Below are 55,543 nucleotides of genomic sequence, written 5' to 3' on the forward strand. Positions count from 1 at the left end.
ACTCGGCGATTGACGGTTAAAGCCGCACGTCAACAACGAGATCACAAAAACCGAACGGTGCGTCCAGCTCTTTGGGCCATCTTCGCCAACTTCTCCATGTTTCCGCCCGGGGAGATCTTGACGAAGTCTAGGCGTTGTGAGAGGCCAGCGACGACTCGGTCGCGGACTTGGTTGTTGATTCCCACAAACGACGCCTCGGGGCGGAAGGGGGAGATGACGAGGTCGGTGGACGGGTCGAACTCGTAGCGCCAGAGGCGGGCCATCCGGAAGGCTTCATTGCGGAGGTCTTCGCCAAGGACTTGGAATAGGCCCCTATCGAGGCACAGGATGCGCGGTGCGCCCCATCGTAACGGAACCACGGCACTGCGCTGGTACTCGGGTTTATCGTGGCCAGTAACGATCACCTCGCCATTGAGGACGCCTGCTTCCGAGAGTCTTTCGATCTCGTCCAACTGATCTCGGGTCGCATTTCGAGACGACAAGACGGAAAATGTGCGGGCCCCAAGTAGCTTTGTGTTGCCGTAGAGGAAGAGCATCGCTGGCGGATCGGGGTCGAATGCCTCGATGAGTTCAGGATAGCCCGCGTCAGTGATGACAGTCCAGCGGACGCCGAGGGTTTCCAGTCGGCGTTCCATAGGCGCAACTTCCTCGAAAAGTTGGACTCGGTGTTCAGCCAGATATGTTGCAGATTTGACGCTTAACTTATACTCTTCGCGATAAGATTCGATACTCAGTGCGAGAAACTCCTCGGCGGAGCGGCTGAGGAGATCATTCCGTGCTAGAACCCGAACCACCGAACGCCCACCAATTCCCGGCGTCATCGCCAGGGCTAGGGTGAACGTTCGGCGAGTCGCACTCATTTCTTCGCAAGATCGACGGCGGTGGCGAGCAGAATCTTGACCGCCTTTTCGCCAGAGCGCTTCATCTCGTCTTCGACTTCTTGATGGTTTGGCTCGATAGGCGAAATCCCTGCCGCGAGATTCGTGACGATGGCGAGGCAGCCGTACTGCACTCCGGACTCTTTCATCGCGATTGCCTCACTCGTCGCAGTCATTCCAACGATGTCCGCACCGAACTGACGAAAAAGCACGATCTCCTGCGGGGTTTCATAGCGGGGACCATTCCCGGCCAAATAGACCGCCTTCGGGTGTACCTCGACCCCAATAGCAAGTCCTTGGTGCATGAATTGATGCCTCACTTCGGGAGAGAACGGATTGTTGAAGCCGGTGTGAACAACGGTGGCGTCATGAATCGTCGTGTTCCGGAATGTGAAGTCAAGAAAGTCTGAACAAGCAATAAATGTCCCGGGTCCCCACTGCTCGTGCAGCGAGCCAACCGCTGCGCTGGCAAGGCAGTACTTCACCCCAAGCTGCCTCAAGGCAGTCGCCATTCCGACGTAATTGACCTTGTGTGGTGGCACCTTGTGACCCGCCGAGTGGCGGCTGAGCAGGAGGATGTCGGCTCCTTCCTGGTGCAAGTGCCGTCCCCGAATCGTTCCGACGGGTGTCGGAATATGAACTGGAGCTCCGCCCAGAGCGATCAAACGCGAGCCAACGCCGGTGCCGCCAATGATCGCCGCATCAAATTTCATAAGGCGATTATGATTCAAACTAAAGCCATGATTCTTCGTGAAGTGCTTCATGCGCACATTCCGACGCTCACTGCCGAGAGCACCGTACGCGATGCAGTGGACAAAATGGATGTGTATCAGTTCCCGGCTCTGGTCGTGGTGGATGTTGACATGAAGCCCCTGGCGGTTCTCACAGAGGGCGATTTGAGCCGTGCAGTGGCGCGTCGGGATAACTTCGTCAGCATGGCCTCCGAGCCAGCCTTTGTGTACGCAACGAAAGAGCCGACGACGGCCGATGTCAACCAGGAGATCTCCGACGCACTCCACAAAATGCTCTCCTCCGGGCTCACTATCCTGCCGGTAACCGACGAAGGAATTCTTGCGGGAGTCGTCTTGCGAGTCGATCTGATGCAAGCGTTGATGATGGACGCAGCGATTGGGACGTAGAACCGAGCATGCTTAAAGTTGGCGATCAGTTTCCTGCGTTTTCATTGCTCAACCAAGATGGAGAGACTGTCACCTCGGATGCCCTCAAAGGGTCGATTTCGGTTGTCTACTTCTATCCCAAAGATGATACGAGCGGCTGCACAATCGAGGCGTGTGAATTCCAGGAGCGCCTCGCGGACTTCCCAGGAAAGAACGTCTTCGGAGTCTCACCAGACCCAGTGAAATCGCATAAGAAGTTTGCGGATAAGTACAGCCTGGCCTTTACATTGTTAGCCGATACTGAGACGGCGCTTTGCCAGGCTTGCGGAGTTTGGGCCGAGAAGTCGATGTATGGGAAGAAGTACATGGGGGTTCTGCGGACGACCTTCATCGTTGGACCAGACGGAGTTGTGACCCACGTTTTCGAGAAGGTGAAGCCGCAAGGCCACGCCGAAGAGATCAAAGCGGCTATCGGCTAAACTTCCTGTAATGTCTCGAAAAGTGACGGCGCCGGGCCTTCGGCAAATGGCGGATTCTGGCGAAAAGATCGTTTGCATCACCGCGTACGACTACACGTCTGCCTTGATCTGCGAGCAAGCTGGAGTGGATGTTGTCCTGGTCGGCGACTCTCTGGGCAATGTCATCCAGGGTCATCCGACCACCGTTCCCGTGACCCTCGAAGAAATGGTGTATCACACCCGTTGCGTCCGGCGAGGCTTGTCATCGCCGTTACTCGTCGCCGACTTACCGTTTGGATCCTACAACGTTTCTGTTGAACAAGCGGTTGCTTCAGCGATCGATCTGATGAAAGCTGGCGCCGATGCGGTGAAGCTTGAGGGTGATTATACGGAGGAAATCAAGGCAATCCGTAAAGCAGGCATTCCGGTGATGGGGCACGTCGGGTTCACACCGCAGTCGATCAACGAATTCGGCGGGCATAAAGTGCAGGGCCGTGGCGACGGTGGAAAAGATGTTTTGGCGGAGGCATTTGCCATCGAGGATGCCGGTGCCTTTGGGATTGTTCTAGAGATGATCCCGACGACGGTTTCGGGGCAGATCACGAAAGAGCTTCAGATTCCGACGATTGGAATCGGGGCCGGATCGTGCTGTGATGGGCAGATTCAGGTGTGGCATGACGTATTTGGACTGAGCAGCCGGAAGCTGAAGCATGCTCGTTGGTTCGCTCAGGGCCAAGACGTCTTCGGCTCGGCACTATCTGAATACATTTCGACAACAAAGTCGGGGGCTTTTCCGACTTCGGAGAATAGTTTTTGACGATTGTACGAACGGTAGCGGAATACTGTGCGCTGAGCCTCACTGACGTCGGCTTCGTTCCTACGATGGGTGCTTTACATGCAGGCCATTGTGAACTCATTAAAGCGACTTCTTCGCACCAAAATCGAGTGGTATCGATTTTCGTCAACCCAACTCAGTTCGGACCCAACGAGGACTTAACCCGCTACCCTAGACCCTTTGAGCGTGATGTCGAGCTGGCTTCTGAGGCTGGTGCTAACGTCATCTTTGCCCCGACGGTTGAGGAGATGTATCCATCGCATCCGACGATGATCCATGTGCCGATTGTGACTGAGCATTTTGAGGGGAGTTCTAGGCCTGGGCATTTCCATGGAGTTGCCACGATTGTTGCCAAGCTATTCGGGATTGTCCAACCAACAACTGCATACTTTGGACAAAAAGATCTGCAACAGTGCGCAGTCATTACCAAGATGGTGAAAGACCTAAACTTGCCTGTTCAGATTCAAATCGAACCAACTATTCGAGAAGCAGATGGTCTTGCGATGTCGAGTCGCAACGTCTACTTGACGCCAGAACAGCGAAGCAAAGCCCCGCAAATCTACCGGCAACTTTGCGTGGCTAGCGATGCAATTTGGCTTGGAGCCAACATTCACCAAGTGTTGGAGGACTCAATTCAAGCCCTAAACGCTGGAGGTTTTGAAGTCGACTATTTTGCTCTTATCGAAAGGAACGGCTTCGCTCCGACTCATTCACTTAACTCCAATCTTGCGCTCATCACAGCGGCAAAACTCGGCACTACCCGGCTCATCGATAACGTCTTACTTGACTAAGGTAAACTCCTTCCTCTTTTGCAGTAGCTGCAAATAGATCGGAAATTATTGATGAGCAAGAATGTTCAAGAGGTCAAGAATAGCCTCAAGTTTAAGGCAGACGAGAAGGAAGGTCTTCTCACTGTTCGGTTTGGTGTTAAGAAGTTTGTGATCCCTCACAAAGCTCGGATGATGAGCGACGGGAAGTTCATGTTCCTCTCGTTTGGTGCCTCGTCAGAACTGTACGAAGTAGATGGAAAAGGCCTCAAAGCGATGGACAAGGCCGCTGACGGTTCCGCCGCCTACGAAGCACTTAAACCATCGACCCGCAAGAAGCGCGGAGCAAAGAAGGGTAAATCAGCCGTCGAATTGCCCGCTGCGCTTGCCGAGGCCTTGAAGAATCTCCCCGCCGGGTACCGCTTGGGTGTGTCACCGGACGGAACCCCAAAGCTGGTCAAAACCAGAACCCGTCGCAAGAAAGGCGAGTAACTCGCCATAATATAGGTACGCCCTAGTAGCTCAGCGGTAGAGCAATGCTTTTGTAAAGCGGAGGTCGCGGGTTCGATTCCTGTCTGGGGCTCCAGCCTAAGTTCTTAAAGGTAGAACTTGGGCTTTTTGTTTACGTGCGCGTGATTCCAAATTCATTCGCTAAAAACAGGTTTGCGGAAGCCTGCTATTGGCTTCACGGCGGGCTCCCCATTGCTCCACCAACTTCTGCTCGTCACCCGCCAGAGTGACTCTTCGCTACAGAAGTTCTCTGAGCCTTCGCTGCTGCGCAATTATCCTGAGCTTACGGATGGCCTGGACCTCGATTTGGCGGACCCGGTCCCTGGTCAGGTTCAGGGCTTGGGCGATTTCCTCCGGTTGGACTTCGACGCCGTCGCCACGGAGACGGAATTCCATGACTTGTTGTTCGCGCTCACTGAGCTCAGAGACAACGTTTCTTAGTTCAGACAAAATCGACTCGCGCATGGCCCGATCCTCGGGGTTATCGCTGGTTTCGTCTTTGATCATTCCGCCCAGGGTGCTACCGCCGTCCCCAATAGGCAGATCAAGGGAGAGCATTTCCTGGCCAGCGCTCAGATTCTGTTGGAGCTTAGTCACCGGGATTCCGATCAGCTCAGAAAGCTCCTGCATTGACGGCTCATGCCCCGTTTCGCGTAGAAATTTGGCGCGTTCTTTCTCTACCCGGCGGATGGTTTGAGAGACGTGGGCGGGGAGGCGAATGGCTTTTGACTTGTTATCAATGGCTCGACCGATGGATTGCCGGATCCAGTGAGTTGCGTAGGTCGAGAACCGGAATCCCCGTTCGGGGTCGAACCGTTCCGTGGCTTGCATCAGCCCGATGGCACCCTCTTGGATGAGGTCTTCCATAGGGATGTGGCGGCACTTGTAGCCTTTGGCGATGTTGATCACCAGGCGCATATTGGATTCGATGAGGCGGCGGCGGGCGGTTTGGTCGCCGTTCTGGATGGCCCGGGTTAGCGCAATCTCGCTTTCTGCGCTAAGAAGGGGTTCTTGCGTCAGGCGATTGAGGTAGCTGGGGATACCTTCTTCTTCGTGCACGGTTACCGGGTTAGTCTGCATCGACGGATTGCGTTGGATCGAGAAAAGACGACGAACGCGACCTAGTTTTGACTTAGGCGCACAAACCATCTCGCAAGTTCCATGCCATGCGATTGGCGAGCGCACTTCTTATTCAAGTTGACGCACTTTTGGGCGGATTAGTTTCAACGATTCCGTGATGATAGTGCATGAAATTCGATGGCGCGAAGTAGCCCAGAATCTGTTCGCTCAACGACGAGCCAGACAAACGCCTTGCTCGTTAGTTTTGCCATATCTCCCTGGGAGGATTTATCGAGAACGATACGGGTTTCTTGATCCCCGTTCTTGACGGTCAGGACTCGTTTTTCGGGTTCAAACTCCTGGAGTTCGCCGACTATCGTTCCTTGGTCGTCGTTCTTAGGGGGCTCGGTTTTGAGGGGGGTGTCGCTAAGGGTTGCGATGCTTGTGTCGAGGGTGCTGGTGGTTCGCCCTTTGATGAAGACAGCCATGCCGGTTTTGAGGTCAGCTGTTTTTCCGGGGTTTCCGCCGATGATGATGGCGGCCTTTTCGGTGAGCCGATATTTGTAGCGGCTCCCGTCGGCGAACTCGACAAAGATGCCGTCTTTGTCTCCGCCTTTCAGCGTTCCGAGCATGATGCCTTTGCGGATGAAACTGAGCCAGCGGGCGCTTTCGGAGTCGGAGACTTCGCGGAGGAAGGTTCCTTTTTCGTTGGTTCTCACGTTGACCGTTACATCGTCGCCGGGGTTGAACTTGAAGGCGTCGACTTGGGAGCGACGTCGCCAGAAGTGAGTTTTGGGCTCGATCTTTGCCTGTAACTCGGTGCCGTTGGCCTGAAAAGTCATCAATCCGCCTTCGACCCGAAGAACCTTTGCGGAGTAGATTTCGGCAGGGCAGGCGGCAGCACAGGCAAGCGCGACCAGCACCGCTCTATAATGAGAGCAAGGGCGCATGAACGAAGAGACTTTGGTGAACCGTCGCATTGCCGATTGGAAGCGGCTCGAAGCTCTTTGCGTGAAGGCCGACGTCCGGGTCGCGAACCTCAACGAGAACGAACTGTTCGAGTTGGTTCGATTATATCGGAAAGCCTCAACGGACTTATCGGTCATTCGGACTCGAAGTCAGAACGTCCCGCTAGCTAACTATCTGAACAACCTTGTCGGACGGGCTCATGCGCTGATTTATCGGGCGCCTAAGAAGCCGTTTTTCCGCGCCGTCGAGTTGTTTGTTCTGAACGTCGTGTTGACGTTTCGAAGGAATAAAGCCTTCTTTTGGGCATCGTTTCTGCTCGCATTTGGCAGTGCCCTTTTCGCCTACGGCATGATAGCTTACGACCACGACAATCTCAGCGTCTTTGCGGGTGGAATGGAAGGAAATTTCAAGGATTGGACCGATGGCAAGCATGAGGGCCGAAACTTGGACGAGAGTATTGCCGCCAGCTTCTTCTATGCTTCCAATAACCCGACGGTTTCGATCATCGCGGGAGCGATTGGGGCCGCCACGATGGGGCTTGGCTCGATCGGGATGATGATCCAGAACGGAGCCTTGATTGGAGCATTGTCTTACGAGATGAATGCGGTTGGAAAGCTCTATTTCTTGCTCTCTTCAATTGCGCCACATGGCGTACCCGAGATTTCCGGGATCATCTTTTCGGGCGCAGGAGGTTTGCGGTTGGGTTGGGCGATTTTGGTGCCGGGTCTTCTCTCCCGTGGCGAGTCTTTGCGGCGAGCTTCCAAGGATGCGGTGATGATGATCGTAACCGGCGTCGTTCTCTGCTTTATCGCGGCTCCAATCGAAGGGTTCTTTAGCTTTAACCCCAATATTCCGCAATGGCTGAAGACCGCGGTTGCGGTCGCCGAGATTTGTATGTGGGTCGCGTTCTGGAGTCTTTACGGCAAGGAAGTCGACCCGAATGACCCCCTCACGGAGTAGCCCCCATGCCGCACATTATTCTTGAAACCACCAGCGACGTCGTTGAGAACCAGGATGTCGTTGACATTCTTGAGGCACTGGTAGCCCGGCTGGCCGGGTTTGAGAGCATCAGTCCGGCTTCGATCAAGGGCTATCATTCGCTGCGGCACACTTGGGTGATGGGCGAAGGCGGTCCGCACGGATTTGTGCATTGCGAAGTCGCGATACTGTCGGGGCGACCGGAAGAGCTCGTTCAGGAGATCACGGACGGGATGTACGCCGCGCTTCTCGAGGGATTTTCCCGGTCGAAGGAGTCAGGCGAAGCGGGAATAACGCTTGAGCTGAGACAGATGGAAAAGGCGACCTACAGGAAGTAGGCGAACGAGCTCATCTTGCGGCTCTTGTCGACGATGGGGTAGCGTCGCTTCGTGCCGTTCTTTGCGCCTCTATTGTTCACTCCTGCTCAGTCAGACCTCCCGAAGCATCCGCGATATGCGGCGTACGTGAAGGCTCGCCAGGAGATTCCGAACCTCGACGCGAAGTCCAACCCAGCTTCCGCGACTGGGTTTTCGGCGGATTCAAAGTTTGTTCTACTGAGCAACGGAAAACGCATCGAAATCGCGACGGGCACACTTTCGGAGGCTCCAAAGGAATCGGCGGCGGACCCAGGTCTAGTGCGGCGCGGACAAGGTGGGCCCGGACGAGGACGACAGTTCACGACGGCAGTAAGCCCGGATGGCAAGTTGACCGCCCGTTACGCCAACTCCAACATCATCCTGGAGAACGCAGAGGGGAAGATCGAAATCACCAAAGACGGCTCGGCTCAGGCGAGGATCAAACATGGCACGGCGAGTTGGGTGTATGGAGAAGAGCTGAATCAGAACCAAGCGATGTGGTGGTCCGGAGACTCAAAGACCCTGGTCTACTACCGCTTCGACGAGTCGAAAGTGCTCGACTATTTCCTGACGACAAAGCAGAATGGAGTTCAAAACGAGCTCTACACGGAGGCGTATCCGAAAGCCGGAACCCCAAATCCAACCGTTCAGCTCTGGACTTACGATGTCACTACGCAGCGCTCTCAGCAGATCGACACGACGTTTCCGTCGACCGACTCGGACATTGCCCACTACGTCTACAACGTGCGCTTCGCCCCCGACGGTCAGACGTTGCTGTTCAATCGAACCAACCGCAAACAGAATGTGATGGAGCTCTGCGCCACCGATCTAGTTAGTCGCAAATCTAGCGTCGTGGTCCAGGAATCGTATCCGTCCGGCTGGGTCGATAACAGTCCTCGTATGATGTGGCTCAAGGATGGCAAGAGCTTTTTGTGGATGACCGAGCGGAACGGCTTCAATAACTTCTGGTTAGGATCGCTTGATAAAGGGCTGATCGCGAAGGTGACCGACCTGAGGTCGGATTGTGAGAGCATTGTCAAGCTCGACGAAGATAAGAAAACTCTTTGGTACACCGCGCACGACGGAGACAATCCGTATCTGATCCAGCTTCACCGGGTCGGCTTGAACGGAAAGGGGGATATCCGCTTAACTGACCTCGCAACAAGTCACAACCCAATCATCTCGCCCGACGGAACGATGTTTATCGACCGGGCCTCGAAGTTCGGATTGCCGCAGTTTTCGGTTTTGAGAGATGCAAATGGCAAAACGAGAATGGGACTAACCAAGGGGGATCTCTCGGTCTACGAGGACTCAGGGTACCGACCAGCCGAGCGTTTCTCGGTGATGGGTTCAGACGGGGTCACGCCGGTTTATGGCTATCTGTGCAAGCCACGGGACTTTGATGCCTCAAAAAAGTATCCGATGCTCTTGAGAGTTTATGGAGGTCCTGAATCAGGTTCGAGGCAGGAAGCGTTCCGGGGTGCCGACCCAGTTTGCGAGCTCGGCTTCATTACAGCATGGATTGACGCAAAGGGAACCTCGGGGCGAGGGCGTGACTTTGCCCAGTCGGTTTACAAAAAACTCGGAGTCGTGGAAGTCGACGACACTGCGGCGGCGGTAACAAACCTCTGCAAAGCGAACCCCTGGATTGATCCAACCCGCGTTGGGCTTGAAGGGACGTCGTACGGGGGCTACTTCTCGGCAATCGCCCTAGTGCGTCATCCCGAGGTGTTCGCGGCGGCGTGTGCCAGTAGCTCGGTCACGAGCTGGCTCCACTACGATACGATCTACACGGAGCGATACATGGACACTCCGCAGAACAATCCGGAAGGGTACAAGGCGGGCTCGGCAATGGAGTACGTAAAGGATCTGACCGGAAAGCTTTGCCTGTTCTATGGCACAGCCGATGACAACGTTCACCCTTCAAACACCCACCAACTGATCGCCGCTTTGGATCGAGCAAACAAGCCTTACCGGCTCTATGTTGGGGTCGACCAGGGCCACGCAGGACTTCGCCAGGATCGGATGCTCGAGTTCTTTATCGAGGCGTTAACGCCTTGATGCGGTCCATCAGTTGCTGAGGATCGTACGGGGTTGGCTTGCCCTGGAGTTGGAAGACGACAAGGGCAAGCAGAAGCAGATTGAGGATCAGGGATGCCAGGGCAACCTGGTTGCCTTTTCGGTAAGCCACGACGGCGAAGAGAACCCCAGCGATTCCGGCGACGACATGGAAGCCCATCGGCAGGCAACAGAGTACAAGCGAGCCCGCAAGGCAGACCCATGACGCGCGAAGTTCAAGGCGACCGGTACTGACCGACTGAGGTGTGTAAGCCTGAAACGTCTGGTTCTCTGCCCAGATCAGGCCGTCGATGGTGCTTGCAGCAATGCGCATACTGCTGCTTTCTGGTTGAAGCAGGGTGGTTGGTACGATCCGGCCCTCGGCGATCCATTGGTTGATCACGTTCAAGTCTGCGGGGCCGTACTGTTGGCCATCGGGAGCGTGGATGAAATAGCGCAAGCCTGAATAGTTTACGCTCATAATGAACCTGTGGTTGTTGGAGTCGGGATCGATCTGGTGGACATTTCGCGGATTGCCCACGCGATGCGTAACCCGCGGTTTGTGCCCAAAATCCTGACGGAAAGGGAAGAGGCGTATTGCAAAAACGCCCAACAGGTCGCCGGGCGTTGGGCGGCGAAGGAAGCGGTTATCAAGGCGGTAGGGATCCCCCTGCTGATGCGGGACATTGAGATTCTAAATGACCCGCTGGGGCAGCCACATGTGGTCATTCGGGATTTGCGTTTTGACTCGGCGCGCTTGCGAATTTATGTTTCACTGACCCACGAAAAGACCCACGCGGCGGGCGTCGCGGTGGTCGAGCGGATCGTTCTTCAGGTTCCGTTTTAGAGGGTGTAATACCGTCCCGGCGAAGTCTCGACCTCGACCGAAACGTTAAGCAGACTATAAACTGCAATCCTAACACTTAAACGATTCTTGAAACGGTCTCGTAGTTCTGGCGCAAGCCGTTTTGAGGATTGATCCATCACCGTAAGAACATCTTTGTACAGCGGATGACGTTGATCAATATCCTCGGTATATTTCTCTTTCTCCTTACAGGCCCTTTCCATATCAGCAATCGACATTCGATTGAGAACTTTGAACTTTAGGGCCATGCGAGCCGAAAAGTAGTCAACGGCGTCGTCTATCCCGTAGAATGCTCTGCTGCGAACGAGATTTTCTCGCAACTTTGTAGCGTCAACCTCGAATCGGTACTCGTCATCCAACTCGGTAAATTTTAGACCTCCGGACAAGGCAACCGCGCGCAGCAATGCAACCTCATTAACGCTACCGACTGATACGAAGTATTCGTGGCTCTCGACAAAGAATGGGAAGGTGATTTTCTTCGTAAATCCAAATTTTTCTAAGTCTCTGAGCCTGAACTTACCCGTCAAATTGAGAGTTTTCATTCCAGGAAGTCGGCTGTAACTTGTTGTCAGCTGCTCCCCTAGCGGGATAATCATGATCGTTCCGAGGTAGTCGTGGTACCCAAGAATCTTCGGAACAAAGACGTCGATCCCTTTATTTGGCAGCGGAACCGTGCCTGGCGAAGGAGTTTGAGAGCCGGAAGTCACCGCGTCGTTGTAGAGCTCCCAAAGTGGATTGGAGATTCCTCCAAACTTACCCTCTTTGTCCAACAATGGGGTTGGCCCCACTCCCGTGATGACGTCAATCTGCGCAACGTAACCTCCTCGCTCCGACCGCTCCGCGCGGTACTTCAGAAATTCAGGAACAGTACCGCCACCGAAAGGAAGCCTCTTTGTGAAGTGAAGAGTCTGTGAGGGAGACGCTTGAAAGGCGAGGACTAGGAATGGAACCAACAACATTTTAGTTGTGCACCACCGTTACTACCAGCGTTTTTTCCTGCGTCGTGTCTTTTATGGGGTCCAGAACTGCATCGGTTGCTAGGTACTCCACATCAAAGCCTGACCCTGAGTACGAAGATGGGACGAAGATGTCTACCCATCCGTACCCATAGTTTGCCGAGTTAAACGAGAGGCCCGTGTTAACCGTTGCAGTTACCCCTGAGATGTTTGTGCCGACCACAAAGACGTTGTTCACATCAAGGTGGTTACACTGGTCTGCTTGGAGGTAAAAGTACGGGGCTGAACTTTGCTGATACAAGAAAGTATCAAGGTCGCTCGAAGTCACAAGGAAATTGCCAGTGGCACTCTGCCCCGATGCCTTTGTGATTGTCAATGTCGTCGGAGCGGAAACAGTCCATGCGGGTGCCTTATCGTACGGTGCGGGCAGAGCTTGCCGTTGTGAAAACGCGGCGGCAGCGAGGATGACGGTAAGTCCAAGAACGGCGATTCGGGTTAGATTTTTCATCATTTTCTCCATGACCCAGATCGTTGTGACCCAGTGTAGGAAACTATTCTCAAATTTCAACAACTTTTGCAGAAACTTAACAAATATTCTTTTCTATGGTAAAAGAACCATGTAGGAATACTAGGGGAAGCGACACCAGGAAGCGCCATTCGGAGACCGATTACCTAGTCTTTTCTAACGACAGGGAGGTCTTTTTCCCGTTTAGCTCGTCTTTCGGGGCCGGATCCACCGGCGGCACAATCAGCCGAGGAGGTGCCCGTATCGTCGCTCCCCTCTCGAGCGGCACCGTACGCGAGTGTCGAGCGGATTATGTTGCAGGTTCCGTTTTAACTACTCGGCGTCCCAACGAAATCTTGTCAATCCAATCGCGGCAAAGCCCAAAGTGAATAGCAAGAGCACGCCAAAGAATGGGAGTACCGCGGACAGCTCTTGACCCCGCCATGTCATTGCATCCATCCCATCAACCGCCCATCGCACCGGGATGCACTTGGAAATGCTTTGAACCCAATCTGGGAACATGGAAGCAGGAAACCAAGCTCCTCCGAGCATCGTCATCACGAGCACGACTAGAGTGGATAAGCCTCGGCTCTGAGCTTCGGTCCTCCCAAGGGCCGAAACGAAGAGGCCGAACGAGGCGGTCATCAACGCTGAACCAAATAGCATAACCGCAAGTCCGATCACGCTACCCGTGATCTTGAAATGGAATATCATGATTCCACCGATCAACACCACGCAAAGTACAAACAGGGCCTTGATGGTTGAGCTAAAGATTCTGCCCAACAGGAACCAGCGTGGGGATATTGGAGCCGCAGTCAAGCGTTTGAGGAGCCCCTTTTGGCGGTCCCGCATCAGGAGCATCGCGGATTCAATCGCACCAAATAGAATCCCCTGGATTGCCATACCGCCGAAAACGTGCGCAATTGTGGCGTTCCGGTCATCTGTGGCATCTTGCTTCTTTTCCTCAGAAAGGTCGTCAGTCTTAGTCGTATAAGGACTGTTCTCCTTTTGATCCATGGCGAACGCCTTTCCGTATTTGTTCTCGACGATCACCCCCATGATCCCGCCCATCAGTTCGCCCTTGGCGATGCCAGATTCAAGGTTTTTTGTGGGATCGGCGATGAACTTCAGTTCTGGCTTTTCTGCTGTGCTGTTTCCAAAAGCATTGGCGGCACCCGCGACGAAGCCAGACGGAATGATAACAGCAAGCGGTGCCTTGCCCGCCTTAACTTGATCCTTCGCTTCCTGTTCGGAAACCTCTTTGATCGTCAGGCTTTCGGCTTTGCTCCATCGATTCAGAAGGGGCGCAACTTCGGCCCTGTTCTTCGCCGCTACAAGCACTGTAATCTTCGTGCCTGGCTTTCCGCCGGAGGCTGCTTGTGAACCGAAGATCACCGCCATGAAACATGCGATTCCCAGCGGAACCAAGAGGCTGATCAGGACCGCCCGACGATCCATGAAGTATTGCAGGAGGTCTTTTCGAACAACCGCGAGAATGACTTTGAACATTAGTCCCTCAGCCCCTTTCCAGTCAGATGGAGGAAAACATCCTCAAGTGATGATTCATCGCTCCGAATCGCTTTGAGACTTGCCTTTCCGGATAACTGCGAGGTGATCCACGCGACATCGTTCTCGAGGTTTGTGACTTGCACAGTGACGACAGACTCCTCAACCTTTAAGTTTGGATACTTGAGCATCAGAGATGCCATGAGATCTCCCGGTGGAGGCTCGGCAAACGTGAGGGCGAGCAGATTGAGGTCGGGCAACAGATTCGAGATTTCAGCTTTGGTTCCGCCCGCGATGAGCTTGCCCCCATCCATAATCGCTATCCGAGAGCACAGCCTTTCCACCTCTTCCATGTAGTGGGACGTGTAGAGGATGGTCATGCCGTCCCGGTTGAGAACTTCCAAAGTATCGAAGATTTGATTTCGGCTCTGGGGGTCAACTCCGACGGTAGGTTCATCGAGTACGAGCAACTTCGGCTCGTGCAACAAGGCGACAGCGATATTGAGGCGTCGCTTCATTCCTCCCGAAAAGTGCTCAACTCGTTCGGTTGCCCGGTCTTCTAATCCAACCTGTCTCAGAACCTTGGAGCACCGCTCCGAGACGTTACTTAGTCCGTAAAGGCTTCCAAAGAACTGTAGATTGGCATTGGCCGATAAGTCTTCGTACAAGGCGATTTCTTGGGGGACGAAACCTATTTTGGACTTCTGGCTAAAGGCGACGGGGCTCATTACTTCGCCCTCCAGTTGGAGCTCACCGGAGTCGGCGGCGAGGGTACCTACAATCATGGAGATCGTCGTGGTTTTTCCCGCACCGTTCGGTCCCAGTAGACCAAAGAACTCTCCTCGTTGCACTTCGAATGACACGTCGCTCACTGCTTTGCGAGCACCAAATGACTTCGACACCGAATTCAGACTTAGCATTCGACACAAGGATACGCTTGTTGCGCCTTAATGGCTACGGGTTAGGACCATTCGATGACTAACTTCCCACTCTTTGCCGTTTGGCTTGAGCCATTTCTCGCTGGTTAGGTCGCCGTTTGGGGCGAGGGTCCAGCGGCGGCGGAACTGGCCGATGAAGTTTTCAGTGATCTGGGGGCGTTCGATCTCGAACCAGTTAGACCTTCCAGCTTGAAACTCACGCCAGTTCTTGAGCTGGAACACGAACTTCTCGCTGAGGTTTCGTTCGACCCACTGAGTCCCGTCTTCGCTCACCTCGATGGCGTCGACCGCCCACTGGTACTTCGGGGGAGCGTAGCGGTATTTGGTATCGTAGACTCCGTCGCCGAACCGGACTTGGATAGGCATCTCCAGGTCCTTGTTTTGGAACAGGTCATGGAAGAACATAGTTCCAACGTAGGTTCCTTGAAGGCGAGCGAAGCCGGGGTCGATCATGATCTTTGTCTACGTTACCGGGGTTTTGGAGTTTGCCGCCTGTAGCATTTCCGCCAAATCAACCAGGTTGATCTCCTCATCCGTAACCTGCTTGACGCTGGCGTCAAGCATGATCTTACAGAAGGGGCAACCCAGGGCGACGGTTTTGGCGCCAGTGGCGAGGAGCTGCTCGACACGGGCGTTGGAAGGTCGCTCTGTGAGCGGCTCTTCCATCCACATTCGACCGCCTCCAGCTCCACAGCAGCGGGTCTTCTGTGAGTGAAACTCGGGGTTAACCATGCCTTCAACCAAGGCGCGGGGAGCTTCGGACTCATCGTTCACCCGGCCCAAGTAACACGGATCGTGCATCACGACCGAGCCTTTTTCGGGCTTAGCGGCGAGCAACTTGCCCTTCGAAACCAGGCTCTGAAGCAGCTGCGTGTGATGGAATACTTCGATCTTGGCGTCGAAGTCGCCGTACTCGTTCTTCAGTGAGTTGAAGCAGTGGGGGCAGGCGGTGACGATCTTTTTGACGCCGTACCGCTCGAACGCGGAGACGTTTTCCATCGCCTTTTCTTGGAAAAGGAATTCTTCGCCCAGGCGGCGAGCTGGGTCGCCAGTGCAAGCCTCCTCATTGCCAAGACAAGCAAAGCTAACTCCTGCTTTCTTCAAAAGGTCCGCAACGGCTTTGGTCGTCTTGATGGCTCCTGCATCGGTAGCTCCTGCGCAACCGACCCAGAAAAGGTATTCGAACTCGGAAGTTGTTCGGGCAAGCGGGATATCGAAGCCCTGCATCCATTCCTCGCGGTTTCCGCTAGTTCCCCAGGCATTTCCCGTAGAGGCAGTTTGACGCAAAACCAGTGCCGCCGAGCCGCTGAGACCGCCTTCGGAGACGATGTTTCGGCGAGCGTCGACGATGATGTCGACATGGCGAATGAGAACCGGGCAGGCTTCGACACAGGCGTTGCACGTGGTGCATTGCCACAATGCTTCGGGATCGAGAGAAGGGACGACTTCAGCTCCACTTGCCATCGCACCGCGGAGGTCTTGGACGATCTGTTTGGGATTGAGAATCTTGCCGACGGCATTCGCGGGGCAGACTTCGGTACAGCGTCCGCACTCCATACAGGCATCGAGGGACATCAGGTGCCAGCGCGAATAATCCCTCGCGTACTTCACCCCGATCTGCTCAGTCTGCTCTACTTCTTCCATTGGAATTGTTCGGAGCTTGCCCATGTGGGTATCCGGGGAGCCCGCCGCGCTGAAAATGGCGAGGACAATGTGGCGGAGCTTAAGCCGTGGAATGAGGACGAAGAAAGCGAAGACGCAGAGCGCGTGGAACCACCAGAGGGCCTTGTAAGCGAGGACGTTGCCCTTCAGCGATGCAAGCGGCTTCGCCAGGGCAAACCCAACCCAGGAAACGGAATCCCAACCTTGCTGAGATTGTGGGTTGATGGCAATTCTGGCGGCTTCGAGCAAGTAGCCGTTGACGGTGATCAACAGCAGGAGCCAGAGGACCTGCATGTCCACGTTGTCTTTCGAAATCGGCTCTTTCGTCGTCCCTCGTCGAACAACTGCCCACACTAGCCCGAATAGGAGGAGAAGCCCCAGGGTGTCGAAGATCACCTCATAAGCAAGGTAGTAAGAACCCTGGTGAAACTTGATTGGTGAGTAGGTGTTGATGCCGAGCAGGGTGGTCGCGACAAAGAGCGCCAGGAACCCATAGAACATCATCAGGTGCATTGGCGCACCCGTCTTCGGGCGGCTGCTGCGGACCTTCTTTTGTAGAAGTATATAGGTCCAAACCTTACCAAACCAACGTTCTAGACCCACCCGAGTAGGCATCCAATACTGCTTGCCTTGGCGAACTTCTCCAGTCGGACGGCCGCTCATCCAAAGCTGGATTCGGGCCCAAATCTGCCAGCCCATGTAGCCAATCGAGGCGATTGCACAGACGTAGAAAAGGAGCTTCTCAGGGAGACTAAACTGCCAATACTCTTCTCGGGTTGCTCTCATGCGGGTCGCGCCTTTGCGATCCATGATGAGCTAAAGGCTCACCAAAATCAAAGGCTATTCTACCGGGGACTGGCGATTTCTTAGTTCGGCTGCGATTTGCGCTACGGTTCCGATCCGCAAGTTCTTTCGCTCACGGTTGAGCGATTCCAGCATCATGCGGTGTATCAGAATCCGGGTGTTGTCACCCTCGAACAGCGGTCCGAACGGAATGATGAGCCAGTTAGGCTCCTCGACAGCCAATAGCGAGCGAAAGTCAGGATCGGGGTACGACGTCAGTGGCCTAGACGTGAGATGCTGGGAGGGCGTCAGCGGTCCATTGATACCTCGCACCGAGGTCACCACGTTATCGAACTCTCGTTCGATGATCGGTGAGAAGTTGGCCTTATCGCCGTATAGAGTCGCCCCCGGATGGTACAGGCTCTTCGGACTCACCCCAAACACCTCGCGACAGAAACGCTTGGCTGAGCGGACTTCGTCGCCAAAGGCTCCCTGGGTCCAAGAGGGGAGGAACCCGGTCGGCTGAGCGCTCATAAACGGCGCCAACGCGACTTCGTGTTCGGTCGTGCGAATCGTCTCCCACCGGCGAACATCGTCGAGCATCGTCAGTGGATCAATGAAAAAGGTCGCTGGCATCCCAAGCTGCCTGAGCAATGGAAGTGCCAAGTCTGCGTGGTCGGGAAGTCCGCCAACATAGGCGATACTGACGGCCAAGAACGCGCCGTTCGACCATGGAGCATTCGTCTCACCTAGAAGCAATTTTGGCTTGATTCCGTCCAAGGTAAATCCATCGCCTGGCTCCATAGTCCCTCCGTTTGTCAACCGCATGATACAGCCAAAACATATGGCAACTGCCGTGCCATCCCGAACAACCTTAACCCAAAGCTACTACGAACACCAGCTTTTCTGAGCCGTTAGAGCCGACCCCTTGACTTTACATCAAGGTAGTAGGAAACCAAATCCTTCGCCAAATCCTGTGGCTCAGAGTCGAGCACGTTCAGATGGGCGGTTTGGAGAAGGGAAGCCGCTTGGCGTCGCTCGTCAGTCAAAAAGTGAGCCGAGGCGAATTTGAACAACTCATCCGGGTTCTCGGGTTCTTTGCGCAGGATCTCGCGGAATCGAGGATCGGCAATGTTGACGAGCAACGCAAGGTGACTGCGGGCCATCGTGCCAAAGCTCTGAACGACATCCCTTGCCATGTCCCGGTCTTCTAATCCGGTGAAATTCACCATCAGCGAGCGACGTTTGTGGCGGGCCGAAAGATAGCCAAAAGCTCGGACCGGGTCGCTCTCGACTGGCTCTGCGACCAGCCCGTACATTGCGTTCAAGATCACCCCGAGCTGGCGTTGCCCTTTCTTGGGTGGAACGTAGGTGATCACGTCGGCACCGTAAGCGAGGAAGCCAACATTGTCTCCGGCGGCAATCGCCGATTGAATCAGCATCAGGATTGCGTCGAGAACCAGATCAAGCTTACGAACCCCGCCGATTTCGGCCAGCATGTGGCGCCCACAATCGACGCAGATCATGACCGCCTGGTTGCGCTCAACTTCATACTGCCGAACGATGAGCTTTCCTCGGCGAGCGGTGGCACTCCAGTCCACTTTGCGGTAGTCATCGCCGTCGGCATACTCACGCAGAGACTCGAACTCAGTGCCCAGCCCGCGCATTTTCGAAATTCTCACGCCTACTTCGCGCAGCCGGCCCTGCTGGTTGAGCAAGGCGAATTCGCGAAGCGCGAGGATGTTGGGATACACCTTGACGTCTTGGCTGGTTTCGAGTTCGACCTGCTTTTGAACTAACCCCAACGGGCAGTCAAGCCTTAAAAAGGTGCCACGCAAGCTCTCCCTGCCCCTCTCAGGCGGAATCAATGTGTACTCAAAACCAAACTTGTGGCCGGGAGCGACTTTGAATTCCGCCTCATTGGATTCGCCGCTAAAGGTAGCCGGAACCTCCTCCCGTACGAGCCCAGAAATCGCGATCCCGCTCTCATTCTCCAGTTCGAAAAGAACCCGGTTCCGCGCCCGAACCGAAAGAACTGCATCCATCCTCCTCCGAATTCGAAGCCCTTCGACCGAAGCCCCAAATTGGTAGGTAAGAACCGCGACCGTACCCAGCAGGAGGTTGTATGCGTACAGCATCCAACCCATCCCGATGAGTGTTGAAACAACAATGATTGGCGCACCGGCAACGACGAACCACCAGAGCCGCCGCGTTGGCACCATCACGGCGCGAACCACTTTCGGTTCGAAGAACGCATCCGATTTTCCAAACTCGTTAGGTTCGCCGCTCATTCTCAGTACACTACACGTTGTGCCGCTGGAGACTGCCGTCCTCACACCGGAAAAGACCGTTCTAACTTACCGCCTCGCGGGGTTAGGTAGCCGCTGTTTGGCCAACTTCGTGGACATTATCATCCTGATTCTGGCGATTTATGCCTTGCTTACTTTCATCGGACTGATGGGCTTCTTCACAGGAGGGCTGTTCTCAGGGTTTGCGCTCGGGGTCACAATGTTTCTCGCCTCCATGGGACCGTTTGCCTACTTCATCTTTTGCGAAGGGCTGATGAACGGGGTGACCTTAGGGAAAAAAATGGCGGGGATTCGAGTTCGAATGCTCGATGGGACGCCGGTCACGTTTGCGGCGGCGACCGCTCGCAACATCTTGCGAGTAGCTGATTTTCTTCCTGGCGCATATTTCATCGGGATTGTGTCCATGTTCGTCAACCCTCGGCTTCAGCGAGTAGGCGATCTGGTTGCGGGAACAATCGTGGTCCACGAGAACCGCGTTCAGGAGGCGTTCTCTGTTGCCCCACACCGAGTCGGAATCCACCCCTTAGAGCACACCGTAGGCGAGCTTCGCAACATGACCGACGGTCAGTACTACGTTCTTCGGCGCTACTGTGACCGGTTCCCCGAGTTGCCAAGAGACGTTCAGGATCATCTGACGGACACAGTGTGGGTTCCAATGGCCAAAAACCTCAGCGTTCCGTTGGACGCCAACATCCATCCGCTTTACTTGGCAGAAGCGGTGGTCATGAAGTACGGACGAGCCCGAGGAATGCTCTAAATGGAGTGTTGTCAACCTATGTGGATTGTGATGTGGAAAGATTGGACAACCCTTGATTCTGGGGAGAAGAGCATGTTTCGAACAGAGTTCAACCCGTGTTTTCCACACGCGATTTCAGGTGTGATTACACTGGATAATCCACAAATCCACACTGCTAATAAGAGTAATAACTCTTTCTCTAAAAGGATTCTTTTTTAAGAGAGGGATGTGGATTGGTTACGCATCTTCGTCTCTCGAACTTCCGGAACTTTGAGTCCTTGGATCAATCTCTGGGGCGAGGCTTCACGATTCTGGCGGGGGAGAATGCTCAGGGGAAGACTTCTTTCCTGGAAGCTCTGTACTGGCTCTCGACCGCTCGGCTGCTTCGAGGGCAGCGCGATGGCGAGGCTGTGCGGCACGGAGCCGCGGGTTGTACCGCCGAGGCGACCCTAGAGGGGGGAACGACAGTTGCGGGCGCGCTAGAGGTCGGAGCGAGGAAGAAGTTCTTTCTGAATGGGGCATCGCTGCCCCGGGCTGCCGACGTGATGGGGCGAATCCCGACGGTTTGTATCTCGATGTTTGATCTCGCGATTGTTCAGGGGGATCCTTCTGATCGAAGACTGTTCTTGGATATGGAGCTTTCGGCTTTGTATCCGGCTTACCTGCGGCACTTTGCTGCCTACAAGCGGGCGTTGGAACAGCGGAATGCCTTGCTGAAAATGGCCCAAGAACGTTCGGTTGATCCTCTGGCTTTTGAAGGTTGGGAAGAACAGCTGGAGGCTCACGGAGCGGAGATTCGGCGATTTCGGGAATCGTATGTTGCGTCTTTGTCGTCGCTATCTGCTTTGGTTCATCAAGAGATGGCGTCTCGAGAGGAGGTTTTGTCGTTGCGATACTTCAATCGAGATTCTGGAGCTTCATTGGGGGCTTCTCGACATTTAGATATCGCTCGGGGTTCGACCCAGGTGGGGCCACACCGGGATGATATGGAGGTTTTGATAGATGCAACAGAGGCGCGATTGTTTGGTTCGCAGGGTCAGCAGCGAACGGCAGTTATTTCGCTCAAACTCGCGACGATGGAGGCTTGGAAGGATTTGCTGGGCGTTGCCCCGTTATTGCTTTTGGATGACATGCTCTCCGATCTTGATCCCGTTCGTCGCTCGCGTTTGTGCGGTGTGGTCGCCTCAAGGGCCTCGCAGGCGGTTCTGACCTGTACAGAGGCTTCGGCTGCCGGAGCGGAGATTTTGGACGTCGCAGAGGTTCTGACGGTGCAAAATGGAACGGTGAGGCGCGGATGAGGAAGTTTGACCGAATTCTGAGTGATGCGGTGTTGCAGCCGGAAGCGCTCCGCGCAGCTCGGGCTCTGGGGATCTTGCGCCGATGGGAAACCGTGGTTGGCGCGGCAATGGCGGAGAGGTCTTGGCCGGATAGGTACGACCACGGAAAGGTGTTTGTTGCGGTGACGGGTTCTGCATGGGCGCAGGAGCTTCGGATGCAGAAGGAGACGCTTCTGGCTCGGTTGCGGGAAATGGCAGGCGATGAGGCTCTGTTTGTCGATCTGCGATTCGGGGTTCGGCCGTTGCGGCGTTCGTTCGAGTTCGCAGTAGTTGAGGAAGCTGTTGACGATTCGCTTAGTGGACTCTCGATTCGTGAGATCGCCGAGAGACGGATGAAGAAGTGGCAAGATGATTCGGCAGATCACGGCTAGGCCCTTCGTTTGCCTGCTGATCGGAGTTCTGATCGGACTGAATCTGCCATTTGCCCCTTGGATCTTTGCACTAGGAGTAGTGATTGCTACTCTGTATCGATTTCGATGGCTGGCTTGGCTCTCATTTGGCTTGGTGGCCTCTGGAGTGTTCTTGCTCTGGCAGTCCCAAGTGTCCGTTTCTCCGGGACCGTTCGATGGCTCTGTCCGCTTGACCGGGTTTGCTGAGTACCGCCAGGGACAGACGCAGGTCCCTTTTCGGGGCGGGGTGTTGAAGTTGCCCGGGCAGGTTGCAGTAGCGGCGGGGGAACTCTGGACTGTTTCCGGAACGGTCACCGAGGCGAAGAGCGGAGTGTTGCGCGCTATTTCTTATAAGCGTTCAGTCAGTTCTCCATTGTCCTTCATCGGGTCCTTTCGAGTCTGGGCAATTGATCGGATCAATCTGCTTTATGGAGAGCGCGACGGACCGTGGGTGAATGCACTCACCTTCAACTTTGCCTCGGAGTTGGAGAAGGGGGACAAAGCCGCTTTGGTGCAAAGTGGGACTTACCACTTGGTCAGCGCTAGTGGCTTGCACGTTTGGGTTCTGGCACTGTTTGCTCATTTCCTATTAGTTTCGGTTGGAGTGAAGCGGCATTGGCAGATCGCTCTCATCGCATGTTTACTCCTCGGATACTGCTTGCTTACGGGTTTTCATCCCCCCACGGTTCGGTCCTCGCTAATGTGGCTGGTTACGTCGTGTGCCTACCTTGTAAAGCGATCGCCGGATGGATTGTCAGCGATTAGCCTTGCCGGCGTGTTATGGCTAGCTGTGGCTCCGCAAGATGTGTTTTCGCCCTCGTTCCAACTTTCTTATGTTGTAACGGCTGCGCTGACGATCTGGTTTGATCGACGGCGCGAGTTCGCCGAATGGTGGAGGGGTCTGGAAGTGTCCTGCGTTGCTAGCTTTGCAGCTGAGCCACTTGGAGCTTGGTGGTTCGGACGAATTGTCCTCATCGGACCAGTCACCAACATCTTGGTCGAGCTGGCTTCCTCGGTGGTTGTCGTGCTCGGATTCGTATCCGTGATTCCGTTTGTTGGTGAGCTCGTTGTGCTGTTCTGCCGTCCGTTGCTTTGGTGGATGCAATGGATTACGGCGCTTACGGCGCAGTTTCCTTCGATCGTGCTAGCTCCACGGGGGTTTTCGCCGATGCTTCTGGTCGGGTACTACTGCTTGCTTCTGATGGTGCTTTGGGGCCGACCGTGGCGGTCAGCCCCAAAATCTTCAGCTTCGAAGAAGCTCGAGCCTTGATTTGAGCTTCTCGATTCTTGATTGCAGATCGACCAGTGCGGCGCGATCTCGCTCAATGATTTCCGGATTCGCTTTTTCTACGAACTGCGGATTGCCGAGTCGTCCACTTAGTCCTCCAGCTTCTTTCTCAGATTTAAGCAGATCTCGTTCCGTGGCGGCCGTGACCTTTTCGAGATCAATCAGCCCATCGACCACAATGTGGAAGTCAACCCCGCCCGCTGTCGTTGAGACATGTCGCTCCACTGGTTTGCCCTCGGTGAGCTTAAGAACCCAAGCCTGTGATGCCACGATGCCAGCCGACTCTCCCAGGTCGCCCTCGTAGAACACCTCGGGAACCTTCTCAAGCGGCTTTAGGTCGAGTTCAGCTCGGAGTGCCCGGAGCGCCCGGGTCGCCGCGAAGACACCTTCGATAGCTGCTTCAGCTGATTCGTCAACCAAAGAGGAATCAATGGTCGGCCAAGAGGCTGACATCAGGAAGTTTGTCTTGGATTCGAGCGGGAGGTGGCTATACAGTTCTTCGGTGATGAAGGGCATCACCGGGTGCAGCAGCTTTAGGAATGCCTCAAAGACGGTCAGCAGCACCCACTGAGGAGTCTGGGCTGTTTCCGGGTTTTGGAGTCGAGACTTCGAAATTTCCAGATACCAGTCGCAGACCTCGCTCCAGAAGAAGCGATACATCGCCTGGCAAGCCGCCTGGATGTCGTATTTCTCGTAGCCCGCTTGTACTTCATCAATCGTCTTGCTCAGCCTTGTAAGCAGCCATCGGTCGACGGTTTGGAACTCAGTAGGCTGTGCCGGAACTGACTCGATGTTCATCAACACGAACCGAGTCGCATTCCAGATCTTGTTGCAGAAGTTTCGGGCATCCTCAGTCTTCTTGTCGCTGTAACGAAGGTCCTGATTCTCTCCGGTCTGGCTCAAGAGGGTCCATCGGAGTGCGTCGGCACCCAGGGTGTCGATAACGGTCATCGGGTCGATTCCCGTTCCAAGCGACTTGGACATTCGCCGCCCATCCTCACGAAGTACCGTCGCGTAGATCATGACGTCCGAGAACGGCTTGGCGCCGACAAGGTCGTAGCCCATCATCATCATTCGGGCGACCCAGAGGTTGATGATGTTGCGGTCGGTAACAAGCGCGCTCGTCGGATAGAACTGCTTCAGATCCTCGGTCTGTTCGGGCCAGCCGAGCGTGACGAAGGGCCACATCCCAGAGCTGAACCAAGTGTCGAGAACATCGTCATCTTGCTTGACAATCTTCTTGTCACCGGCCTGGGCTTGCGCTTCTTCCCAGGTGAGAGCGACGAAGCACTCTCCTTCTTCAGTGTAGAACGCCGGGACGCGGTGTCCCCACCAGAGTTGGCGACTGATGTTCCAATCCCTGATCGAATCCATCCATGCGAGGAAGATGTCTTTGAACCGTTCGGGGTGGAACTTGACTTCGTCTTGTTCGACTGCCTCAATGACGGGCTTCGCAAGCTCGGTTTGCCTCGCGAACCATTGCTCGCTTAAGAGTGGCTCAATAACTTCGCCGGAGCGATCTGAAACGATAATGGGGATGTCGTGAGGTTCGATTTCGACGAGAAGGCCAGCTTCTTCTAGATCGGCAATGATGAGCTTTCTTGCTTCGTAGCGATCGAGACCTTCGTATTTAGCGATCTTCTCAACGATCTCTGCAGCTTCGCTCTCTCGCGACCAATCGGCGTTGATCTCCGCGGAGAGATTGAGAATTACGGGCATCTGCAAAGAGTGCCGGGCACCGACTTCGAAGTCATTGGGATCGTGAGCAGGGGTGATCTTGACTGCTCCGGTTCCGAACTCTGGGTCCGGATACAGGTCAGCGACGAGCGGAATCTCTCGGTTGACGAGAGGCACTCGGAGGGTCTTCCCGATCTTGCCTTCGTATCGCTTGTCTGAGGGGTGAACGGCGACGGCGATGTCGCCGAGAAGGGTCTCCGGTCTGGTGGTAGCAATCACAACTTCGCCACTGCCATCTGTGAACTCGTAGCGGATGTGATAGAGGTTGCCTTTACGGGTCTCGCGGAAAGTCTCGATGTCCGAAACACTCGTCTTGAGCTTTGGATCCCAGTTGACCACTCTCTTGCCTCGGTAGACGAATCCCTTGTTGTACCAATCGATGAAGACTTTGAGGACTGCATCAGCGTACTTCTCATCGAGCGTGAATTTGGAGCGCGACCAATCGAAGGCGCAGCCGAGGGCACGGAACTGGTTGAGGATCGTATCGCCAGATTCCTTTCGCCATTCCCAAACGCGCTCTGTGAACTTCTCTCGACCGATCTGAGCTCCGCTCGATCCTTCCTTTCGGAGCTGCTTTTCGACGACGCTCTGGGTGGCAATTCCGGCATGGTCTTGCCCTGGCAGGATCAGAACACTCTTACCAAGGAGTCGCTGATAGCGACCGAAGAGATCTTGAAGCGGGTAGCAGAGGGCGTGGCCCAGGTGGAGCGACCCGGTAATATTGGGTGGAGGAATGGTGACGCAGTAGTTGCCACCTTTCGCATCAGCGGATGGCTTAAAAAGTCCGGCCGCATCCCATGCGGCGTACCATTTGCCTTCAATCGGAGCGGCGTCATAGCGCGGGGGAAAGTTCGATATGTCCATGTAATAACCTCGCTTCCATGTCTTGGAGTGAGGGTTATAGGATACCAAAACTCAAGTGTTTCACGTTAAAATGTTCTATGTAACATGAACGATTTTGATCGAGGGTTTCTGCTGGGCTTCTTTTGCGGCCAGGGAAGTTTTGGTGGTGATGGAAAGCAGGGGCATATCATCCTGCGGATGCACGCGGTTCATCTTCCTTTGATGGAGCGGCTCCGTGATCTCTTGGCTGGTAGCAAGATCAACGGACCGTATACGAACGGGGTGAAGCTCTACTATCAGTGGTCGCTAAGGGGTCCCGGACTGGAGACCCTGGTGGCATCTCGTCTGCTTGAGGATTTGAAGGAGTTTGATCCGGACTCCTATCTCCGGTATCGCGCAATGGTAGATCGTTACTTCAAGAAGCTCGATAAGATCCAGTAGCTGAAGGGGGCGGTCATCAGAAGTGAGTCAAGTCGGTCGAAGACTCCGCCGTGGCCGGGGAGCAGGTTTCCGCTGTCTTTGACTCCGGCCTGGCGTTTCAGATAGCTTTCGAAGAGGTCGCCAAGTTGGCCAATGACCCCGCACGAGACTCCGAGCAGGAGCATCTTGTCTATTGGGTACTTGAGGAAGTAGCCAAGGGCAGCCGCGGCTCCGACGGCGGCGAGGAGGTTGGCAATGGAGCCTTCCCAGGTTTTGTTGGGCGAGATGGAGGGGGCGAGTTTGTGCTTGCCGAAGGCTTTACCGGCAAAGATGGCAGCGGTATCTCCGGCCCAAATGGGTATTGCAGCAGTGAGGATTGCTGGGAATGCAGATGGAACGCCTATCAACCCTAGTAGCCCGATGCTGGCTCCCGCGAGAAACCAGCCAGAAGAGAACAACCGTCCTGAATCAAGCTTGCGACAGGGAGTCAATGTGCAACCGATCGTCCCAGTGCATAAGAACAAAACTGCGAAGAGAAAGGGTGGATCGTGGAGGTTTCGAGCTCCGACGAGGTACCAAATACAACTCACTACTGCGAGCAGTACGGGAGATGTTTGAAGCAGTTGTGCTAGCTCGTAAGCAATGCTTAACACGGCTAGTCCAACGAGCAGGTATCTCCCTACCCCCGTCGGGTCTAAAAAAAGAACCCCCACCACGATGGCAAAAAGCACCAGCGCAGTGAGGATCCTTTCTTTCACGAACTCAGTTTAGTCGACTGGCTGCTCGACTTCAGCGTTCAGGAGCTTGAGGGCGACCTGGGTGCGGTTCTCGCACTGAAGCTTTCGCATGATGACCGAAACGAGGTTTTTGACGCTCTGCTCTCGCAGGCCAGAAACTTCGCTGATGCGACGGTTGGAATAACCCTTAGAGACGAATTCTGCGACTTCGTATTCGCGGTGGGTGAGCCGATTGCCGCGTCGGTAAGGTCGCTTACCTTCTCGAACCATCATTCGAGCTGGAAGCTTTTCTTGCACGCCAGCAAGTGCATCGAGAAGTGCATCACCGCCGGCATCACGGGCTACCATCACGTCAACAATACTCTTGTCGAAACCAGCCGGGAGCTTGTCGCCGATGACGACAACGACGAACTCTCCGAATGCTTTAGCACCTTGAAGGAACTGTGCGTCTTCGGACCCGAGTCCAGATGCTTCGAGAAGCATCACTTGGGCCTGAGCAGCTTTGGAGCTACTAATAAGGGCTCGGGCGGTTGATTCTCGGGCGACGACACTATAAGTGCCTTTCCGCTCGAGCATGCCAGCAAGGGCGTCCAGAAGGAGCCTTTCTTTAGAACAAATTGCAATTCTCATATTCTCACCTCGTCCAAGTTCTCTCTCGGAATATTCATTCCAAACTCGCAACGAATGACTTGATGATATGTTTACTCGAAAAAGCCACAAAATGTGATACAGTTTCGCGTTTTTTAGTTAGAACTTGGGACAAAAGCCTCCTTGCAGTCCGCAAGAAGGCTCATGGAACTTAAATTATCGAACCTTGACTTTGATCTGAGTAGAGTACGGCTCCTTAAGTCCGTAAGCATCACTGATCGTCAACGTTACGATAAAGACTCCATCTTTCCGAACTGAAGAGGGGTTGGTCTGATCGTCGCTCGCAATACGGTACTTGTACCGGACGCTTTGACCTTCTGCATCAACTTGGATACCGTCGGCGTCGTCAAAGTCCCAAGTGTATTTGAGAACGCTACTGCCGCCGAATCCGTTTGCGGAGTAGATGTTTGTTGCATTGCGCTCAGTCTGCAAAGTTCGGAACGTTGGCTCACCTCTGATCGGGGTTTTATCGTTTAGGACACGGACGTCGCCGATGTAGAACGCAGTTGAAACATCGCCAGCAAAGCTGATGCTCTGCACAACTTTATTGGTGTCTTGAAGGCCGCGAATGGCCTGCAAAGGAACGCTGGCCTGCTTCCAACCCCGGTCGTTCGAACTGCTTGTGGCAGCCGGAAGAATGGCCTCGCTTCGCTTGCCGTCAGTTGTTGTGACGATGATCCGAATAGACTTGAGGGTCGATGCCGCGGTAGCAGCACCGCCAGGTCCGCCAAATCCACCCGGTCCCCCGAGCCCGCCAGGAGGCCCTCCACGGCCGCCCTGACCACCCTGACCACCGCGACCGCCCTGGCCTCCAGGGATACCAAACCCTCCTGTCTGCTGACCACCGAATGGAGCGTCTGAACCTTGGCCGTAGTCGCCGTCATCGCCCTGTCCCATGGGAGCTTCCTCACCATCGCCGACGCCTCCTCCTTTACCGCCGCCCTTGCCGCCGCCGGACGGTCCACCCATCGGCCCGCTACCTGTAGCTGAGTCGAGCGATTTGTAGGTGAGGCGCAGCAGATTGTACTTATCCGAGAAGCTCGCCGACAAGTCAATCTTCTTTCCGAACAGCAGCGTCCCGCCCTGGTAGAAATTTTTGGTCGTGACACGAATCGACTTGCTCCCCTCGTAGGCAGTATCGTCGGTCTCGGTGCAGATTCCTCCGCCCCACGACTTGACCGAGATGCTTTGCTCCGAGAGCGGAACGCCCGGTCGGTACAGAATCGATGTTCCGTCGCCTTGTACGGCGGCCATCATGGATGCGGCGAGAAGTGTAATCACAATAGTTCTCCAGATATTCTTAGTCTCTAATTTGGATGCGCTCGATGCTCGTGGCGCGACCCGTATCAGTTCTGACGTTTATCGCTACCCCAGAGATTACACCAGGTTCGTTAGCAACCTCGAATTTTTCTGGCAGTCCGGTGCGAAAGCGACGAAGAATAATATCACGATCCATGCCCAAAACGGAATTCCTTGGGCCACACATTCCTACATCTGTGATGTAAGCGGTCCCTCCGGCCAGAATCGTTTCATCGGCGGTTTGAACGTGGGTATGGGTTCCAACGACTGCAGTCGCCCGGCCCTCGCAGTGGTAACCCATCGCAATTTTCTCGCTCGTCACCTCGGCGTGAAAGTCCAGAAAAATGTGGGGAGTCTGCAAATCTTTGGTCAACTCTTCAAACGCATAAAACGGATCGTTGTACGCCGGATCCATCTGTACACGCCCGCTGAGGTTGATCACTGCCAGCTGGGTCCCCTCCTTTTGAATCTGGATCATGCCCCGACCTGGAATGCCAACCGCCATGTTCTGGGGCCGGATAATCGGCTTTCCAGAGTCCAGATACGGCGCAATCTCTCGCTTGTTAAAGGTGTGATTCCCAAGCGTGATCGCGTCCGCCCCCAGCGAGAAGAACTCCTCGGCGATCTTGTCCGTAATCCCCAACCCACCCGCACTGTTCTCGCCGTTGATGATGATGAAACGAGGCAAGTACTTCGCCTTCAAGGCCGGAAGGTGCTCCCGCACCGCGTCACGGCCGGGCTTACCTACGACGTCACCTAGAAAGAGGATCGTGTAGGTGTACATGTCGCTCAATTATGGCAGAGCGGGCTTGCGTCGAAGTTTGTAAACAAACACTCCGCTCGCGATCGCCATCGCGGTCGGAACTTGCTTCTTCCATCCTTCTTCGGCGAAGTTGTTCCATGCAAGCAAACCAATCAAAACCGCCGGACCAACCGCCAGTAAGGCGCAAACCCATGCTCCGCCGGGAATTCGAAAAGGTCTCGCAAGCTCCGGCTCACGACGACGCAAAACGTACAGCGCCACGAACTCCAGCATCACCGAGAGTCCATACAGAATCGCATTGACTGTGATCAGCTCGCTAAAGCTGAACCACGCCAAACACGTATATAGCCCCGCGCAGAGAACGATGGACCGCACCGGGGTCCCCATCCGCACGCTCGTATGCCCTAGCCAAGAGGTCAGGTACCCATCCCGAGCCAAAACCGCGGGAATGCGAGAAGAAGCGAGCATCTGGGACACAAACATAGCGCTTGCGCTGCTCAAGCCCCCCAACAGAACTAAGGTTCCCACCCAAGGCCCGGCTGCCCGGGCGGCGATCGCCGGCCAACTCCCGTCGGTCCACTGTTCGGCGTTCGGGGATGAAGGCAACGCCAGAATCGTCGGCACAAAGTAGACCATCGTCACAAATGGAATCGCCAGCCAAAGGGCCCTAGGAATGGATCGCTGCGGCTGATGAATATCCCCTGAGACGGTGCTCAGGTTGTCCCAACCCAGGTAGTTCCACATCACCGTCGCCAGACCTACCGAGAGCGTTCCTGAATCCGCCTTGATGGGTTGCAAAACCAACGGATGAAAGCCGCTTCGCAAGCACATCAGCCCAAACGGCAAGACGATCAAAAACGTAAAGAGCGTCGCCGCCATGCCAACCTCGCGCACCCCACGAATGTTGATGTAGGTGATGACCAAGATGTGCAGAACCGCGATCATGGAGGTGAGCCACTTGGCGTCCAGGCCATGCAGCCCAAAAATCGAGATCATCGATTGAGATAAGTAGCTGGCGAACAGGAGCGGATACAAAGCCGCGTCCACGATGCTGTACAGAAACGATAGCCACGCACACTGGAACCCTGCAAACGGCCCCAACGCCCGCCTCACCCAAACGTAGTAACCGCCTTCCTCAGGGATCGCCGTACCGAGCTCGGCCGTCATCAAAGCCACCGGCCAGGCCCAGACCACTGGGATCAAAAGGATCAGGATCAGCCCCAGCGTCGGCCCCATCGAGCCAATCACCGGCTCCAGCCCATAAGGACCCCCGCTCACCAAGCAGAACATCGCCATCGCGAGGGGCAGCGTCCGCAGTTTCGCGGGCGAGGTTTTCATCCGAAGCTACGATTATCCCAGAATCTTGAGAGATCCTGACGAGCCCGAACTCAGAGAAGCGTGATACGATAATTCTGTGGCGTTCGTTCTCCAGCTCATCGGCGCAATCGTGGTCTCGTTTTTCATCCTATTAGGGGTGGGTGCGCTCTACTTGTTCTTCAAACTAAGAAAGCTGAAAGGTCAGATCACGAATATGGCGACCCACATGGGCGGTCTAGCCGTGCCCGTCTCCATCGAACTCCTACCCGAAGACTCACCCAACTGGTTCAACGCCAAGCAGGTCGAAACCTGGACCGCCATAGTCAAGAACCAGGGCTTCATGCACGCCGGAGACTTCCGACTCGCGATGCAGCAGGGCTCACTGGCGCGGGGTTTTGTCCACGCCAACGGAGAATCTATGGCCGCAATCTGCGAGTTCGGTAACGGTCAGTGTTGGCTCGATTACGTCCAATTCGCCGCGGATGAGTTCACCCTCACCGCTACAAACGTCGTCACCCCGGTTGCTGCCGCCGATCCGCCCTGGAAAACCAGCATTCGAGCACCGAAAGAATCACCCGAGAACCTTTACAAGCAGTTCTGCGAAGCTGCTCTCGCGAACCCAAAACGATTCACCACCGCAGACTTCAAGCACGAATTCGAAGAGAGCTTTCGACGGGTGATGGAGTGGCAGTACACCAGCGGTACAATCACTACCGACCACCTTGATCAACTTTCGGAGCTAACTGGGCTCACGATTGACCCTCAAACCCAAGAATTCCTCCGCCAACAGGGAATCCATAACGAAGAAGAGGATCAACAGCAAACTTTGATCAATCGCTACCTCGAAGAGAGCGGCATCCTCGCCTCCGATTGGGAGAAGATCGAAGATGATGTCGTTGTGGTAACCGATTCAATGTCCCCGGAGGACGTAGTCTCGCTGATTGAATACCATCGTGATATCGACGACATCGAAGAAATCTCCGAGCGCCTGCAAGGCAAATCCGGAACCGAGCTCTTTTGGGCTATCCTCCAAACCATCGGTCAGATCGACCAAGTGAAGATCATTTACTACCTAAAGGATTCAGTGGGACAAGTGATTCAGTTCCTCTGAAGGAGCTGCCGTCACTATCCCCGAATCCGAATAAAAGTTCCTGGCGCCGCAACTTATTTGGAGATCGCTGGAGCTGAGGCACCTAAAACAGCTTTGATCATCTCCTCAGAAACACTTGGAAAGCCCGATCGGAAGCCGTCGAGATTGTCATCATCAAGGTAGTTGAACAGGAGCTGAACCGGAACCCGAGTTCCCCGAAAGCACAGTTCTCCGGACATCACTTGCGGATTCTTTTCAACTGCGAGGCGAAGCTCCATACTCTCATTATCCAACACAATACGCCAAACTCTATCCTATGAGCGCGCAAATCCAGGTCGTTGATGTCGCGCTCGATCCTCGAGCCGGTGGCTCCGACGCGATCTACTCCTACCTCCCCATCCCCGGGCTCCAACCCGGCGATGCTGTTCTTGTCCCGCTCGGCAATCGCCAGCTCATGGGTTACGCCATCGGAGTCCGAAAAACCGCCGAAGAAGACCTCGGCTTTGATCCCAAACACCTCCGCCCCGTCAGCGGAATCGTGGACGGCCTCCGAATCCCCGCACCAATCCTCAAAACCGTCCACCACGTCGCAACGGAATACCTCTGCCCCGTCCCTGCTGCCCTCACGGTAGCCACCCCACCGGGAGTCAAGGATCGACTCCTACCCGTCTGGCTGCGAACTCAGGAACCGACCCCTATCGAACTGAAACCGCTCGATAGGGAAGTCTTGAGAACTCTGGAAGACCAAGGCGGTGAACTCGAAGTCAAGCCCACCGAAACCGGCACCACTAAAGCCCTAAAAAACCTCCAAAAGCTCGGCCTGGTGCAACAAACCCTCCGCCTAAAACCCCCGGCGAACCGCAAGAAGCAAGAGGGAACCTTCCGCCTGGTCCCCGATCAGGCAAAGGTCGAGAGCTTCCTCCACAACGAAGGCAGGAAGAAACCCGCCCAGGCCATCGTACTGATGCAGATGCAACAGACCGACGGCACCGCACTTTCCAGCGCAGAAATCAGGGCCATGGCGGGCGTCACCGAGACGACGATCAAGGCTCTCATCACCGCAAAACTCCTCCAGGAAGTCGACGAAGATCATCCCGCCCCCGCAAAAACTCCACCGACCCCGAACCCCCACCAACACCTCGCGATTGAGGCGATCACGAGTGCGGTTCACGAGCACCGCCCTCAGCCCTTCCTCCTTTATGGAGTCACGGGAAGCGGAAAAACCGAAGTCTTCCTCCGCGCCGCCGCCAAGGCCCTCAGTGACGGTCGTCAGGTCCTCTACCTCGTCCCCGAAATCGCCCTCGCCGCCCAAGCCATCGCCCAACTGAGAGACCGCTTCGGAGCCAGGGTCGCCATCATGCACTCCGAGCTCACGCCCGTCGAGCGTCTTGCCAACTGGCAACGCATCCGCAGCGGCGAAGCGAGCATCGTCCTCGGGCCACGCTCCGCCCTGTTCGCCCCACTCAACAACGTCGGTCTCATCATCATCGACGAGGAGCACGAGGGTGGTTACAAGCAAGAACAATCACCCCGCTACCACGCCCGCGACGTCGCTCGGTTTCTATCGCAGCAGCATAGCTGTCCCCTCGTCCTGGGTTCAGCAACTCCTTCGTTGGAAAGCTTCTTCGAAGCTGAGTCAAACGAAAATGCCGCGGATGAATCAAAGTTAACGCTTTTAACGCTTCCCGTCCGGGCCGCATCGGCCCAGCTTCCCAAGGTCTATATCGACGACCTCACGCAGGTGTACAAACGCGGGGTGCCCAGCATGTTTGGCGAGCTCCTTACGGAGAAACTTCACCAAACAATTGATGCCGGAAACCAGGCGATTCTCTTCCTCAACCGCCGAGCCTATGCCCCGTTCCTGATGTGCCGCGACTGTGGGCACCAATGGACTTGCCCCGAGTGCGCCGTTTCGCTCAGCTACCACCGTGGGATCAACAAGATCAAGTGCCACCACTGCGGATACCAGGAATCCGCTCCACTAGATTGTCCAAAGTGTGCAGGGCTCAAGATCAAGCCGTTCGGCGTTGGAACCGAAAAGGTCGAAGAGTCTGTCCGTGAACATTTCCCCGATGCCCGCGTCGCCCGTCTCGACCGAGATATCGCCCAAAAGAAGGGGGCACTCGAAGAAGTCATCGCGAACTTCCGCGCCGGGGAGACCAACGTCCTTGTCGGCACCCAGCTGGTCGCGAAGGGTCTGGACTTCCCTGATGTCACCCTAGTGGGAGTGATTGCCGCCGATGTCTCGCTCAACCTCCCTGACTTCCGGTCCTCCGAGCGCACCTTCCAGCTTCTCAGCCAGGTAGCAGGTCGAGCCGGTCGAGGAACCAAAGCCGGCGAGGTCGTCATCCAAACCTTCAACCCAGAAGCTCAGGCTATCCTGAGCGCGCAGAATCACGACTTCCTGGCCTTCTACCAAGCCTGCAAGACGGAGCGGATCCAAGCAGACTACCCGCCCTTCTGCCGCCTCGTCAACATCGTCTTCTCTGGCGAATCCCGCCCCGCCGTCCTTTCTCTCTGTGCTCGAGCCTTGGCTCATCTACAAAAAGTCGAAGGGCTGTCCATCCTCGGCCCTGCCGATTGTCCGCTTGAGCGGCTCAACGGCAAGTGGCGAAGACACCTCTTGATCAAGCATGAGTGTCATCTAGCTGAGATCGGTGCAGCGCTGGATGGGCTGGAAGAGAAGGGTGTGACTTTGACGATTGACGTCGACGCCTACTCTTTGATGTAGGCACCCTGGGTGACGCGGGGAACCACAGACTACTGAGGATGGTTAGATCAAAGAGTGAAGAAACGGCGAAACCAGATTCTGCTCGCCGTTTACTTGCTGGTCATCGCGATCATCCGCTTCGGCTTCGGACCTCGGTCCGAGATGAATTGGTTCACGTACGAGATGGTGCATAACGGCATCCTCTTCTTTGTGCCCCTGGGCATCTTACTCGTCCTCATCGGTTTATGGAAACGTAAGTTTCTTCCGTTCGCTTTTGTTATCTTGTTGGCCAACTGGCTCGTCTTCGCCGACCCAATTCTCCGCCTTCCGAAGCCCCGACTCGCGTCTCACGACTTGCGCCTTATCTCCTATAACATCGCCCACGGCTGGATCGATATTGAGGGAGTTCGGAAGGTCCTGAGAGACTCTAATGCGGACATCATTTGCCTCCAAGAGGCGGCTACCGATCCCAAGGAGATTGAAGCTTCGGCCAAAGTTCTTGCCGAGAAGTTGGGTTACAATTTCTGGGTGCAGGAATCGCACAACGCAATTCTGAGTCGGTTCCCCGTTCGCTTGGAGAACGTGATCGACGTTCCCACTAAGTGGCCGAACAAGAAGTTTCCGGAGGTCGTGATCTCGACTCCGAAGGGAGACGTAAGAGTCATTTCTGTTCACTTCGAACCCAGCTGGATCGCCGGCTGGCCGCCAGATCTCTCGAACTGGAAGTCGGTTCTGAGTAAAGTGGTGAACGACCGCCGCGCGCAGGCCGAGATGGTACTTGCAAGAGTTCGGCAGTCGAGCGAACCGGTGATCGTCGCCGGCGACTTCAATGGCCCGCCCTATACGGAGATTCCTTCCCGGTTCCGCTCCGAAATGACCGACTCCTTCGCCGCCGACGGCTCAGGATGCGGGATGACGCTGCTGCCGAAATTGCCCTACCAGCGGATTGATTTTGCCTTTGTGCGCGGACTGAAGCCGATGTTCGCCGAAGTCATCAACTCGAACGCGAGCGACCACCGACCGGTGCTGTTTGAGTTCAACTTCTGACTTCCTGTGCCGATCCCGACAAAGTGCTCAAACAAAACTCGGCTAACATGAGGGGGCCATAAATCACGAATCCAATGGGCCCGAAAAGGTGCAACGTCAATCGGCTCAGAAACAGCTCCATGGATCGTTCCCGACTTGGTGGGAGACTTAACTGCTCCGGAATGTAACGATCACGAAGATCAGCGAAAGAAGTCGTCATCGCGTACCAATGGAGAGATCGAGTTTTTGGCACGTTATCTGGCTGGTCCGCCCTTCGATGCCACAAATCCAATGCATTGCTGACTAAGGACCCAAAGGACAAAGCGAAAAAGACATCGCCAAAGTTCCAACGGTAGGTGAAGAAACTGAGTACGGTTAATGCCAACCAGTAGAGAGTTTCGTTCCTGGTTAGCAAGAATCCACGCGACCGACTAGACACTGACATCACCCCAAACTAGCGATAATCTCCGCGTACTTCTCCTTCACAACCTTTCGCTTAATGCTCAGCTTTGGAGTCAAGAATCCGTTATCGATGGTAAACACGTCGTCCAGAACCGCGAACTTCTTGACCATCTCAAAGTGGGCGATCCGCTTGTTGACCTTATCCAACTCCTTCTTGAACAGCGCCCGAACGGCATCGTTCGAAGCCATCAAATCGCCCTCGGCCAGCCCAAGCTCGGCCCGAACAGCCTCCTTGTTCGGGAGCAACAAGGCGATACAATGATCCATTCCATCGCCCAAAACCACAACTTCCGACACAAAGCGCGACTCGCGAATCCGGTTCTCTATCGGGAGCGGAGCGATGTTCTTCCCGTTCCCCAGAACCAGAATGTCTTTCTTGCGATCAGTGATCTTCAAAGCCGCACCCTCCATCTCTCCGATATCGCCGGTTTTGAACCAACCATCGGCGTCTAAAGCTTCGGCAGTAGCCTCAGGAAGGTTGTAGTACCCCTTCATCACCGTCGGCCCCCGGAAAAGGATCTCCCCATCTTCGGCAAGTTTTAGCTCCACCCCAAGCGGCTCACCAACCGTCCAATACTTGTTGCGTGTGCGGTGATTCACGCACGATCCGCCAGTGGTTTCGGTCAGGCCGTAGCCCTGTAGAATGTCCACTCCGACCGCCAAATAGAACTCCGCCACGTGCTTTGGCAGGGCAGCTCCGCCCGAGATGACGGTCCGCAATCGGCCGCCCAACCTCTCCCGAATTTTCGCCCCAACTAAGCCATCCAGCAGGCCGTGTAGCGGAGCAAACCCGCCTTGCGCCTTCTTTACGCCCTGGGACAAGAAGAGGTGGAAGAGCTTCTGGCGCAAGGGCGGAGCTTTTTTCACGCTATCGACAACTCGATCCATAAACGCCTCCAGGAACCGAGGAACCGCCGCCATCGCCGTCGGCTGAATCGCCTGGAAGTCGTTCGCCATCGAAGCTAGGTTCTTGTTCATGCCGATGCACCCACCGCCGTGCCACACCAAACACGTCGCAATCTGCTCGAAAACGTGCGATAGCGGCAGAAAATCGAACAAAACGGTCTTCTCGTCAAACTCAAGATAAGGGCCCGCATGCTTGTTGACGGTCAGAAACGCCTCGTGCGTCAACATCGCCCCTTTCGGTTGACCAGTGGTGCCGCTGGTGTAGATAAAGATGCAAACCTCAGTCGGGTCGGCTGCATCCATCGCCGCATTCCAAGCCGCTTCATCCAAAGCACCCGCGGGCAATGGCTCACGCAGTAATTCCACCCTCAGCCCTTCAATCGGAGCCAGTTTCGCGGCGTGATCCGCCGAGGCACACAGGGCGACCTTTGCGCCCGAATCCCGAGCGATGTACTCAGCCTGGTCGGCAGGAAGTGTCGGATAGATCGGAACGGTGACCAATCCGAGCGACTGCGCCGCATAGTGGGCGTAGAGCCATTCGCCGCAGTTCTCGCTGAGAATGACGAGTCGGTCGCCCTTCTCAAGCCCCATTCCGGCCAAAGAAGTTGCGAACGACTGAACTTGTGCCCAGACCTGCGAAAAGGTCAGGGTCTCAAACGCTTTTCCTGACGGCAGCATCAGGGCGGGTCGATCCGGGTATTGCCGCGCCACCTCGCGCAGCATGTGCCCAAGCGAGCGGTATTGCATGCGCCTTTACTTTATTCTTTTTTGAACGAGTGTGTCCCGGTTAGGAAGGCAATTGTCATTTCTGGCGCAATGAATTCGTTGGCGGCTTTGTTGATATTGAAGGTCAGTTTCTGCTGATACGCCTTGGTCAGCTCGTCCGACGGAACGTATTTCCGGTTGGGATTAGGACCGTCGTCGTATTCGTCCTTGACTTCAACCTTTTTCGGGCTCAGGATGATCTGATTACCCTTGTAAACCCATTCGCCTTTGATGTCAACCTGCTGCTGCTCGCCTTCCAGGTGCATCTGGTACGCCTTTTTGTCGAGCAAAATTCGCACATAGCCAGTCAGGGTGTGACGGCGTTGGTCGTCGGAGGTGTTCGGCCCTGTGCCAACGTTGGAGACGGTGAACTTTCCGACCCACATTCCCAGGAAAGGACGGGTTTTCTGATCGGCTGAAATACAGCCTTGGAGCGTTAAAGCCGCCGCAGTAGCAAGAAATGCGATTCGCCTCAACGAACCCTCACCTCGTCCGGAAACGACCTGTAAAGCGCCGACTTGAAGTTCACCACTCTACTAAATACGTTCGCATGCAAGGATTCAATCTCACCGCTTCGTGTCGCGGCGTGGTGGAATGCCTGATCGAGCTGATCCAGGGTTTTTGTCTGAATACGCACATGAAACTCGCCGAGCCCTTCTGGAGAGAAGCCAAACTTGCGCCGCTCAAGGGTGAAGCTTTCAAGCAGCCCTTGAGACTTAAGCGACCCCAGGAAGGCGTCGACGGCGTCGCAGAACGCAAGGTCTTCGCGACTATCGCGCAGGTCAACCCAGATGGCGTAAGTGTTCATTCGGTGCCTCAGAGAGCGTACCTGTCTGGCTTTTGGAGTGCGCGGTACCAGCCGCGCTTTGTCCTTGCTAACTCTGACCAACTTCGGTCTTCGACTTCGACTCACGACCGATCGAAAGCAAAAGCGCGAATGACTTCGCGCACTCCAAAATCAGGCCTTTGCCGTCTGGAAGCGCATCTTCAGCAACGTCCGAATCTGGATCAACGTAAACCCAACCAAAATCGAGCCCATCACCCACGCCGCCGCCGTCGCGTAGCCGAACTTGAGATACATGAACGCATTCTGCCAAACCTCAAGTCCAATCGTCCGAGTCGAGTTCAGGGGTCCGCCTTGGGTCAAAACGAAGATATTCTCCATCGCCTTGAAGCCGGCGATGAACACTCCCAATAGGTTGATTAAGATCAACGGTTTTAATCCAGGCAACGTGATAAACCGAATCTTCTGAACCCAGCTCGCCCCGTCCAAATCCGCCGCTTCGTACCCCTCGGGCTGAATGTTCTTAAGTGCCGCCAAATACAAAATCGAGCCTGGCCCTGCCCCCGCCCAGATTCCCGGAAGGACAACGGCAAACATCGCCAACGCGGGATCGCCCAGCCAATCGAACGCGGTCGGCCACGGCTGGTGACCGATCTGAGCAAAGACAGGATTGATCACGCCCTCAATCACTGGCTTCAACAATGTGTTGAGTAGCCCGGTCGGAGACTTATCGTAAAGCTGACGCCAAACGAACGCGATCACAATCGATGAGGTCATCGCGGGCAGATAGAAAACCGTCCGGAAAAACACCTTAAACCGAGGAATCTCATTGAGCGCCAGAGCCAGGAAGATGGGCATCAGGAACCCAATCGACACCGCCAAGAACACATAAACAAATGAGTTCCACAGCGACTGGTAGAAGAGCGGCTGAGTGAAAACACCGATAAAGTTGTCCAGCCCAACCCATCGTGCGCCGCGCTGGATTCCGTAATCCTGAAACGCAATCACCAGCCCGCGGAGAAGCGGATAGTAGTGCCAAGTCGTGATCGTAGCGACCGCGGGGAACAAACAAACCGTCATGAAACGACGCATCTTTGCCCGGTTCGTTCCAGCGGGAATCCGCTCCACAAAGGTGTCCGGAGTGTCCTTCGCCTTCTTGAAAAGATAAGCCACTAGCCCGGTCACAAACACTCCGAGCGTGACCAAAATCCCAAGCGCCCAGCCGCGCTGACGAGCCAAAACCTCCGGCGGAGTGTAGCCAAGCAACTTCTCATCCATTTCGCTCGCCGCCGCCGCCAGAATCTTTTCCGTAGGCTCCGTTGGGTTCAAACGTGCCCGGTCGAGCATGTTATCCAGCACGGAATACACCTGCTGACAGTTCTTGCCATACGGCTCCGGATGGCCCGTTTTGAATAGTTCCTCGTTTGCCCGCACGTACGATTCGTCGACTTGCGCCAGGTACTCCGTGTAGCCAAATCGCTTCAAAAAGAGCGGGTTCACCAGGTTGCCCATCCCCATCTCGACGCACTTGTCGGTGTTGATCTTCGCGGCATCATCACCGGCGAAGAATTTGATGAACTTCCAGCAGGCCTCGAGCTTCTTCGGGTCGGTCACTCGCGAGGAAATCGCCCACATTCCGGCATTGATTTCGTTTGCATATCCCGCCGGTCCCGCCGGAACTTGCGCCATACCAACCACGCTCGGCGAAAGGTCGCTGGACTGGATGAGAACATCGTTCGAGTAGTTCAGCCACATCGCGGTCTTGCCAGTGCGGATGTCATCAGTGAGGTTCTTTGAGATCGCAGCGGGGGCGTCTTTCCCAACAAGCATTCGGCGGAAGAACTCGACTGATTTCGCGGCTTCCGGAGTGTTGATTGCCGACTTCCAACGGGTTCCTTCCTGCTTGACCGCTTCGCCGCCCGCGGCGTAGATGAAGTTCGACCACTGGTAGCCGGGAGGCGAAGAAATCATGAAGCCGCTGCGACCTTTCGATGGGTTGCTCAGCTTCTTTGCGTACTCATAGAACTCGTTCCAGTCCTTTGGCGGTCTCTGGGGGTCTAGGCCGGCTTCTTTGAACAGATCCTTTCGGTAGTACAGCGCAACGGCGACCTGGAAGAACGGGACCGCGTAAACCTTGCCATCGTAGCTCGTTAGAACGCCTTTGACCGTCGGATTACACCGCTCCATTACCTGCGGATCTTTAGCGATTAGGTCGTCCAACGGACGGCAGAAGCCTTGCTCCAAGAACGTGTAGTACTGCCTGAAATTGACGTAAAAAACATCCGGCGCCGAGTCGCCCGCCATCGACATGAGGAACATCGAATCGTCAAGATTCCCACCTGTGAAGCTCAGCCCTCCGGCATTCACGACCCGCATACCTGGGTTAGCTCGGTGAAACTCTTCGAAGGTCTTCCGCTTGATCTGCGCTGAAGTTGAAGTGGATTCCTTCGGAGGAATGCCGTACGGCCCTGACATCATCCGGATCGTCAATTCTTCTTGGCACATCGCAACTGCTGCTACAAGCAAACAGAGCAGACAAAGAAGGCGACGTTGCATTACTACCAATATCCTAGCGCAAAAACGCCCCGGCATCGATGCCGAGGCGAACCTGAAGTCGCAAGTCTTACTTGCGGCGACGTCGAATCAAGGCAGCGGCACCGAGTCCGAGCACCGCCATCGAGGCAGGCTCAGGAACCGGGGTGTAATTCTGCGTGATCGAAGTGATCTGGACCTCAACGCCTTGGCTAGTGTTGAGCAAAAGGTTGTCCTTTTGGCTCAGCCCAGTCGTCATCGGGGAGCTGAACATCGTCGTTGCGCTGAGGCTGAATGGAACCCATTGTGTCCCAACAACTTCGCTGAAGTTGAACACTGGGTTGCTACTTCCCATGCCGCCTCCGCCGCTATTCAGCGTGTTCTCGGTGAGTGACGCCGTAAAGGTCGCGGTACCAGTTCCGACGAGCTGACGAACAAAACCACTCATCGTCTGAGTCACCTGGGAGTAAGGAGCACTCGCGGGAGAATTGGCTGTTGTCTGGGTCGTGTCAAAGGTGTGCCACCAAGTGATGTCAAGCCACTTTCCACTTTGGACGGTCGCTCCGGTCAGATTGGCCGAATAACTATCTCCATTCGTAACAAATACTGGACTAAGCGAAGGACTGTTCCCATCGCTATCGAACGTTGTGAAAACCGTAGTGTTGAATAGCGACGCCTGTGAAGCCGCCGCGACCGAGATTCCCAGAAACACGAGAGTTCGCTTCATTACTTTGCTCCTTTACGTCTTACCAGCATAGCACCAAGACCTGAAGCCAAGACAACGATGGACACCGGTTCTGGAACTGGAGACTGGTGGTAGTTCGCGTTGTAAGTCGAGACTTTAGCGATGCCACCCGTACCGTTCAGATCGATGGTGGTCTTAACTGGGCTCCACTGCGATGGCGCGCTGGTGAAGCTGTAAGAAAAGGTTGGGAAAGTTGAGCCAGCTGGGTAGTTGATGCTTGGGGCTGTCTCGTTGGTCGCTCCAAAGAAGCTAGTTGAGATGCCGACGTTTGCGGAACCTGAGGCGATGCCGTTGCCAGCATTTTGGCTAACTGAGGAAAGGTAGAAACCGGGATCGGCGAACACCGAATACTCGAGCAACATGGACTTATTGGTACCGACCGCTACTCCGTTGGGAAGAGCGAAGGCCAAAGTTGTGCCAACCTGCTGTACAGAGATTCCGTTCGCACCTGCTGGGCCACCGACTGTGTAGCTGTTGCCATCAACAGTGACTGTAGGACCAAAAGTGATCGCCAGGGATTGTCCTGCCGTTCCGAGAATGAGCAACGAAGCTCCAAAACATTTCATATTCATCGTAAGCCAACCAAGGCATAGAGAACCATCGTGTACTCTCAAGCCATATATCAGTATAAGTTGGATTAGGCTTTGAAGTGCCAAACTTTACAAGAACTCTTAATGTTTAGCTTCAAACCTGGTACGAATACGAGTCGAGCTAGTTCGAATCAAAAAATCTAAAAAATCTTGGTTTACTAGACGCTCGTCTATGTATAATGTCCATCAGAACGCTGTAACGCGTCAAAGGGAATCGTGAGAAAAGCATCCGCAACCACAGAAAAGATCGCCGACGTGGCGTTGGACGACAAGGCTAGAGCCCTGCAGATGGCCCTCAGCCAGGTTGAAAAAAACTTCGGCAAAGGCTCCGTGATGCAAATGGGGCAGGATCAGCGTGATGCGATTGACGCGATCTCGACAGGTTCGTTGAACCTAGATATGGCTCTCGGCATCGGCGGAATCCCTTCCGGACGAATTACGGAAATTTATGGCCCTGAGTCGGGTGGCAAGACGACTCTGGCGTTGCACGTTGTTGCCGAAGCTCAGCGAAAAGGCGAACTCTGTCTCTACATCGACGCCGAGCACGCTCTCGACACGGAGTACGCGCAAACCCTTGGCGTGGATATAGACAAGCTCTACATTTCGCAGCCTTCGAGTGGTGAAGAGGCACTAGAAATCGCGGACACGATCATCAAGTCCGGAGCTGTCGGGCTCGTTGTTATTGACTCCGTTGCCGCCCTGGTTCCCCGTGCTGAAATCGAAGGCGAAATGGGCGATTCCCACGTTGGTCTCCAAGCCCGAATGATGTCGCAAGCTCTTCGAAAACTCGGTGGCTCGCTCAACAAGTCGAAAACCGCCGCGATCTTCATCAACCAGATTCGTGAAAAGATTGGCGTCATGTACGGTAACCCAGAGACCACTCCGGGCGGTCGCGCTCTGAAATTCTGGGCGTCTGTCCGGCTTGAAGTTCGAAAGGGCGATGCAATCAAAGTCGGTACCGAGCAAATCGGTGCTCGAACCAAGGTCAAGGTCGTGAAAAACAAAGTCGCTCCTCCCTTCAAGACTGCCGAGTTCGACATGATCTTCGGCAAGGGAATCTCACGAGCTGGCGACGTTTTGGACATCGGCGTGATTAGAAACATCATCAACCGAAGCGGAACGTTTTACAACTACGGCGAGCAGAGACTGGGCCAAGGCCGAGACAACGCTAGAACCTTCCTTGAACAAAACGACGCAATCTTCAACGAGATCGACAAGAAGATTCGAGACGCTTTCGCATTAGAACGCGCCGCATTGAGGTACTCAGCCGTCATTGAAGAAGAGGAAGTAGAGCCCGAGTTCACACTCGACTCCTAACTAAATGACTGACGCATCTCGACTTGCCCTAATTGACGCCGCAAAACTGCTAGGGCGAAGAGAGTATTCGGAGGTCGAGATGCTCGGCCTCCTCGCTTCGCGCCACCCCGACTCGGCGTATGAGCCAGTCATGAAGCTTCTGATTGAAGTTGGCATGATCGCGAGTGGCGAGGGTGTCGCCGCGCGGCGTGGGCTAGGCTATGCAGAACTCAAAGCACGATTGAAAGCGAAAGGCATCGATGCGAGCTCAATTGAACTTCTCTTGGAATCCGACCTAGCGACCGAAGTCGAGCGAACCAGGGTTCTGGTGCAAGCCAACCTTCCTGGCGAGAAGGATGTTGAGAAAGTCCTTCGATTTCTGAGTTTTCGAGGAGTCGATGAAAGTGTTTCGAAGGCCCTCGCTCGGCACTGGAGCTAAGCCGAGATGAGCAATCCCGAGCAATCAGCCCTTGAAGATGCGATCAAGTATCTACACCGCCGGGACTACTCCGCCACCGAACTTTCCGAGAGGCTGGAGGGGAAATACGAACCCACAATCATCCAGACCGTGTTAGCACGGCTTGAAGCCGCCGGGCTAGTCAGTGATCAGCGAGTGGTTGACTCTCTGCTTGCGCGGCATCGCGATCGAAAGAGCATCGGGGATGCGAAACTCCGTAAGCAACTCAGCAAGCTAGGAATTGCGGAGGAGATCATTGAGCGAACGATGAGCAATGAAGTCGCGCCCGAGGAGGCCCGCGCGACCGAGCTCGTCAAGGCCAAGTACAAAACCCCAACACCAGCCGCCAAAATTGGGCGGTTCTTGTATTCCCGTGGCTTTGATGAGTCCACAATTGAATCGGTCCTCGACAAAATCTCCTGGTCCGAATCGGAATGATCTACCTCGTCGCCTTCCTCGCCACTCTCTGCGGAGTCCTGGCCTACCTCTTGGGTCAGAAACCAAAAGTGATCACGGAAGTCCGAGAAGTCGAAGTCCTCAAACAAATCCCAGCTTCAATCCCAATCCCAAGAACGTGGCTTGAAGAAGACATCGAGATCCGCGACCGACTGATCGCCGCCATGGAGTCCAGCGCAATGCGGGTCGCCATCGAGTCCTCAACCACAACCATCAGCCTAGATTCGCCCGACTTAAAAGGCAGAATCATCGGCCGTGACGGGCGAAATCTCAAAGCCTTCGAGCAGACAACCGGCGTCGAACTCATTATCGACGATACCGAGAACACGGTCACTGTCAGCAGCTTCGACCCCTACCGCCGAGAAATCGCGACTCAAACCCTCAAAGCCCTCCTCAAAGACGGCAAAATCCAACCGTCCCGAATCGAAGAAGTCCACCAGGTCGCAACCAAGCAACTCGAGAACTCAATTCTCCAGGCCGGCGAAAACGCCGCTAGAAAGCTCAACTTAACTCTTTCAAAACCGGTTACGCAAAAGCTCGGCAAACTCAAATTCCGAACCAGCTTTGCCCAAAACGTCCTGGACCACAGCATCGAAACCGCCCTCCTCGCTGCCCAAATCGCCTCCGAACTGGGCGTCAACGAAGAGCAAACCAAGCGCGCTGCCCTCCTCCATGACATCGGCAAAGCCCTCGACTCCGAGGGCTCCCACGCCCTCAACGGAATGGATTTCCTCCGACAAAACGGAGAGAACGAGCTCATTCAAAACGCCGTCGGCGCCCACCACCACGACATCGAACCAACCACGCCAGAGGCAAGAATCGTCATCATCGCTGATACCCTCAGCGCCTCTCGCCCCGGAGCCAGAAGGGAAGCTCACGATAACTATTTACAAAGACTTCAAAACCTTGAGGCGATCGCCAACGAAGAAAGAGGTGTGGAAAAGAGCTTTGCCGTCCAGGCCGGTCGAGAACTCAGGCTGATCATCAATGCCCAAGAAGCAAACGACGACGAGATGAAAGAAATCGTCAACCGCATCGGCGAAAAGCTAAAACAACAAGCAGACCACCACGGCCAAATCAGCATCACCGCCATCCGCGAAACCCGCCACACCGAGACCTACAAGCTATAAAAAAAGTCCGGCCGCCGGGGTTAAGGGCGTTGCCGGACAAATGAGGAGCTGCTGGTGCTATTAGGCTCAGGCTTTGCGAATGCGTACCGTTTTGCCAGGGGCTAATTCGTATTTCAGGCCTGCGGCCTTACAGATTCTCTCGAGCGCAAACTTGAGAGATGTGTTATACATAAAGGCATCAATCTTATACAAAGGAACATCCTTGTCGATCACAATCGAAACGCCAGCTTGCTTCCCAAACGCCGCAAAAACGTCCTTGATCGAGGTCTTCGTCAACTTCGTTGACACCTTCTTCTCAAGCAAAGTAGTATCTGGCTTGGCTACCGCCGCAGTCGCCACTGGCGCAAATGCCTGAGCCTGAGTATGGACAACCGGCTTCTTCGTCCGAACATACCAAACTCCCGACTTTTTCTCAAACTCAAGGTCCGCAACTTCGGAGATCACCTCAATCGCATATTCCAAAGTCACGCCGTCAAGACTGAGATACAAACCCTGCCGAGCCGAAGTCTGGACAACGTATTGCTGACCAGTCTGCTCGAACATCGAAGCCAGCACAACCCGAAGGTCGTCGCCTTTTGCCTTGATGCGAACGGTCATGTTTTGGGCAAGTGCCACCACGGAAACGGCGAGCAATAGAGCAGAAACTAGAATCCTCTTCATCTTCAACCTCAATTTGGTGCGTAAATCTTCACGGTTCCGTTATCCGGAGCCCTCGGCGTGGTTCTGCGAATCGCTTTGCTAGATCCCTTGAACCTCTGCGCGCTCGTTCGGCGCTTCGTAGTCACCCGAGCAATGTTCGCAGGCATGGTCGGCTTGACCTTAGCTGCGACTGGTGCGCTCGGAGCCGCCTTCTTCGCAACCGGTTTCTGCGCGATTGGAGTTTGCTTAGCCGCCGCCTGGGCCGCCGCCTTCTTCTTCAAAGCCGCAACCTTGGCCGCCTGAGCCTTCTTGCTCTTCTCTCGAATCGCCGCAAACTTCTGCGCTGCTTCCGACCTCGGCTTCGCCGCCGCCGCCGGAGCCGACGCCACAACTCGCGTGTCGTTCGCCTTTGGTCCAAACATCGCCGTAGGGTTCTTGGCGATGAGAGACATCGCAATCACCACAGTAGTAAGTCCAGCCATATAGGCAAGTGGCTTCTTCATCGTCGCATCATGAGCCGGGTTGGTCGGATTGGCGGGCGCGTTTTCTGCCTCCGACTCATTGGTGCGCTTGAACAAGGCAAAAGCCTGCATCAAATTCTTCTTTCCGACGGGCTCTTCCGTTGTTAACTGAAGCGTGACCGTCTCCGTCTGCTCCTTGTGAGCAAAGGCAGGAGCCACAACCGGAATCTCAATCTGTCTCGTGCGCTTATCCGCCAACGCTTCCAGTTGGCGTCGCAGCTCAGTCTTAGGATCACCTTCCACTGGCTCGGCAAACTTCCGAGCCAAGGCACCAAACGTCTCCGGGCGGGGGGAATCTAGCTGGGGTGCCGAATTGCCCGGGACGCTGGTCATAGGAATGGGGTCGATAGCAGCGCGAATGCGCTCCTGTCGGTCGGCCTCAATGGTCGACATCAAACTGCTCCGCTTCTCTTCAAGCACAAGCTTGCAGCGCGGACACGCCGCAATGTGTGACTCAAGCTGGTCAACAACCGCCTGTCCAAGCTTTTCCCCGTTAATATATCGACCAATCTGTGATTTGGCGATGGCGCATTCAAATTCCGTAACCGGCATGTTTCAAGTCTCCTCTTTACGAGTCCTGGTATTTGTATCGGGGCTCGGTTTAGAAACTTGAGGGGGGTTGTCAGGTTTTTGTGTACATGCTTCGTTTGGACTTACTCTGGTAAAGCTTGTTGAAAGACCTCTGAGGCCCGCTCAGCGGTAACTACGCTAGCTCCGATTTCTTTCTCAATCCGATTACGAGTTTCACCAGCGATGGATCCTCCAGTTACGCATGCCCGCGTAGCTTGAGTGATTCCCTTGTTTGGGGCCGCTTTGGCTATGACTGTGCTCGTATGTTCTCCAAGTGCGAGAAGAAGCAATTCGGTCGTCGACATTTCCTCTCGTAGGCCCGATTTGGTAGGGTCTAGCGATTTCAGCTCATGGTGGGCTTTTACACTGATTCCGAAAGTCCCTTGATGAACGATATTTGTCAAGATGCTGAACTCCCTCCCGACAGCGCCATGTAGCTGCATCTCGTCTGTGAACGCGCGCCGCACCTTTAGCGATCGGAGCCTCTCCATGATCCAGGCGTCCGTTCGTCCTTTTGAGTACCAGTTTTTTACGGCTCGATCAACTGCTAAAGCCGGATCAAGCTCTTCCTGAATTCGTTCGACCGCGATCTGAGCAATCCAGTTCTTGACCTGATCTGCCTTTTTGCCCTTTAGTCCCTGGACTAGCCTGAAAACACCAGTTGAATTGAGAACTCTCTCTTCGTGAGCCTCCACTTTGATGATCTTTATCTGATCCTGATAGCCGCGTTCATCCCGCTTCTGACTGAAGCTTCGCCACCAGTTCTTGTAGAAAACTTCATCCTCCTTGAAGAAGGCAATTATGTCGTCGACGTTGTACATCCATTCGCCGTCAACGACATAGCGCCGCACCGTTGCCGTTTCCAATGGGATGAGGTCGCGGGGGGAATCTTGATTGTCCATAGTAGTAGACACATGATACACGAAAATGTGCCCAGCGAGAAAAATTCTCAACGACGAAGAACACAAATTTGCGCCTCGATTTGCGTCGCTCTTCCGTCTTTACCTTGCCTGAAGTCAGAATCAGGCAAGGTGCCCCCGTAGCTCAGTGGATAGAGCTCCCTTCTCGCAGATGGTCAGTCGCAGGTTCGAATCCTGTCGGGGGCGCACTTATTCTACTCTCGGTTTCCCGATTGCAATTCTACAGACGAGAGAACACTGCGCTTTGATTTATAGAAACTTGTTTTTTCCAAGTTTTATTCATCTTCAATCTCATCTTCGATAGGGTCCGGAAACGGCATTCCTCGTTCTTGTTCTAAACTTGCGATGTACCTCATCAGAGCGATGTTTACATGCTGAACTTTGGGTTGGCGTGGCAAAGAGTGCTTTGCAAGGCTACTTAGCCTACGGAACAAAGTTGCTGGTATGGACACCGAGAGTTGCCTCTCGTACTTTTCTGAGTCATTTTTCCGAATACATTCAGTTTACAAGTTTTTTCCAAGTATTTGATCGCGCTGATTCGTTCCTCTCTCATTGTGCCTCTAATTCGTTTCTGAGCAGATGGCATAATCGCTTTATGGAACCATCTACCCTTGAAATACTGGCCGGCGAGAAAGTAATCGGTCTGATTTTTGATGCTCGGGAGGTGTTCAGTGAGCATGTTATACCGAGTCGAGCACTAAGACTAAAGAAACCCGCAGTTGTTGTTAGCAGCGTCGTCTCTGGTGTGCTTAGTCAGGAGGGGATCGACTTCCTTTCAAAAACGCACGCCGATGAATTGGTTTCAATTCGAAACATCGTTGGGAACGTAAAGCACCTGGAATTCGAGCTAACCGGAGGTCAGGTGACACTATGTAAGCGGAAATCCCTTGGAAGGCAGACTGTAGATTTGTTTGATGAGACAGGATCCCCGATACCGGGGCACATCCTGTAGTTATAGGATGTACCCCGGATGCCGCGGGTTAATCGACCCGTCGCATCCGAAAGGTCCGCCTTCGGCGCCTACGAGGGAGCCATTGACCGGGGCGGATTTGCAGGAGAAATTGGGTTGTGCCGTACTGGTAACCCCAACGCCAACGGAAAGCCGTCAGCCGAACTGGTTGACAAACGCCCTCGCAACTGCCTTATAGATGAATGCGCTTCATCGACGACAATAACTCCCCTGACTTCTGGTCCCGCGACCACTACGCCGACGATCCAAACCACCCGCTCTACAACTTCGAACCCGAAGAAGAAGAACAGGACGCGAGCCGCAAAGATCCAGACGAACTCATCGACTCAGGAACGTGCTTCGGTTACCTCCCCAGGAGCCAGGTCAGCCCGAACCCCCGGACGTTCAAGTCCAAACCCTACTCCTCCTTTCACCAAGTCAAAGCCCCCCGCCACAACCTAACCAAACCTGAAGAAGACATCTTCCCCCAGAACAGTCTCATCGTCCTAGCCGGGCAGCCCAAGATCGGAAAGACCACCATCGCAATTGCGCTTGCCAAAGCAATCGCCACCGGAAAACCCTTCGCCGGACAAAAGACCAAGAAACAACCTGTCGGCTACATCAGCTTCGATGACTCACCCAGAGAAATTAGTGAAGCCTTTACAAAGCACAAAGACATCACAGAGAAGACACCCATCTTCCTCACCACAGAAATGGAACCCATCAACACCAAGGCCGCCCATATCGAAATCGAAGACTTCCTCATCAAGCACAGGGGCGAAGCTACCGTCATCATCGACTCCTTCCACGCCGCCCTTCTGGACGCCAGAACCAACGACGCCCGCGCCATGCGAAAACTCCTCAACCCCCTCAAGAGAATCTCAGAACGAGCCGGACGAATCATCATCATCCACCACACCAACGCCTACGGAACGCGAATCGCCGACCACACCCAACTCCAAGCCTCCGTCAGCCAAACCATTCTGATGACCTACCAGCAAAGAGACCACTGCCGCATCATCAAATGGCAATCCTTCGGAAGAGGCGCAAACGCCACCAAAACCCTCCACATCGCAAGCACCAACGAAACCACCTTCAAACAGCACAACCTTGAACCCCTCAAAGATCTCAATCCCCAAGATAAGAGCACAAAACCTATCCTAAAAGCCCTCGCTAAGGCATCGAAAACCGTCGAACAGCTCGTCATCGAAACCCGCCTCACGCCAATTCGGATCCACAAACGCCTCAGGAAGTTGATCGAGCTCGGCCACGTAACCCGTAGCCAAGGAACGTACAGCCTCCTCACCGGCAGCCCCCATTGACGGTCACTTCGCCCACGGGGCGCGGGTCCCAAGTCGCTACTGGTTCCAGAGCGAATGCGGCGGAGCCAGTGGCGTCTTGGGTGGGGTGTGGCATCGGGCCGGGAGGATGACTTTCTTAGGGCTACCCACCCCTACCCACCTTTCCGGCACTCAATGCCAAAATTTGAACCTGACTACCCCACAAAATGCGTCGCAGTTCTCTCCGAAATCGCAAACCAAAAACCTCAAACCGAAATCAAGCGCACCCATTTCACCCCCCGAGTCGTAAGATACAGGGAAGGCAGAACGGGTATTGTTCTGATTGATTATGTCTACAGACATTTTTGAAAGAGTCAAGAAGGTCACCGTCGAAGAACTCGACGTGAAGGCCGAAGAAGTCGTCACTGAAGCTAGCTTCACCGAGGATCTGGGTGCAGATTCACTGGACGTCGTTGAGTTGGTCATGGCTTTCGAGGACGAGTTCGGGATTGACATTCCGGACGAAGAAGTCGGCGAGATCAAGACTGTCGGAAACGCAGTCGATTACATCTCGAAGAAAGTCGCCGGCTAATGAGCGTCTTGCCCGAACCATCCGGGCGTGTCGTCGTCACCGGAGTTGGAGCGGTCACCCCGCTCGGCACCGGTGTCGATGTCTTTTGGCCCAAGGTCATCGCTGGTGAATCAGGTATCCGCCGGATTCAGCAGATGGAAAACCTTGAGCTCTACTCCTGCCAAATCGCAGGAGAAATTCCTGATTTTGAAGCGACCGACTGGGTGGACAAGAAAGACGCCCGTCGCATGGACCCCTTCCTGCTCTACGCAATCGCCGCAGCAACGATGGCACTCAAAGACGCCAACGTCACCCTTACCGAAGAGCTGAAAGATGAATTCGGAGTCCTCATCGGCTCCGGAATCGGTGGTCTCAAGTCGATGTACGACCAAACGGCTTTCATCCACGACCTCAAGCCGGATCGAGTCTCCCCGTTCTTTGTGCCCTACATGATCGCCGACATGGCCAGCGGTCTCGTATCGATCATGAACGACCTTCGCGGACCGAATCACGCCATCGTCTCCGCCTGCTCCACCGGAGCAAACGCAATCGGAGACGCCTACGAGATCATCAAACGCGGCGACGCCCGAATGATGATCGCCGGAGGAAGCGAAGCTCCGGTCAACCCAATCGGAGTCGCTGGCTTCTGCGCCTGCCGAGCAATGACCACCCGCAACGACGAGCCAACCCGTGCCTCGCGACCGTTTGACCGCGACCGCGACGGCTTCGTCATGGGTGAAGGAGCCGGAACCTTGGTCCTCGAAGACCGAGATATGGCGATTGCCCGGGGAGCAAAGATCTACTGCGAGATCGTCGGCTACGGCTTCTCGGCAGATGCCCACCACATCACCTCCCCGCATCCCGAAGGTCGCGGCGCAGCGAAGTCAATGAACATGGCGCTCCGAAAGGCTGGCCTCCAGCCTGAAAAGATCGACTACATCAATGCCCACGGAACCTCCACTCCTGTCGGCGACCCGATGGAAGTCGAGGCCGTGAAAAAGGTCTTCGGCGATCACGCCTACAATCTAGCCGTCAGCTCAACGAAGTCGATGCACGGTCACATGCTCGGCGCGGCAGGGGCAATCGAATCGCTCATCTGCATTTTGGCAATGCGCGATGGAATCATGCCGCCGACGATCAACCTCGAGAACCAGGACACTGATCTCGGCATCAACCACGTCCCCAACGTGGCTCAGAAACGAGAACTCAACTACGTCCTGAATAACTCGTTCGGATTCGGCGGACACAACGTCTCGCTGATCATGACCAAGGGGTGATGCCTCATGACCGGCTCGCTAGCTGAGCATATCGAAGGTTTTCTGGTTCACCTATCAGCGCGTCGGTCGCCGGCAACAGTTCGTTCCTACGGTTCCGACCTCCGGCAGTATCTCGGTTTTGTCGAAGAGGAATCGGTTTTTGATACTTCCTCGCTACGGTTGTTTCTAAGAAAGCACGGCGGCCAACCAGTCTCCCGAGCTCGCAAGCTCTCAACGCTGCGCGCGTTCGCCCGATACCTCCGCACGGTCGGCGCCCTCGACTCAGACCCCACCGAGCCACTGGAAGCTCCCTACAAGCGAAAGAAGCTGCCTAAAAGCCTCAACCAGCCGCAGGCAGGGGAGCTTTTGGATCAGACTTCGGTCGGTCGCACCCCTGAGCGAGACCGGGCGCTACTGGAACTCCTCTACTCCGCAGGCCTTCGGGCGGCGGAAGTGGTTTCAATTAAACTGACCGATGTTTCGTTCGCCGAGCGTTCGCTACGGGTGATCGGAAAAGGCAACAAGGAGCGGATGGTGTTCTACGGCTCGACTGCGGCAGCAGCTCTTGATGACTACGTTAGGGGTCCCCGGGTAGCTGGTACAGCGTTGTTTACAAACGAGAAAGGGCTAGCCTTGACCACCCGGACGGTGCAGAACATCGTCAAACGGTGGGCAATCGCGGCGGGCTTGCCCCCAGAAACTTCACCTCACACACTGCGGCATTCGTTTGCGACGCACCTGCTGGATGGCGGAGCGGACCTCAAGACAGTTCAACAGTTATTGGGCCACGAGAGTCTGGCAACAACTCAGATCTACACGCACGTGAGCATCGAGCGGCTGAAGGAAACGGTCGCCAAGGCGCACCCGAAGTCGGGCTAGAAACGGTTCAGATTGTTGGACGTTTCTATCCATATGAAAGGTCTTGGGCTAGTTGCCGCTGGATTTGTTGTTGGGCTTGGAGCAGCGCATTCACCCCAGGATCAAAAACCGGATCTCCGTCTTGCGACTGCGTTCACCGACCCGCAGGAAGTGGCTATGGTCGCCTACTCTACAGCAGTTTTTCGCAAAGTGCACGAGGACGATGCGAATTACGAGCCGTTCTTATGGGATATCAAGTATCGGAAGGACTACATCATTGTGGAGCGTTGGAGCTATGACCCTCGGACTTTGAAGGAAAACGACGTAATATTCGATGGAGTGAGCCATACGTATTTCACAAAGCATGGCGTCTACTTGAAGACCGCTCCGCACGGAAACTTTGAGGAAGAAATCAAATCGAAGGCGGATCGTATCAGGCGAATCGACCGAGCCATAGAAGACTTTTGGAAGAAGTAAACGTCAAACCCAAGTCGAAGCCCGTCGGAAGATCTTGTAGGTAATCGGGCGGCGGACGTTGGCAAACACAAAATCTGGCCAGCCGGCCATGAAGTCCAGGTCGTAATCATCCGGCGGTGATATGAGCACCAAGGGTACTCCCGATGCGGTTGGATGGTCCATTTTTGCCATCGCGAACTTCTCGTAGCCCGCGATCTTGTTCGGCTCTTCAAGTGTGGCAAGCAAGTCAACGAAGAATAAATCTGCTCCCGCAACCTTATCCAGAGCCTCATTCCACGACGTGTAGTGCTCAAATGTATCGCTTGGGTGGAAGCCTTCCCGGGCTTCTGCAACCATTTCGTCTTCCTTAGTGAGCAACACAAATCGCATCTGCAACGATCATACAACAAAAAAAAAATCCTTGCAAGTTCGTTAAAAAAAGCGAAACATCATCTTCATATCATTGAAGTGTGATATAACTGTGGAAGGAGCTAACTGGATGATAAGTGAGACCGAACAAACCACGAGCCGAAACCCGATTGATGCGGACAAGTTTCAGGCAATGATGGGAGAAACCCGCCGCCGAGCCTACTCGATGGCGATCCAACTCACTCGAAATGCGAGCGATGCTGAAGACCTCGTTCAGGAAACCTACGTCAAGGCTTGGCGCGGTTTCGACTCCTATGCGCCCGACCGATCATTTCTCAACTGGTTGTTGCGGATCATGCAACGTGCCTACCTCGATTCTCGTCGACGCGAGAACCCGGTCCGGAAAGCAGAATCACTCAACGCCTTGATTACCCCGCACGACCGAGATTCTTTGGAATTCCAAGTCGCCGACGACCGTATCACTCCCGACGAGGAGCTTCTTCGAGAAGAGTACAAGGAACAGCTCACCAAAGCCTTGGACCAGTTGCCTGACGTTTATAGCACCGCTCTGAGAATGTGCGACCTCGAAGGCCTCAGCTATTCGGAAATTGCTGACCACCAGAACACTACTATCGGTACGGTTAGGTCACGCATCCACCGCGGCCGACGGCTTTTGAAGGAAGCAATTATCCGCGGCGGATACCAGTTTCGCTGAGGATTCATAGCAAGTTGCCGATCATCTACTTGATGAACGGCATTTCTGGTGCATCAAGCGCAAGCAGCCCAATCTCAGCGGCTCAATCGTCCGAGAGTGGCGTAGCTCTCGCTATGCTCAAAAAGACGCTGGACGCTCAGAAGAGCCAAGGTGCCGAACTCTTGAAAATGCTCGAAGGCAAGGGTCAAATCATTGACATTCGCGCCTAACTATCGGGAACCACTCAGGTTCCGTAGCGGTACACTCTAAGGTGATGAGCGAGAAGCCAGCACCAGCCAACCGCCCAGGGAAGAACTCGTGGGTGAAAAACACCTACTTCTGGATCGCAGCGATTCTGCTTCTTCTCGGAGTTTTGGGATTGGTCAAGGGCGACAAAACGATCCGCGATCCGGGTCAGATTCACGAGAATAATCTCGCATTGATCTATCTCGCGGCCAGCGTCGTGATGCTCATCAATGGTCTCATT

The 55,543-nt window shown here is 54.8% G+C and carries 61 protein-coding genes and 2 tRNA genes (2 of these 63 only partly in view); 33 read left to right on the forward strand and 30 right to left on the reverse strand.

Going from position 1 to position 55,543, the window contains the following annotated elements:
- Window positions 1-20, forward strand: the end of a protein-coding gene (locus WCK51_03540) for an MmgE/PrpD family protein (protein ID MEI7575942.1). 1,510 nt of this gene lie to the left of the window's left edge; the window shows 20 of its 1,530 coding nt (coding positions 1,511-1,530); the start codon falls outside the window, past its left edge; the stop codon is at window positions 18-20.
- Window positions 21-41: 21 nt separating this feature from the next.
- Here the strand turns inward: WCK51_03540 and WCK51_03545 are convergent, their stop codons facing one another.
- Both WCK51_03545 and WCK51_03550 read right to left on the reverse strand, forming a co-directional pair.
- Window positions 42-860, reverse strand: coding sequence for a DNA-processing protein DprA (locus WCK51_03545; GenBank protein ID MEI7575943.1), 819 nt, complete (start codon window positions 858-860; stop codon window positions 42-44).
- Window positions 857-1,591, reverse strand: coding sequence for an MTAP family purine nucleoside phosphorylase (locus WCK51_03550; protein ID MEI7575944.1), 735 nt, complete (start codon window positions 1,589-1,591; stop codon window positions 857-859). The genes WCK51_03545 and WCK51_03550 overlap by 4 nt, the downstream gene beginning before the upstream one ends.
- Before the next feature lie 27 nt (window positions 1,592-1,618).
- Here WCK51_03550 and WCK51_03555 point away from each other — a divergent pair, with 27 nt between their 5' ends.
- From WCK51_03555 to WCK51_03580, 6 genes are all read left to right on the forward strand, one after another.
- The gene (locus WCK51_03555; protein MEI7575945.1) at window positions 1,619-2,017 is read left to right on the forward strand and encodes a CBS domain-containing protein; all 399 of its coding nucleotides are present in this window, start codon (window positions 1,619-1,621) and stop codon (window positions 2,015-2,017) included.
- 8 nt (window positions 2,018-2,025) lie between these two features.
- Window positions 2,026-2,475 carry a thioredoxin-dependent thiol peroxidase gene (gene bcp / locus WCK51_03560; protein MEI7575946.1) on the forward strand — a complete coding sequence of 150 codons (450 nt, stop codon included), beginning with the start codon at window positions 2,026-2,028 and terminating at the stop codon, window positions 2,473-2,475.
- Between the two features lie 10 nt (window positions 2,476-2,485).
- On the forward strand, window positions 2,486-3,271 hold the full coding sequence (gene panB / locus WCK51_03565; GenBank protein ID MEI7575947.1) for a 3-methyl-2-oxobutanoate hydroxymethyltransferase: 786 nt from the start codon (window positions 2,486-2,488) through the stop codon (window positions 3,269-3,271).
- Entirely contained in the window at window positions 3,268-4,080 is an 813-nt protein-coding gene (panC, locus tag WCK51_03570) for a pantoate--beta-alanine ligase (protein ID MEI7575948.1), read from the forward strand. Before panB ends, panC begins: the two co-directional genes overlap by 4 nt.
- Before the next feature lie 51 nt (window positions 4,081-4,131).
- The gene (locus WCK51_03575) at window positions 4,132-4,548 is read left to right on the forward strand and encodes a hypothetical protein (GenBank protein ID MEI7575949.1); all 417 of its coding nucleotides are present in this window, start codon (window positions 4,132-4,134) and stop codon (window positions 4,546-4,548) included.
- 19 nt (window positions 4,549-4,567) lie between these two features.
- Window positions 4,568-4,642, forward strand: a tRNA-Thr gene (locus WCK51_03580).
- Between the two features lie 161 nt (window positions 4,643-4,803).
- Here the strand turns inward: WCK51_03580 and WCK51_03585 are convergent.
- Both WCK51_03585 and WCK51_03590 read right to left on the reverse strand, forming a co-directional pair.
- Window positions 4,804-5,751 carry an RNA polymerase sigma factor RpoD/SigA gene (locus tag WCK51_03585; protein MEI7575950.1) on the reverse strand — a complete coding sequence of 316 codons (948 nt, stop codon included), beginning with the start codon at window positions 5,749-5,751 and terminating at the stop codon, window positions 4,804-4,806.
- Between the two features lie 38 nt (window positions 5,752-5,789).
- Window positions 5,790-6,548, reverse strand: a complete 759-nt coding sequence (locus WCK51_03590) for a hypothetical protein (protein MEI7575951.1) — start codon at window positions 6,546-6,548, stop codon at window positions 5,790-5,792.
- Window positions 6,549-6,573: 25 nt separating this feature from the next.
- Here WCK51_03590 and WCK51_03595 point away from each other — a divergent pair, with 25 nt between their 5' ends.
- Genes WCK51_03595 through WCK51_03605 form a run of 3 tightly spaced genes read left to right on the forward strand, consistent with a single transcriptional unit; the run spans window position 6,574 to window position 9,989 of the window.
- Entirely contained in the window at window positions 6,574-7,554 is a 981-nt protein-coding gene (locus tag WCK51_03595; protein MEI7575952.1) for a stage II sporulation protein M, read from the forward strand.
- 5 nt (window positions 7,555-7,559) lie between these two features.
- Entirely contained in the window at window positions 7,560-7,910 is a 351-nt protein-coding gene (locus WCK51_03600) for a hypothetical protein (protein ID MEI7575953.1), read from the forward strand.
- Window positions 7,911-7,961: 51 nt separating this feature from the next.
- Window positions 7,962-9,989: a DPP IV N-terminal domain-containing protein gene (locus tag WCK51_03605; GenBank protein ID MEI7575954.1), complete on the forward strand. Its 2,028-nt coding sequence runs from the start codon at window positions 7,962-7,964 to the stop codon at window positions 9,987-9,989.
- On the opposite strand, the gene WCK51_03610 is transcribed toward WCK51_03605, so the two are convergent.
- The gene (locus WCK51_03610) at window positions 9,967-10,446 is read right to left on the reverse strand and encodes a hypothetical protein (GenBank protein ID MEI7575955.1); all 480 of its coding nucleotides are present in this window, start codon (window positions 10,444-10,446) and stop codon (window positions 9,967-9,969) included. The two genes, WCK51_03605 and WCK51_03610, sit on opposite strands and share 23 nt — an antisense overlap.
- A 30-nt stretch (window positions 10,447-10,476) precedes the next feature.
- Between WCK51_03610 and acpS the strand changes: the two genes are divergently transcribed.
- Window positions 10,477-10,833 (forward strand): holo-ACP synthase, encoded by a 357-nt coding sequence (acpS, locus tag WCK51_03615; protein MEI7575956.1) that lies wholly within the window; start codon window positions 10,477-10,479, stop codon window positions 10,831-10,833.
- On the opposite strand, the gene WCK51_03620 is transcribed toward acpS, so the two are convergent.
- The 8 genes from WCK51_03620 to WCK51_03655 form a co-directional block, all read right to left on the reverse strand.
- The gene (locus WCK51_03620; protein ID MEI7575957.1) at window positions 10,830-11,810 is read right to left on the reverse strand and encodes a hypothetical protein; all 981 of its coding nucleotides are present in this window, start codon (window positions 11,808-11,810) and stop codon (window positions 10,830-10,832) included. The genes acpS and WCK51_03620 overlap by 4 nt on opposite strands.
- Window position 11,811: 1 nt before the next feature.
- Window positions 11,812-12,318, reverse strand: a complete 507-nt coding sequence (locus tag WCK51_03625; GenBank protein MEI7575958.1) for a hypothetical protein — start codon at window positions 12,316-12,318, stop codon at window positions 11,812-11,814.
- Between the two features lie 327 nt (window positions 12,319-12,645).
- Window positions 12,646-13,821: an ABC transporter permease gene (locus WCK51_03630; protein ID MEI7575959.1), complete on the reverse strand. Its 1,176-nt coding sequence runs from the start codon at window positions 13,819-13,821 to the stop codon at window positions 12,646-12,648.
- Window positions 13,821-14,738, reverse strand: a complete 918-nt coding sequence (locus WCK51_03635; protein ID MEI7575960.1) for an ABC transporter ATP-binding protein — start codon at window positions 14,736-14,738, stop codon at window positions 13,821-13,823. The genes WCK51_03630 and WCK51_03635 overlap by 1 nt, the downstream gene beginning before the upstream one ends.
- Window positions 14,739-14,765: 27 nt before the next feature.
- Complete coding sequence (locus WCK51_03640; GenBank protein ID MEI7575961.1) at window positions 14,766-15,209, reverse strand: hypothetical protein; 444 nt, start codon at window positions 15,207-15,209, stop codon at window positions 14,766-14,768.
- A gap of 9 nt (window positions 15,210-15,218) precedes the next feature.
- Window positions 15,219-17,228, reverse strand: a complete 2,010-nt coding sequence (locus WCK51_03645) for a (Fe-S)-binding protein (GenBank protein ID MEI7575962.1) — start codon at window positions 17,226-17,228, stop codon at window positions 15,219-15,221.
- A 30-nt stretch (window positions 17,229-17,258) separates the two neighbouring features.
- Window positions 17,259-18,005, reverse strand: a complete 747-nt coding sequence (locus WCK51_03650; protein ID MEI7575963.1) for a hypothetical protein — start codon at window positions 18,003-18,005, stop codon at window positions 17,259-17,261.
- A gap of 110 nt (window positions 18,006-18,115) precedes the next feature.
- A complete protein-coding gene (locus WCK51_03655) occupies window positions 18,116-19,492 on the reverse strand; it encodes a DUF58 domain-containing protein (GenBank protein ID MEI7575964.1) in 1,377 nt (458 codons plus the stop codon).
- Window positions 19,493-19,511: 19 nt separating this feature from the next.
- Between WCK51_03655 and WCK51_03660 the strand changes: the two genes are divergently transcribed.
- The 4 genes from WCK51_03660 (at window position 19,512) to WCK51_03675 (ending at window position 23,242) form a co-directional block, all read left to right on the forward strand.
- Window positions 19,512-20,267 carry an RDD family protein gene (locus WCK51_03660; GenBank protein MEI7575965.1) on the forward strand — a complete coding sequence of 252 codons (756 nt, stop codon included), beginning with the start codon at window positions 19,512-19,514 and terminating at the stop codon, window positions 20,265-20,267.
- A 212-nt stretch (window positions 20,268-20,479) separates the two neighbouring features.
- Window positions 20,480-21,544: a DNA replication and repair protein RecF gene (gene recF, locus WCK51_03665; protein ID MEI7575966.1), complete on the forward strand. Its 1,065-nt coding sequence runs from the start codon at window positions 20,480-20,482 to the stop codon at window positions 21,542-21,544.
- Window positions 21,541-21,954 carry a DUF721 domain-containing protein gene (locus WCK51_03670; GenBank protein ID MEI7575967.1) on the forward strand — a complete coding sequence of 138 codons (414 nt, stop codon included), beginning with the start codon at window positions 21,541-21,543 and terminating at the stop codon, window positions 21,952-21,954. The genes recF and WCK51_03670 overlap by 4 nt, the downstream gene beginning before the upstream one ends.
- Window positions 21,932-23,242, forward strand: a complete 1,311-nt coding sequence (locus WCK51_03675) for a ComEC/Rec2 family competence protein (protein MEI7575968.1) — start codon at window positions 21,932-21,934, stop codon at window positions 23,240-23,242. The genes WCK51_03670 and WCK51_03675 overlap by 23 nt, the downstream gene beginning before the upstream one ends.
- On the opposite strand, the gene WCK51_03680 is transcribed toward WCK51_03675, so the two are convergent.
- Window positions 23,216-25,861 carry a valine--tRNA ligase gene (locus WCK51_03680; GenBank protein MEI7575969.1) on the reverse strand — a complete coding sequence of 882 codons (2,646 nt, stop codon included), beginning with the start codon at window positions 25,859-25,861 and terminating at the stop codon, window positions 23,216-23,218. The genes WCK51_03675 and WCK51_03680 overlap by 27 nt on opposite strands.
- Window positions 25,862-25,945: 84 nt before the next feature.
- Here WCK51_03680 and WCK51_03685 point away from each other — a divergent pair, with 84 nt between their 5' ends.
- Complete coding sequence (locus WCK51_03685) at window positions 25,946-26,281, forward strand: hypothetical protein (protein MEI7575970.1); 336 nt, start codon at window positions 25,946-25,948, stop codon at window positions 26,279-26,281.
- Here the strand turns inward: WCK51_03685 and WCK51_03690 are convergent.
- From WCK51_03690 to WCK51_03710, 5 genes are all read right to left on the reverse strand, one after another.
- Window positions 26,251-27,018 carry a phosphatidate cytidylyltransferase gene (locus tag WCK51_03690; GenBank protein MEI7575971.1) on the reverse strand — a complete coding sequence of 256 codons (768 nt, stop codon included), beginning with the start codon at window positions 27,016-27,018 and terminating at the stop codon, window positions 26,251-26,253. The two genes, WCK51_03685 and WCK51_03690, sit on opposite strands and share 31 nt — an antisense overlap.
- A 9-nt stretch (window positions 27,019-27,027) precedes the next feature.
- On the reverse strand, window positions 27,028-27,627 hold the full coding sequence (locus WCK51_03695; protein ID MEI7575972.1) for a LuxR C-terminal-related transcriptional regulator: 600 nt from the start codon (window positions 27,625-27,627) through the stop codon (window positions 27,028-27,030).
- Window positions 27,628-27,801: 174 nt separating this feature from the next.
- Entirely contained in the window at window positions 27,802-28,926 is a 1,125-nt protein-coding gene (locus WCK51_03700) for a hypothetical protein (GenBank protein MEI7575973.1), read from the reverse strand.
- A 19-nt stretch (window positions 28,927-28,945) separates the two neighbouring features.
- A complete protein-coding gene (locus tag WCK51_03705) occupies window positions 28,946-29,728 on the reverse strand; it encodes a TIGR00282 family metallophosphoesterase (GenBank protein ID MEI7575974.1) in 783 nt (260 codons plus the stop codon).
- 9 nt (window positions 29,729-29,737) lie between these two features.
- Window positions 29,738-31,045: an APC family permease gene (locus tag WCK51_03710; protein MEI7575975.1), complete on the reverse strand. Its 1,308-nt coding sequence runs from the start codon at window positions 31,043-31,045 to the stop codon at window positions 29,738-29,740.
- A gap of 76 nt (window positions 31,046-31,121) precedes the next feature.
- Here WCK51_03710 and WCK51_03715 point away from each other — a divergent pair, with 76 nt between their 5' ends.
- Window positions 31,122-32,135: a hypothetical protein gene (locus tag WCK51_03715; protein ID MEI7575976.1), complete on the forward strand. Its 1,014-nt coding sequence runs from the start codon at window positions 31,122-31,124 to the stop codon at window positions 32,133-32,135.
- Between the two features lie 53 nt (window positions 32,136-32,188).
- On the opposite strand, the gene WCK51_03720 is transcribed toward WCK51_03715, so the two are convergent.
- Complete coding sequence (locus WCK51_03720; GenBank protein MEI7575977.1) at window positions 32,189-32,392, reverse strand: DUF433 domain-containing protein; 204 nt, start codon at window positions 32,390-32,392, stop codon at window positions 32,189-32,191.
- Window positions 32,393-32,430: 38 nt separating this feature from the next.
- Between WCK51_03720 and priA the strand changes: the two genes are divergently transcribed.
- Both priA and WCK51_03730 read left to right on the forward strand, forming a co-directional pair.
- Window positions 32,431-34,845 (forward strand): primosomal protein N', encoded by a 2,415-nt coding sequence (priA, locus tag WCK51_03725; GenBank protein MEI7575978.1) that lies wholly within the window; start codon window positions 32,431-32,433, stop codon window positions 34,843-34,845.
- A gap of 54 nt (window positions 34,846-34,899) precedes the next feature.
- Window positions 34,900-35,871 carry an endonuclease/exonuclease/phosphatase family protein gene (locus WCK51_03730; protein ID MEI7575979.1) on the forward strand — a complete coding sequence of 324 codons (972 nt, stop codon included), beginning with the start codon at window positions 34,900-34,902 and terminating at the stop codon, window positions 35,869-35,871.
- A 423-nt stretch (window positions 35,872-36,294) separates the two neighbouring features.
- Here the strand turns inward: WCK51_03730 and WCK51_03735 are convergent, their stop codons facing one another.
- The 6 genes from WCK51_03735 to WCK51_03760 all read right to left on the reverse strand — a co-directional run bounded on the left by WCK51_03735 (window position 36,295) and on the right by WCK51_03760 (window position 42,610).
- Entirely contained in the window at window positions 36,295-37,965 is a 1,671-nt protein-coding gene (locus tag WCK51_03735) for a long-chain fatty acid--CoA ligase (GenBank protein MEI7575980.1), read from the reverse strand.
- An 11-nt stretch (window positions 37,966-37,976) separates the two neighbouring features.
- Window positions 37,977-38,459, reverse strand: a complete 483-nt coding sequence (locus WCK51_03740) for a hypothetical protein (GenBank protein ID MEI7575981.1) — start codon at window positions 38,457-38,459, stop codon at window positions 37,977-37,979.
- Window positions 38,456-38,791 (reverse strand): DUF6614 family protein, encoded by a 336-nt coding sequence (locus WCK51_03745; GenBank protein MEI7575982.1) that lies wholly within the window; start codon window positions 38,789-38,791, stop codon window positions 38,456-38,458. The genes WCK51_03740 and WCK51_03745 overlap by 4 nt, the downstream gene beginning before the upstream one ends.
- 150 nt (window positions 38,792-38,941) lie before the next feature.
- Entirely contained in the window at window positions 38,942-41,323 is a 2,382-nt protein-coding gene (locus WCK51_03750; GenBank protein ID MEI7575983.1) for an extracellular solute-binding protein, read from the reverse strand.
- A gap of 67 nt (window positions 41,324-41,390) precedes the next feature.
- Window positions 41,391-42,026, reverse strand: coding sequence for a PEP-CTERM sorting domain-containing protein (locus WCK51_03755; GenBank protein MEI7575984.1), 636 nt, complete (start codon window positions 42,024-42,026; stop codon window positions 41,391-41,393).
- Window positions 42,026-42,610: a PEP-CTERM sorting domain-containing protein gene (locus tag WCK51_03760; protein ID MEI7575985.1), complete on the reverse strand. Its 585-nt coding sequence runs from the start codon at window positions 42,608-42,610 to the stop codon at window positions 42,026-42,028. The genes WCK51_03755 and WCK51_03760 overlap by 1 nt, the downstream gene beginning before the upstream one ends.
- 285 nt (window positions 42,611-42,895) lie before the next feature.
- On the opposite strand from WCK51_03760, the gene recA reads away from it, so the two are divergent.
- The 4 genes from recA to WCK51_03780 are packed head-to-tail and all read left to right on the forward strand — an operon-like array spanning window position 42,896 to window position 45,973.
- Window positions 42,896-43,951, forward strand: a complete 1,056-nt coding sequence (gene recA / locus WCK51_03765; GenBank protein ID MEI7575986.1) for a recombinase RecA — start codon at window positions 42,896-42,898, stop codon at window positions 43,949-43,951.
- A 4-nt stretch (window positions 43,952-43,955) separates the two neighbouring features.
- Window positions 43,956-44,369: a hypothetical protein gene (locus tag WCK51_03770; GenBank protein ID MEI7575987.1), complete on the forward strand. Its 414-nt coding sequence runs from the start codon at window positions 43,956-43,958 to the stop codon at window positions 44,367-44,369.
- Between the two features lie 6 nt (window positions 44,370-44,375).
- Window positions 44,376-44,825 carry a regulatory protein RecX gene (locus WCK51_03775; GenBank protein ID MEI7575988.1) on the forward strand — a complete coding sequence of 150 codons (450 nt, stop codon included), beginning with the start codon at window positions 44,376-44,378 and terminating at the stop codon, window positions 44,823-44,825.
- A complete protein-coding gene (locus tag WCK51_03780) occupies window positions 44,822-45,973 on the forward strand; it encodes an HD domain-containing protein (GenBank protein ID MEI7575989.1) in 1,152 nt (383 codons plus the stop codon). The genes WCK51_03775 and WCK51_03780 overlap by 4 nt, the downstream gene beginning before the upstream one ends.
- 66 nt (window positions 45,974-46,039) lie before the next feature.
- On the opposite strand, the gene WCK51_03785 is transcribed toward WCK51_03780, so the two are convergent.
- The 3 genes from WCK51_03785 to WCK51_03795 form a co-directional block, all read right to left on the reverse strand.
- The gene (locus WCK51_03785) at window positions 46,040-46,633 is read right to left on the reverse strand and encodes a hypothetical protein (protein ID MEI7575990.1); all 594 of its coding nucleotides are present in this window, start codon (window positions 46,631-46,633) and stop codon (window positions 46,040-46,042) included.
- Between the two features lie 8 nt (window positions 46,634-46,641).
- Entirely contained in the window at window positions 46,642-47,685 is a 1,044-nt protein-coding gene (locus WCK51_03790; protein MEI7575991.1) for a hypothetical protein, read from the reverse strand.
- A 101-nt stretch (window positions 47,686-47,786) separates the two neighbouring features.
- Entirely contained in the window at window positions 47,787-48,605 is an 819-nt protein-coding gene (locus WCK51_03795; GenBank protein MEI7575992.1) for a hypothetical protein, read from the reverse strand.
- A gap of 131 nt (window positions 48,606-48,736) precedes the next feature.
- Here WCK51_03795 and WCK51_03800 point away from each other — a divergent pair.
- The 7 genes from WCK51_03800 to WCK51_03830 all read left to right on the forward strand — a co-directional run bounded on the left by WCK51_03800 (window position 48,737) and on the right by WCK51_03830 (window position 54,014).
- Window positions 48,737-48,809 (forward strand) — tRNA-Ala (locus WCK51_03800).
- Window positions 48,810-49,218: 409 nt separating this feature from the next.
- Window positions 49,219-49,575 carry a hypothetical protein gene (locus WCK51_03805; GenBank protein ID MEI7575993.1) on the forward strand — a complete coding sequence of 119 codons (357 nt, stop codon included), beginning with the start codon at window positions 49,219-49,221 and terminating at the stop codon, window positions 49,573-49,575.
- Window positions 49,576-49,775: 200 nt separating this feature from the next.
- Entirely contained in the window at window positions 49,776-50,894 is a 1,119-nt protein-coding gene (locus tag WCK51_03810) for an AAA family ATPase (protein MEI7575994.1), read from the forward strand.
- Window positions 50,895-51,201: 307 nt separating this feature from the next.
- On the forward strand, window positions 51,202-51,444 hold the full coding sequence (locus WCK51_03815) for an acyl carrier protein (protein MEI7575995.1): 243 nt from the start codon (window positions 51,202-51,204) through the stop codon (window positions 51,442-51,444).
- On the forward strand, window positions 51,444-52,700 hold the full coding sequence (fabF, locus tag WCK51_03820; GenBank protein ID MEI7575996.1) for a beta-ketoacyl-ACP synthase II: 1,257 nt from the start codon (window positions 51,444-51,446) through the stop codon (window positions 52,698-52,700). The genes WCK51_03815 and fabF overlap by 1 nt, the downstream gene beginning before the upstream one ends.
- 6 nt (window positions 52,701-52,706) lie before the next feature.
- Window positions 52,707-53,558, forward strand: a complete 852-nt coding sequence (locus tag WCK51_03825; protein ID MEI7575997.1) for a tyrosine recombinase XerC — start codon at window positions 52,707-52,709, stop codon at window positions 53,556-53,558.
- Window positions 53,559-53,591: 33 nt separating this feature from the next.
- Window positions 53,592-54,014 carry a hypothetical protein gene (locus tag WCK51_03830; GenBank protein ID MEI7575998.1) on the forward strand — a complete coding sequence of 141 codons (423 nt, stop codon included), beginning with the start codon at window positions 53,592-53,594 and terminating at the stop codon, window positions 54,012-54,014.
- A gap of 3 nt (window positions 54,015-54,017) precedes the next feature.
- On the opposite strand, the gene WCK51_03835 is transcribed toward WCK51_03830, so the two are convergent.
- Complete coding sequence (locus WCK51_03835) at window positions 54,018-54,383, reverse strand: hypothetical protein (protein ID MEI7575999.1); 366 nt, start codon at window positions 54,381-54,383, stop codon at window positions 54,018-54,020.
- A gap of 109 nt (window positions 54,384-54,492) precedes the next feature.
- Between WCK51_03835 and WCK51_03840 the strand changes: the two genes are divergently transcribed.
- The 3 genes in view from WCK51_03840 to WCK51_03850 are tightly spaced (at most 44 nt apart) and all read left to right on the forward strand, a layout consistent with a single transcriptional unit that may run on beyond the window.
- Window positions 54,493-55,077, forward strand: a complete 585-nt coding sequence (locus WCK51_03840) for a sigma-70 family RNA polymerase sigma factor (protein MEI7576000.1) — start codon at window positions 54,493-54,495, stop codon at window positions 55,075-55,077.
- Between the two features lie 32 nt (window positions 55,078-55,109).
- Window positions 55,110-55,286 (forward strand): YjfB family protein, encoded by a 177-nt coding sequence (locus WCK51_03845; protein MEI7576001.1) that lies wholly within the window; start codon window positions 55,110-55,112, stop codon window positions 55,284-55,286.
- A 44-nt stretch (window positions 55,287-55,330) separates the two neighbouring features.
- Window positions 55,331-55,543 carry the 5' portion of a hypothetical protein gene (locus WCK51_03850; GenBank protein MEI7576002.1) on the forward strand. 51 nt of this gene lie beyond the right edge of the window, so the window shows 213 of its 264 coding nt (coding positions 1-213); its start codon is at window positions 55,331-55,333; its stop codon lies off the right edge, out of view.

The organism is Armatimonadota bacterium (genome assembly GCA_037138755.1).
In the GTDB taxonomy this organism is placed as follows: domain Bacteria; phylum Armatimonadota; class Fimbriimonadia; order Fimbriimonadales; family Fimbriimonadaceae; genus Fimbriimonas.

What these genes read in the sequence shown, in the direction of transcription:
- WCK51_03620 (MEI7575957.1), bottom strand. Translation starts at nt 11,810, where the DNA reads ATGTTGTTGGTTCCATTCCTAGTCCTCGCCTTTCAAGCGTCTCCCTCA.
- bcp (MEI7575946.1), top strand. Translation starts at nt 2,026, where the DNA reads ATGCTTAAAGTTGGCGATCAGTTTCCTGCGTTTTCATTGCTCAACCAA.
- WCK51_03650 (MEI7575963.1), bottom strand. Translation starts at nt 18,005, where the DNA reads ATGGAGCCAGGCGATGGATTTACCTTGGACGGAATCAAGCCAAAATTG.
- WCK51_03710 (MEI7575975.1), bottom strand. Translation starts at nt 31,045, where the DNA reads ATGAAAACCTCGCCCGCGAAACTGCGGACGCTGCCCCTCGCGATGGCG.
- WCK51_03845 (MEI7576001.1), top strand. Translation starts at nt 55,110, where the DNA reads ATGAACGGCATTTCTGGTGCATCAAGCGCAAGCAGCCCAATCTCAGCG.
- WCK51_03795 (MEI7575992.1), bottom strand. Translation starts at nt 48,605, where the DNA reads ATGGACAATCAAGATTCCCCCCGCGACCTCATCCCATTGGAAACGGCA.
- WCK51_03670 (MEI7575967.1), top strand. Translation starts at nt 21,541, where the DNA reads ATGAGGAAGTTTGACCGAATTCTGAGTGATGCGGTGTTGCAGCCGGAA.
- WCK51_03840 (MEI7576000.1), top strand. Translation starts at nt 54,493, where the DNA reads ATGATAAGTGAGACCGAACAAACCACGAGCCGAAACCCGATTGATGCG.
- WCK51_03575 (MEI7575949.1), top strand. Translation starts at nt 4,132, where the DNA reads ATGAGCAAGAATGTTCAAGAGGTCAAGAATAGCCTCAAGTTTAAGGCA.
- WCK51_03685 (MEI7575970.1), top strand. Translation starts at nt 25,946, where the DNA reads ATGAACGATTTTGATCGAGGGTTTCTGCTGGGCTTCTTTTGCGGCCAG.
- WCK51_03645 (MEI7575962.1), bottom strand. Translation starts at nt 17,228, where the DNA reads ATGGATCGCAAAGGCGCGACCCGCATGAGAGCAACCCGAGAAGAGTAT.
- fabF (MEI7575996.1), top strand. Translation starts at nt 51,444, where the DNA reads ATGAGCGTCTTGCCCGAACCATCCGGGCGTGTCGTCGTCACCGGAGTT.
- WCK51_03595 (MEI7575952.1), top strand. Translation starts at nt 6,574, where the DNA reads ATGAACGAAGAGACTTTGGTGAACCGTCGCATTGCCGATTGGAAGCGG.
- WCK51_03815 (MEI7575995.1), top strand. Translation starts at nt 51,202, where the DNA reads ATGTCTACAGACATTTTTGAAAGAGTCAAGAAGGTCACCGTCGAAGAA.
- WCK51_03835 (MEI7575999.1), bottom strand. Translation starts at nt 54,383, where the DNA reads ATGCGATTTGTGTTGCTCACTAAGGAAGACGAAATGGTTGCAGAAGCC.
- WCK51_03555 (MEI7575945.1), top strand. Translation starts at nt 1,619, where the DNA reads ATGATTCTTCGTGAAGTGCTTCATGCGCACATTCCGACGCTCACTGCC.
- WCK51_03720 (MEI7575977.1), bottom strand. Translation starts at nt 32,392, where the DNA reads ATGGAGCTTCGCCTCGCAGTTGAAAAGAATCCGCAAGTGATGTCCGGA.
- WCK51_03550 (MEI7575944.1), bottom strand. Translation starts at nt 1,591, where the DNA reads ATGAAATTTGATGCGGCGATCATTGGCGGCACCGGCGTTGGCTCGCGT.
- WCK51_03600 (MEI7575953.1), top strand. Translation starts at nt 7,560, where the DNA reads ATGCCGCACATTATTCTTGAAACCACCAGCGACGTCGTTGAGAACCAG.
- WCK51_03755 (MEI7575984.1), bottom strand. Translation starts at nt 42,026, where the DNA reads ATGAAGCGAACTCTCGTGTTTCTGGGAATCTCGGTCGCGGCGGCTTCA.
- WCK51_03760 (MEI7575985.1), bottom strand. Translation starts at nt 42,610, where the DNA reads ATGAAATGTTTTGGAGCTTCGTTGCTCATTCTCGGAACGGCAGGACAA.
- WCK51_03750 (MEI7575983.1), bottom strand. Translation starts at nt 41,323, where the DNA reads ATGCAACGTCGCCTTCTTTGTCTGCTCTGTTTGCTTGTAGCAGCAGTT.
- WCK51_03775 (MEI7575988.1), top strand. Translation starts at nt 44,376, where the DNA reads ATGAGCAATCCCGAGCAATCAGCCCTTGAAGATGCGATCAAGTATCTA.
- WCK51_03770 (MEI7575987.1), top strand. Translation starts at nt 43,956, where the DNA reads ATGACTGACGCATCTCGACTTGCCCTAATTGACGCCGCAAAACTGCTA.
- WCK51_03630 (MEI7575959.1), bottom strand. Translation starts at nt 13,821, where the DNA reads ATGTTCAAAGTCATTCTCGCGGTTGTTCGAAAAGACCTCCTGCAATAC.
- WCK51_03780 (MEI7575989.1), top strand. Translation starts at nt 44,822, where the DNA reads ATGATCTACCTCGTCGCCTTCCTCGCCACTCTCTGCGGAGTCCTGGCC.
- WCK51_03680 (MEI7575969.1), bottom strand. Translation starts at nt 25,861, where the DNA reads ATGGACATATCGAACTTTCCCCCGCGCTATGACGCCGCTCCGATTGAA.
- WCK51_03705 (MEI7575974.1), bottom strand. Translation starts at nt 29,728, where the DNA reads ATGTACACCTACACGATCCTCTTTCTAGGTGACGTCGTAGGTAAGCCC.
- WCK51_03790 (MEI7575991.1), bottom strand. Translation starts at nt 47,685, where the DNA reads ATGCCGGTTACGGAATTTGAATGCGCCATCGCCAAATCACAGATTGGT.
- WCK51_03625 (MEI7575958.1), bottom strand. Translation starts at nt 12,318, where the DNA reads ATGATGAAAAATCTAACCCGAATCGCCGTTCTTGGACTTACCGTCATC.
- priA (MEI7575978.1), top strand. Translation starts at nt 32,431, where the DNA reads ATGAGCGCGCAAATCCAGGTCGTTGATGTCGCGCTCGATCCTCGAGCC.
- WCK51_03745 (MEI7575982.1), bottom strand. Translation starts at nt 38,791, where the DNA reads ATGAACACTTACGCCATCTGGGTTGACCTGCGCGATAGTCGCGAAGAC.
- WCK51_03675 (MEI7575968.1), top strand. Translation starts at nt 21,932, where the DNA reads ATGATTCGGCAGATCACGGCTAGGCCCTTCGTTTGCCTGCTGATCGGA.
- WCK51_03805 (MEI7575993.1), top strand. Translation starts at nt 49,219, where the DNA reads ATGGAACCATCTACCCTTGAAATACTGGCCGGCGAGAAAGTAATCGGT.
- WCK51_03655 (MEI7575964.1), bottom strand. Translation starts at nt 19,492, where the DNA reads ATGAGCGGCGAACCTAACGAGTTTGGAAAATCGGATGCGTTCTTCGAA.
- WCK51_03830 (MEI7575998.1), top strand. Translation starts at nt 53,592, where the DNA reads ATGAAAGGTCTTGGGCTAGTTGCCGCTGGATTTGTTGTTGGGCTTGGA.
- WCK51_03635 (MEI7575960.1), bottom strand. Translation starts at nt 14,738, where the DNA reads ATGCTAAGTCTGAATTCGGTGTCGAAGTCATTTGGTGCTCGCAAAGCA.
- WCK51_03545 (MEI7575943.1), bottom strand. Translation starts at nt 860, where the DNA reads ATGAGTGCGACTCGCCGAACGTTCACCCTAGCCCTGGCGATGACGCCG.
- WCK51_03695 (MEI7575972.1), bottom strand. Translation starts at nt 27,627, where the DNA reads ATGAGAATTGCAATTTGTTCTAAAGAAAGGCTCCTTCTGGACGCCCTT.
- WCK51_03640 (MEI7575961.1), bottom strand. Translation starts at nt 15,209, where the DNA reads ATGATCGACCCCGGCTTCGCTCGCCTTCAAGGAACCTACGTTGGAACT.
- WCK51_03825 (MEI7575997.1), top strand. Translation starts at nt 52,707, where the DNA reads ATGACCGGCTCGCTAGCTGAGCATATCGAAGGTTTTCTGGTTCACCTA.
- WCK51_03785 (MEI7575990.1), bottom strand. Translation starts at nt 46,633, where the DNA reads ATGAAGAGGATTCTAGTTTCTGCTCTATTGCTCGCCGTTTCCGTGGTG.
- panB (MEI7575947.1), top strand. Translation starts at nt 2,486, where the DNA reads ATGTCTCGAAAAGTGACGGCGCCGGGCCTTCGGCAAATGGCGGATTCT.
- WCK51_03810 (MEI7575994.1), top strand. Translation starts at nt 49,776, where the DNA reads ATGCGCTTCATCGACGACAATAACTCCCCTGACTTCTGGTCCCGCGAC.
- WCK51_03735 (MEI7575980.1), bottom strand. Translation starts at nt 37,965, where the DNA reads ATGCAATACCGCTCGCTTGGGCACATGCTGCGCGAGGTGGCGCGGCAA.